The organism is Stenotrophomonas sp. PA-6-5C (assembly GCF_021605635.1).
GTDB classification, from domain to species: domain Bacteria; phylum Pseudomonadota; class Gammaproteobacteria; order Xanthomonadales; family Xanthomonadaceae; genus Stenotrophomonas; species Stenotrophomonas lactitubi.
This window is the reverse complement of record NZ_WKEE01000027.1, coordinates 1-56,339: the sequence shown is the minus strand read 5'-3', so window position 1 is coordinate 56,339 and position 56,339 is coordinate 1. Positions and strand designations below refer to the sequence as shown.

General features: G+C 66.7%; 51 protein-coding genes (1 of these 51 running past the window's edge). 24 read left to right on the top strand and 27 right to left on the bottom strand.

Translation table 11 applies throughout. The features are described from left to right. From dnaE to GIW57_RS12980, 3 genes are all read left to right on the top strand, one after another. Positions 1–437, top strand: the final stretch of a protein-coding gene (gene dnaE / locus GIW57_RS12990; RefSeq protein ID WP_236511357.1) for a DNA polymerase III subunit alpha. The gene continues 3,142 nt to the left of window position 1, outside the view; 437 of the gene's 3,579 nt are visible here — the last part of the coding sequence; its start codon lies beyond the left edge, outside the window; its stop codon occupies positions 435–437. 59 nt (positions 438–496) lie between these two features. Continuing rightward, complete coding sequence (locus tag GIW57_RS12985) at positions 497–1,360, top strand: hypothetical protein (protein ID WP_236511354.1); 864 nt, start codon at positions 497–499, stop codon at positions 1,358–1,360. A 129-nt stretch (positions 1,361–1,489) separates the two neighbouring features. Continuing rightward, positions 1,490–2,449, top strand: coding sequence for an acetyl-CoA carboxylase carboxyltransferase subunit alpha (locus GIW57_RS12980; RefSeq protein ID WP_100464252.1), 960 nt, complete (start codon positions 1,490–1,492; stop codon positions 2,447–2,449). Between the two features lie 329 nt (positions 2,450–2,778). Here GIW57_RS12980 and GIW57_RS12975 read toward each other — a convergent pair whose 3' ends face one another. Next, positions 2,779–3,234, bottom strand: coding sequence for a CopD family protein (locus GIW57_RS12975; RefSeq protein ID WP_100465704.1), 456 nt, complete (start codon positions 3,232–3,234; stop codon positions 2,779–2,781). Between the two features lie 148 nt (positions 3,235–3,382). On the opposite strand from GIW57_RS12975, the gene GIW57_RS12970 reads away from it, so the two are divergent. Then, on the top strand, positions 3,383–3,979 hold the full coding sequence (locus tag GIW57_RS12970; protein WP_236511351.1) for a class I SAM-dependent methyltransferase: 597 nt from the start codon (positions 3,383–3,385) through the stop codon (positions 3,977–3,979). 86 nt (positions 3,980–4,065) lie between these two features. After that, entirely contained in the window at positions 4,066–5,373 is a 1,308-nt protein-coding gene (gene phaZ / locus GIW57_RS12965; RefSeq protein WP_100464249.1) for a polyhydroxyalkanoate depolymerase, read from the top strand. Positions 5,374–5,515: 142 nt separating this feature from the next. Here phaZ and GIW57_RS12960 read toward each other — a convergent pair whose 3' ends face one another. Both GIW57_RS12960 and GIW57_RS12955 read right to left on the bottom strand, forming a co-directional pair. Continuing rightward, positions 5,516–6,505 carry a sensor domain-containing protein gene (locus tag GIW57_RS12960; protein ID WP_236511348.1) on the bottom strand — a complete coding sequence of 330 codons (990 nt, stop codon included), beginning with the start codon at positions 6,503–6,505 and terminating at the stop codon, positions 5,516–5,518. Further along, positions 6,502–6,867: a PadR family transcriptional regulator gene (locus GIW57_RS12955; RefSeq protein WP_089239815.1), complete on the bottom strand. Its 366-nt coding sequence runs from the start codon at positions 6,865–6,867 to the stop codon at positions 6,502–6,504. The genes GIW57_RS12960 and GIW57_RS12955 overlap by 4 nt, the downstream gene beginning before the upstream one ends. A 219-nt stretch (positions 6,868–7,086) precedes the next feature. Here GIW57_RS12955 and GIW57_RS12950 point away from each other — a divergent pair, with 219 nt between their 5' ends. Together GIW57_RS12950 and GIW57_RS12945 are read left to right on the top strand one after the other, a co-directional pair. Beyond that, the gene (locus GIW57_RS12950; RefSeq protein WP_236511347.1) at positions 7,087–7,560 is read left to right on the top strand and encodes a hypothetical protein; all 474 of its coding nucleotides are present in this window, start codon (positions 7,087–7,089) and stop codon (positions 7,558–7,560) included. Between the two features lie 130 nt (positions 7,561–7,690). Beyond that, positions 7,691–8,593, top strand: a complete 903-nt coding sequence (locus GIW57_RS12945; RefSeq protein ID WP_236511344.1) for a peptidylprolyl isomerase — start codon at positions 7,691–7,693, stop codon at positions 8,591–8,593. Positions 8,594–9,192: 599 nt separating this feature from the next. On the opposite strand, the gene GIW57_RS12940 is transcribed toward GIW57_RS12945, so the two are convergent. Beyond that, a complete protein-coding gene (locus GIW57_RS12940) occupies positions 9,193–10,065 on the bottom strand; it encodes an EamA family transporter (protein ID WP_236511341.1) in 873 nt (290 codons plus the stop codon). Between the two features lie 116 nt (positions 10,066–10,181). On the opposite strand from GIW57_RS12940, the gene GIW57_RS12935 reads away from it, so the two are divergent. Both GIW57_RS12935 and GIW57_RS12930 read left to right on the top strand, forming a co-directional pair. Next, complete coding sequence (locus GIW57_RS12935) at positions 10,182–11,126, top strand: LysR substrate-binding domain-containing protein (RefSeq protein WP_025877697.1); 945 nt, start codon at positions 10,182–10,184, stop codon at positions 11,124–11,126. A gap of 69 nt (positions 11,127–11,195) precedes the next feature. After that, on the top strand, positions 11,196–11,489 hold the full coding sequence (locus GIW57_RS12930) for a hypothetical protein (protein ID WP_025877698.1): 294 nt from the start codon (positions 11,196–11,198) through the stop codon (positions 11,487–11,489). A gap of 119 nt (positions 11,490–11,608) precedes the next feature. Here the strand turns inward: GIW57_RS12930 and GIW57_RS12925 are convergent, their stop codons facing one another. Beyond that, on the bottom strand, positions 11,609–12,418 hold the full coding sequence (locus GIW57_RS12925) for a DUF4349 domain-containing protein (RefSeq protein WP_236511338.1): 810 nt from the start codon (positions 12,416–12,418) through the stop codon (positions 11,609–11,611). Beyond that, positions 12,415–12,771: a GFA family protein gene (locus GIW57_RS12920; RefSeq protein ID WP_100464227.1), complete on the bottom strand. Its 357-nt coding sequence runs from the start codon at positions 12,769–12,771 to the stop codon at positions 12,415–12,417. Before GIW57_RS12920 ends, GIW57_RS12925 begins: the two co-directional genes overlap by 4 nt. 111 nt (positions 12,772–12,882) lie before the next feature. On the opposite strand from GIW57_RS12920, the gene GIW57_RS12915 reads away from it, so the two are divergent. After that, positions 12,883–14,691 carry a DUF885 domain-containing protein gene (locus GIW57_RS12915; protein WP_236511336.1) on the top strand — a complete coding sequence of 603 codons (1,809 nt, stop codon included), beginning with the start codon at positions 12,883–12,885 and terminating at the stop codon, positions 14,689–14,691. 120 nt (positions 14,692–14,811) lie between these two features. Here GIW57_RS12915 and smrA read toward each other — a convergent pair whose 3' ends face one another. Next, positions 14,812–16,644, bottom strand: coding sequence for a multidrug efflux ABC transporter SmrA (gene smrA / locus GIW57_RS12910; RefSeq protein ID WP_100464220.1), 1,833 nt, complete (start codon positions 16,642–16,644; stop codon positions 14,812–14,814). Positions 16,645–16,806: 162 nt separating this feature from the next. Further along, on the bottom strand, positions 16,807–18,369 hold the full coding sequence (locus GIW57_RS12905; RefSeq protein ID WP_236511333.1) for a serine hydrolase: 1,563 nt from the start codon (positions 18,367–18,369) through the stop codon (positions 16,807–16,809). A gap of 110 nt (positions 18,370–18,479) precedes the next feature. Between GIW57_RS12905 and GIW57_RS12900 the strand changes: the two genes are divergently transcribed. Genes GIW57_RS12900 through GIW57_RS12890 form a run of 3 tightly spaced genes read left to right on the top strand, consistent with a single transcriptional unit; the run spans position 18,480 to position 20,730 of the window. Further along, on the top strand, positions 18,480–18,923 hold the full coding sequence (locus tag GIW57_RS12900; protein WP_100464213.1) for a VOC family protein: 444 nt from the start codon (positions 18,480–18,482) through the stop codon (positions 18,921–18,923). Next, on the top strand, positions 18,920–19,735 hold the full coding sequence (locus GIW57_RS12895) for a DUF72 domain-containing protein (protein WP_236511330.1): 816 nt from the start codon (positions 18,920–18,922) through the stop codon (positions 19,733–19,735). The genes GIW57_RS12900 and GIW57_RS12895 overlap by 4 nt, the downstream gene beginning before the upstream one ends. 47 nt (positions 19,736–19,782) lie before the next feature. Further along, the gene (locus GIW57_RS12890; protein WP_236511328.1) at positions 19,783–20,730 is read left to right on the top strand and encodes a DMT family transporter; all 948 of its coding nucleotides are present in this window, start codon (positions 19,783–19,785) and stop codon (positions 20,728–20,730) included. 39 nt (positions 20,731–20,769) lie between these two features. On the opposite strand, the gene GIW57_RS12885 is transcribed toward GIW57_RS12890, so the two are convergent. The 6 genes from GIW57_RS12885 to GIW57_RS12860 form a co-directional block, all read right to left on the bottom strand. Further along, complete coding sequence (locus tag GIW57_RS12885) at positions 20,770–21,930, bottom strand: AAA family ATPase (protein WP_236511325.1); 1,161 nt, start codon at positions 21,928–21,930, stop codon at positions 20,770–20,772. A gap of 148 nt (positions 21,931–22,078) precedes the next feature. Beyond that, on the bottom strand, positions 22,079–23,149 hold the full coding sequence (locus GIW57_RS12880; protein WP_236511322.1) for a sensor domain-containing diguanylate cyclase: 1,071 nt from the start codon (positions 23,147–23,149) through the stop codon (positions 22,079–22,081). Positions 23,150–23,264: 115 nt separating this feature from the next. Then, positions 23,265–23,987: a pseudouridine synthase gene (locus tag GIW57_RS12875; protein ID WP_049466269.1), complete on the bottom strand. Its 723-nt coding sequence runs from the start codon at positions 23,985–23,987 to the stop codon at positions 23,265–23,267. A 34-nt stretch (positions 23,988–24,021) separates the two neighbouring features. Next, positions 24,022–25,686 (bottom strand): diguanylate cyclase, encoded by a 1,665-nt coding sequence (locus tag GIW57_RS12870; protein WP_100464196.1) that lies wholly within the window; start codon positions 25,684–25,686, stop codon positions 24,022–24,024. A gap of 665 nt (positions 25,687–26,351) precedes the next feature. Then, complete coding sequence (locus GIW57_RS12865) at positions 26,352–28,775, bottom strand: EAL domain-containing protein (protein ID WP_236511320.1); 2,424 nt, start codon at positions 28,773–28,775, stop codon at positions 26,352–26,354. Between the two features lie 188 nt (positions 28,776–28,963). Then, complete coding sequence (locus tag GIW57_RS12860; protein ID WP_025877722.1) at positions 28,964–30,892, bottom strand: DEAD/DEAH box helicase; 1,929 nt, start codon at positions 30,890–30,892, stop codon at positions 28,964–28,966. A gap of 269 nt (positions 30,893–31,161) precedes the next feature. Between GIW57_RS12860 and GIW57_RS12855 the strand changes: the two genes are divergently transcribed. Further along, complete coding sequence (locus GIW57_RS12855; protein ID WP_025877723.1) at positions 31,162–31,383, top strand: RNA-binding S4 domain-containing protein; 222 nt, start codon at positions 31,162–31,164, stop codon at positions 31,381–31,383. Positions 31,384–31,398: 15 nt separating this feature from the next. Here GIW57_RS12855 and ubiM read toward each other — a convergent pair whose 3' ends face one another. The 4 genes from ubiM to GIW57_RS12835 form a co-directional block, all read right to left on the bottom strand. Continuing rightward, entirely contained in the window at positions 31,399–32,577 is a 1,179-nt protein-coding gene (gene ubiM, locus GIW57_RS12850; RefSeq protein WP_236511318.1) for a 5-demethoxyubiquinol-8 5-hydroxylase UbiM, read from the bottom strand. Between the two features lie 80 nt (positions 32,578–32,657). Continuing rightward, on the bottom strand, positions 32,658–33,047 hold the full coding sequence (locus GIW57_RS12845; protein ID WP_100464184.1) for an MAPEG family protein: 390 nt from the start codon (positions 33,045–33,047) through the stop codon (positions 32,658–32,660). 12 nt (positions 33,048–33,059) lie between these two features. Further along, complete coding sequence (locus GIW57_RS12840) at positions 33,060–33,605, bottom strand: DUF4019 domain-containing protein (RefSeq protein ID WP_100464180.1); 546 nt, start codon at positions 33,603–33,605, stop codon at positions 33,060–33,062. 58 nt (positions 33,606–33,663) lie between these two features. After that, positions 33,664–34,827 carry a hypothetical protein gene (locus GIW57_RS12835; protein WP_100464177.1) on the bottom strand — a complete coding sequence of 388 codons (1,164 nt, stop codon included), beginning with the start codon at positions 34,825–34,827 and terminating at the stop codon, positions 33,664–33,666. Positions 34,828–35,295: 468 nt separating this feature from the next. Between GIW57_RS12835 and GIW57_RS12830 the strand changes: the two genes are divergently transcribed. The 3 genes from GIW57_RS12830 to GIW57_RS12820 all read left to right on the top strand — a co-directional run bounded on the left by GIW57_RS12830 (position 35,296) and on the right by GIW57_RS12820 (position 38,911). Continuing rightward, positions 35,296–36,774 carry a DNA-3-methyladenine glycosylase 2 gene (locus GIW57_RS12830; RefSeq protein ID WP_236511315.1) on the top strand — a complete coding sequence of 493 codons (1,479 nt, stop codon included), beginning with the start codon at positions 35,296–35,298 and terminating at the stop codon, positions 36,772–36,774. Next, the gene (locus GIW57_RS12825; protein ID WP_236511312.1) at positions 36,771–37,262 is read left to right on the top strand and encodes a methylated-DNA--[protein]-cysteine S-methyltransferase; all 492 of its coding nucleotides are present in this window, start codon (positions 36,771–36,773) and stop codon (positions 37,260–37,262) included. Before GIW57_RS12830 ends, GIW57_RS12825 begins: the two co-directional genes overlap by 4 nt. A 389-nt stretch (positions 37,263–37,651) precedes the next feature. Next, positions 37,652–38,911: an ectonucleotide pyrophosphatase/phosphodiesterase gene (locus tag GIW57_RS12820; protein ID WP_236511309.1), complete on the top strand. Its 1,260-nt coding sequence runs from the start codon at positions 37,652–37,654 to the stop codon at positions 38,909–38,911. 131 nt (positions 38,912–39,042) lie between these two features. Here GIW57_RS12820 and GIW57_RS12815 read toward each other — a convergent pair whose 3' ends face one another. Both GIW57_RS12815 and GIW57_RS12810 read right to left on the bottom strand, forming a co-directional pair. Beyond that, the gene (locus tag GIW57_RS12815) at positions 39,043–39,225 is read right to left on the bottom strand and encodes a 30S ribosomal protein THX (RefSeq protein WP_025879339.1); all 183 of its coding nucleotides are present in this window, start codon (positions 39,223–39,225) and stop codon (positions 39,043–39,045) included. 110 nt (positions 39,226–39,335) lie between these two features. Beyond that, entirely contained in the window at positions 39,336–39,749 is a 414-nt protein-coding gene (locus tag GIW57_RS12810; RefSeq protein WP_025879338.1) for a MerC domain-containing protein, read from the bottom strand. Positions 39,750–39,882: 133 nt separating this feature from the next. Between GIW57_RS12810 and GIW57_RS12805 the strand changes: the two genes are divergently transcribed. The 5 genes from GIW57_RS12805 to GIW57_RS12785 all read left to right on the top strand — a co-directional run bounded on the left by GIW57_RS12805 (position 39,883) and on the right by GIW57_RS12785 (position 46,732). Then, entirely contained in the window at positions 39,883–42,081 is a 2,199-nt protein-coding gene (locus GIW57_RS12805) for a TonB-dependent receptor (RefSeq protein WP_236511306.1), read from the top strand. Positions 42,082–42,323: 242 nt separating this feature from the next. After that, entirely contained in the window at positions 42,324–42,890 is a 567-nt protein-coding gene (locus GIW57_RS12800; RefSeq protein WP_025879336.1) for a TetR/AcrR family transcriptional regulator, read from the top strand. Next, the gene (locus GIW57_RS12795; RefSeq protein ID WP_236511303.1) at positions 42,890–44,563 is read left to right on the top strand and encodes an MFS transporter; all 1,674 of its coding nucleotides are present in this window, start codon (positions 42,890–42,892) and stop codon (positions 44,561–44,563) included. Before GIW57_RS12800 ends, GIW57_RS12795 begins: the two co-directional genes overlap by 1 nt. Positions 44,564–44,573: 10 nt before the next feature. Then, positions 44,574–45,737, top strand: coding sequence for an HlyD family secretion protein (locus GIW57_RS12790; RefSeq protein WP_236511300.1), 1,164 nt, complete (start codon positions 44,574–44,576; stop codon positions 45,735–45,737). 323 nt (positions 45,738–46,060) lie between these two features. Next, positions 46,061–46,732 carry a hypothetical protein gene (locus GIW57_RS12785; protein WP_236511297.1) on the top strand — a complete coding sequence of 224 codons (672 nt, stop codon included), beginning with the start codon at positions 46,061–46,063 and terminating at the stop codon, positions 46,730–46,732. A gap of 33 nt (positions 46,733–46,765) precedes the next feature. Here GIW57_RS12785 and GIW57_RS12780 read toward each other — a convergent pair whose 3' ends face one another. The 7 genes from GIW57_RS12780 to creB form a co-directional block, all read right to left on the bottom strand. Further along, positions 46,766–47,251, bottom strand: a complete 486-nt coding sequence (locus tag GIW57_RS12780; protein ID WP_025879333.1) for a Fur family transcriptional regulator — start codon at positions 47,249–47,251, stop codon at positions 46,766–46,768. Positions 47,252–47,285: 34 nt separating this feature from the next. After that, the gene (gene gltX / locus GIW57_RS12775) at positions 47,286–48,689 is read right to left on the bottom strand and encodes a glutamate--tRNA ligase (protein WP_089239745.1); all 1,404 of its coding nucleotides are present in this window, start codon (positions 48,687–48,689) and stop codon (positions 47,286–47,288) included. Positions 48,690–48,843: 154 nt separating this feature from the next. Beyond that, positions 48,844–50,442 (bottom strand): M28 family metallopeptidase, encoded by a 1,599-nt coding sequence (locus tag GIW57_RS12770; RefSeq protein WP_236511295.1) that lies wholly within the window; start codon positions 50,440–50,442, stop codon positions 48,844–48,846. Between the two features lie 205 nt (positions 50,443–50,647). Continuing rightward, positions 50,648–51,058, bottom strand: coding sequence for a hypothetical protein (locus tag GIW57_RS12765; protein ID WP_191077513.1), 411 nt, complete (start codon positions 51,056–51,058; stop codon positions 50,648–50,650). 10 nt (positions 51,059–51,068) lie between these two features. Then, positions 51,069–52,382: a cell envelope integrity protein CreD gene (gene creD / locus GIW57_RS12760; RefSeq protein ID WP_100464150.1), complete on the bottom strand. Its 1,314-nt coding sequence runs from the start codon at positions 52,380–52,382 to the stop codon at positions 51,069–51,071. Between the two features lie 81 nt (positions 52,383–52,463). Beyond that, positions 52,464–53,924 (bottom strand): two-component system sensor histidine kinase CreC, encoded by a 1,461-nt coding sequence (gene creC / locus GIW57_RS12755; RefSeq protein WP_236511292.1) that lies wholly within the window; start codon positions 53,922–53,924, stop codon positions 52,464–52,466. A gap of 3 nt (positions 53,925–53,927) precedes the next feature. Beyond that, positions 53,928–54,653, bottom strand: coding sequence for a two-component system response regulator CreB (creB, locus tag GIW57_RS12750; protein ID WP_165376650.1), 726 nt, complete (start codon positions 54,651–54,653; stop codon positions 53,928–53,930). Positions 54,654–54,688: 35 nt separating this feature from the next. Between creB and rlmJ the strand changes: the two genes are divergently transcribed. Together rlmJ and GIW57_RS12740 are read left to right on the top strand one after the other, a co-directional pair. Then, complete coding sequence (gene rlmJ / locus GIW57_RS12745) at positions 54,689–55,546, top strand: 23S rRNA (adenine(2030)-N(6))-methyltransferase RlmJ (protein ID WP_236511289.1); 858 nt, start codon at positions 54,689–54,691, stop codon at positions 55,544–55,546. A gap of 95 nt (positions 55,547–55,641) precedes the next feature. Continuing rightward, entirely contained in the window at positions 55,642–56,187 is a 546-nt protein-coding gene (locus GIW57_RS12740) for a GNAT family N-acetyltransferase (protein ID WP_025879325.1), read from the top strand. Positions 56,188–56,339: the final 152 nt, after the last annotated feature.

Genomic DNA, 56,339 nt, shown 5'->3' with positions numbered 1-56,339 from the left:
GCCGCGTCGAATGCAGCGCGTTCTCCGATGCCATGGCCGAGTTCGGCCACCTGATGACCAAGGACCGCATCCTGGTGGTCAAGGGCGGCCTGCGCGAAGACGAATTCAATGGTGGCTTCGCACTGCGCATCCGCCAGTGCTGGGACTTCGACGAGGTCTGTGCGAACTACGCCACGCGCCTGTCGCTGCGGCTGGACCTGCGCCAGCAGCGGCCGGTGTGGGAGCGCATCGACGCCCTGCTCGACCGCCACCGCCCCGGCCGCACGCCCCTGCGCCTGGACCTGCTGCTGAAGGGCCCCGATGGCGGCATCGCCGGCATGCTCGATGTCTCCGGACAGAGCGCGGTGCGTGTCGATTCCAAGCTGATGGAGGCGCTGCGCGCCGAACCGGCGGTACGCACGCTGAAGGTGCGCTACAGCCCGCCCTGGGCCAGCTGAGGCTGGCCCCGGATCCGTTGCTGTTTTCCCGCTGCATACGTCAAGGACGATTGCCCGCAATGAAGAACCTGTTGTTGCCGTTGGTGGCCGCGCTCGCGCTGGCCGGCTGTTCCTCCAAGGTCGATTTCGAGATCGACAACCCGACCGATGCGCCGCTGGCGATCAGCATCGATGGCAAGGAACTGCCGGTGGCCGCGCACGCATCGCGGCCGATCAGCCTGGCTGCCGGTGAGCATCACCTGCATACCGACCGCCTCGGCGACGTGCGCTTCATCGTCTACGCCGACGGCCGCGGCGGCCTGATCAACCCGAGCCTCAGCGAATACGTGACCGCGCGCGAGATCTATGTGACCGGCGAGGACAAGCTGAAGAACTTCGGCGTCAGCGGCCTGGGCATCGAGCTGGGTGGGGTCGAGTTCAAGGGACCGTACGAAAAGCACCACGGCCTGTTCATCGACAAGACCTGGAACTTCGGCGTGCGCGAGCCGTTCCCCGACGAGCAGGTGGTTGCCCACGTCGATTCGACCGGCGGCAGGATCAGCACCAAGATCTTCACCGCGCCGGACTTCATCGCCTATGTCGAGGCCGGCATGGGCGAGCCCGGGGCCTACAAGCGCGAGCAGCCCGCCGGCTACGTGGCGCCCGCCTACACGCTGGAAACGGCGCCGGCGCTGCCCGCGCTGGACCCGGCCTTCGAGGCCCATGCCGATCCCGTGCGCGACATCTATGCGCGCTGGCTGAAGGCCACCACGGCCAGCGAGCAGAAGGCCCTGCGCGAGGAAGACTTCCAGGCGCAGATGGCCTTCACCCACGCCACCATGACGCTGGGCGCGAAGCTGCCGGTGGCGGCCAACCAGGCCTACAACGACTTCGTGACGATCCGCAGCACCGAAATGGCCCGCAGCGCGCTGGTCCTGCCCTGAACCGGCAGCCGGCGGCCCGACTGGCGCCGCTGGCCCCCACTGCGCTACCGTCGGTTTCCAGACGAAGGCGTACGGGCCGTTCCTGCGCATTCGGCTAGAATTCCCCTCTTCTTTACACGACGGCTTCCGATGAATCCGAACTACCTCGACTTCGAGCAACCCATCGCCGACCTGGAAGCCAAGATCCAGGAACTGCGCAACGCCAGTGCCGGGCCGGCGGTCAATGTCGAGGCCGAAGTGCATGCGTTGCAGGACAAGCTGCGCGTGCGTACCGCACAGATCTTCCGCAACCTGACCTCGTGGCAGGTGCTGCAGCTGGCCCGCCACCCGTCGCGCCCGTACACCGCCGACTACATCCGCATCATCTGCGATGAGTTCCAGGAACTGGCCGGCGACCGTGCCTTCGCCGACGACAAGGCGATCATGGGCGGCCTGGCCCGCATCAATGGTCGCTCGGTGATGGTCATCGGCCACCAGAAGGGCCGCGACACCAAGGAAAAGATCAAGCGCAACTTCGGCATGCCCAAGCCCGAGGGCTACCGCAAGGCCCTGCGCCTGATGAAGATGGCCGAGCGTTTCGGCCTGCCGGTGCTGACCCTGATCGATACCGCCGGCGCCTGGCCGGGCATCGATGCCGAGTCGCGCGGCCAGTCCGAAGCGATCGCGCGCAACCTGATCGAGATGGCCGAGCTGAAGGTGCCGATCATCTGCACGGTGATCGGTGAAGGCGGCTCCGGTGGCGCGCTGGCGCTGGGCGTGGGCGACCGCACCGTGATGCTGGAATACGCGGTGTACTCGACCATCACCCCGGAAGGCTGCGCCTCGATCCTGTGGAAGGACGCCGGCAAGGCCAAGGACGCCGCCGAGCAGCTCGGCCTGACCGCGCCGCGCCTGAAGGGCCTGGGCCTGGTCGACAAGGTCGTGCGCGAGCCGACCGGCGGCGCCCACCGCAACCCGACGCAGATGGCCAAGCGCCTGAAGGCCGTGCTGCTGAACGAGCTGGAAGCGCTGGATGCGCTGTCCACCGAAGAGCTGCTGGACCAGCGCTACAAGCGCCTGCGCAGCTACGGCACCTACGAAGCGGCGTAATCGTTTCCTGACGTCGGATACGCAAAGAGCCGGGCAGACGCCCGGCTCTTTTGTTTGCGCCCTGACGGCATCCACGCATGGCGTGGAACTACTGGGTAGCTGCGGCTGTTGACGTTCGGGTCCGCCATGAGCGAGCCGAGCATCGCAGGGGAATCAGGGGCGAAGAGGCGCCGGTGTCTGAGCGCAGCGAGTTCGGCGCCGCCCCCTGATTCACCGAGAAGCGCAGGGAACCGGTGCGCAGCACCGGCTCGCGTTCGGCGGCGTGTTCTTTGGTTACTTTCTTGCACGAGCAAGAAAGTGACATGTTCGAACGCGCGGGATGCGGGATCTCAGAACGGCTTGGCCAGCACCAGCCACACGATCGGAATGAACGCCAGCAACGGAATCTCGTTGATCCAGCGCAGCGCGCGCGAGGATGGCAGCGCCCTGCCCTTGGCCACCCCCTTGAGCAGGCGCCCGATCCAGATGAAGTACGCCAGCAGCAGCACCACCAGGCCCAGCTTGGCATGCAGCCAGCCCGCCCCGCCCGGGGCGACCATGGTCGGGAAGTCCGGAATCACCTTGTAGCCCAGCCACAGCACCAGGCCGAGCACGAACGCCAGGCCGAACATCGAATGGCCGAAGCGGTACAGGCGCATGCCCATCAGCTGCAGGCGCTCGACCACCGCCGGCTGCCCCGCCGTCTCGGACAGGTTCACCAGGATGCGCGGCAGGTAGAACACCGTGGCCATCCACGCCACCACGAACACGATGTGGAAGGTCTTGACCCAGTAGTAGCTCTGCATGCGCTCGCTCCGGCGGCTGGCGTGGATGTCCGCCATTCTCGCATGCGGTGACGAGGCCACCGCACGCGCAACCGCCGCGACACATCGACGCATGGTGTGCTGCAACGCCGTACGATAGGCGCCGATTTCACGACTGCACCCGAACGCCATGGACAAGACCTACGACGCCGCCTACTTCCAGCGCTGGTACCGCCGCGCCGACATCGGTGGCAGCGCGCGCCTGGCACGCAAGGTCGCCCTCGCCGTGGCCACGGCCGAGTACTACCTGGAACGACCGATCCGCAGCGTGCTGGACATCGGCTGCGGCGAAGGCGCCTGGCGCGCGCCGCTGCTGAAACTGCGTCCGAAGGTCGAATACCTCGGTTTCGACAGCAGCGAGTACGCTGTGCGCCGCTACGGCCGGACCCGCAACCTGCACCTGGCCAGCTTCGGCGATTTCGCCTGGCTGCGGCCCTGTGCCCCGGTCGATCTGCTGGTCTGTTCGGACGTGATGCACTACGTGCCCAACCGCGAACTGCGCGCGGGCCTGGCCGGCGTCGCCGAGCTGACCGCAGGCGTGGCGTTCCTGGAGACCTTCGCCGCCGAAGATGAATTCGAGGGCGACCATGACGGCTTCCAGTCGCGTCCGGCCCGCTGGTACCGGCGCGAGCTGACCCGGCAAGGCCTGCAGGCAGTCGGTTCCCACCTCTGGCTGGGGCCAGCACTGGCCAGTGAAGCAGCCGCGCTGGAGCAGGCCGCGCGCTGAATGGAGCCAGTGGCGCCGCTTAACGTCCGGGACAGCCGGATGCGCTATGCTGCGCGGCAACATAAGACCATACATATTCGGTCGGCATGCTCTATCAACTGCACGAACTGACCCGCAACCTGCTCGCCCCCTGGGTGCACCAGGCCCAGGCCAACGCCAAGTTCTTCGCCAACCAGGGACACTGGTGGTCGCAGATGCCCGGCGCTGATCGCCTGGCGGCGGTCAATGAGCTGTTCCATCGCATCGGCAAGGATTACGAGAAGCCCGAATGGGGCATCAACGAAATCGAGGTCGAGGGCGAGCGCGTGCCGATCGTGGTGCACGAGGAACTCAGCAAGCCGTTCTGCAAGCTGCTGCGCTTCAAGCGCCACAGCAATGAAGCCGACCAGCTGCACACCATGCTCAACCAGCCGTTCGTGCTGGTGGTGGCGCCGTTGTCGGGCCATCACGCCACGCTGCTGCGCGACACCGTGCGCACGCTGCTGCGCGACCACCGCGTGTATGTGACCGACTGGGTCGACGCGCGCATGGTGCCCGGCAGCGAAGGCGAGTTCGGGCTGGACGACTACATCGCCTACATCCAGGAGTTCATCCGCCATCTCGGCGTCGAGCGCCTGCACGTGGTCAGTGTCTGCCAGCCGACCGTACCGGTGCTGGCCGCAGTTTCATTGATGGCCAGCCGCGGTGAACCGACGCCGCGCACGCTGGTGATGATGGGCGGCCCGATCGATGCGCGCTGCAGCCCGACCGCGGTCAACAACCTGGCCACGCAGAACCCGCTGTCGTGGTTCGAGAACAATGTCATCCACACCGTGCCGGCCAGCTATCCCGGTGCCGGTCGCCGCGTGTATCCCGGCTTCCTGCAGCACGCAGGCTTTCTGTCGATGAACCCGAGCCGCCACTTCAGTTCGCACTGGGATTTCTACACCGACCTGGTGAAGGGCGACCTGGAGGATGCCGACGCGCATCGCAATTTCTACGACGAGTACAACGCCGTGCTGGACATGCCGGCCAAGTACTATCTGGACACCATTTCCGTGGTGTTCCAGGACTTCCTGCTGCCGCGTGGCGAATGGGTGGTCAACGGCGAGAAGGTCGATCCGTCGGCGATCCGCGATACCGCGCTGCTGAGCATCGAAGGCGAGCTGGACGATATCGCCGGCCTCGGCCAGACCGAAGCGGCGCAGTCGCTGTGCACCGGCATTGCTGCTGACCGCCGCGAGCATTTCATCGTCGAAGGCGCGGGCCACTACGGCATCTTCAGCGGCCGCCGCTGGCGCGAAGTGGTCTACCCGAAGGTGCGTGACTTCTTCGCCGCGCATGCCGAAGCACCGGCAGCGAAGGCCACGAAGAAGAAGAGCAACGTCACCCCGCTGCGCCGCAAGGCGGGGTAACCCGCCCTGCTTCCGGTAGTGCCGGCCGCTGGCCGGCATGCTCTTGGTAGATGCCAACCTTGGTTGGCGCTCTACCGTGAATCCCGATGCCGGCGGCATCGTGCCAACCAAGGTTGGCACCTACCAGAGCGTGGGCTCCCGCTTACAGCCGCACCAGCAGGTTCTTGGCCAGCATGCCGTGCAGCTTGCCGATGCCGCGTGCCAGGTGCATCGTCAGCAGCAGCAACAACACCCCCACCCCTGCAACCACGATGGCCACCAGCGGCGAGGCCGCCATCGGCAGCACGTTCACGTCGTTGATGTAGATGCCGGGGATGTCACCACTGAAGATCGCCGCCACCGGCGCCCAGATCAAACCCAGCGACAGCGACAGCAGGGTCACCGCGATCGTGAAGTAGATGATGCCCAGCGGCAGCATCAGCACGAAGTACAGCAGGGTCAGCCAGGTGCGGCCATCGGTGAACATGTCGCCGATACGCTGCAGCCAGCTGCGGCTGCGGTCGGTGTACTGCGGCCGGCGCGGCATGCGCTCACCCAGCAGCGCTTCCACCAGCCGCCCTTCCAGCAACGCCAGTCCACGCACCGAGCCGAAGAACAGCACGGTCAACGGAACGCCGATGATCAGGATCAGCAGCCCCAGCGACAGCGACAGGCCGGTGACCACCCAGGTGAAGAAGAAGATGCCGGTGGCCAGCGACAACAGCATGTAGAACAGCGCGCCGTAGGTGTGCGGGTCGGTCACCACGCCGAAGAAGCGCGCCAGCAGCGTGCGCTGCACGGGGACTGCCGGCTGCGCCGCCGGTGCAGCACCGCTGGCCTCCGCCGCTGCACGCAGCACCGGGCCCGTGTCGGCCCGCGGCGTACGCAGCGCGCGGTTCACCGTGAGCTCGGTTTCGCGATAGATCTCCGCCACCTCGTCCGGTGCACCGTAGCTGCCGGCGACATCGGCGATGACCTCGGCTTCGCTGCGGCCGGGTTGCGCTGCCAGTTCAGAGCGCAGGTATTCCTCGGCGTCGTACAGGGCGTCCTGCACCATCGCCGGATCGGCACCGTCCAGTGCCGCACGCAACTGCGCCAGGTACTGCGGAATGGTGCTCGGCAGACTGTTGCCTGCCAGGTTCAGGTCGTTCATTGCGGTATCCCCTCCAACACGGAATCGACGGAATCACGGGTGTCACGCCAGGCCTGGCGCCATTGCTCCAGCACCTCACGGCCACGTGCGTTGATGCGGTAGTAGCGGCGCGGCGGCCCGCTGCTGGATGGCTCCACATGGCTCTCCAGCAGGCCGGCGCCTTCGAGGTTGCGCAGCACCGGGTACAGCGCGCTCTGCTTGCCGCTGAGCACGCCCTCGCCCACGCGCTCCAGCTCCTTGGCGATCAGGTAGCCGTACAGCGGCTCCCCGGCGCGGGCCAGCACCGCCAGCAAGGCCAGCGAGACCGTGCCGGCGCTGAGCTCCTTCTGGAACTTCTTCAGGTGGACATCGTCTTCGGACATGACCGGCCCTCCACTACGTTGAAGTCAACAGTAGTGCTAAGTTCGGTATAGCGAATGTGTCGTTAGTCACTCTGCCGGTTGGCGTGGGCCGGCTGACCACCTGGCCGGCAGGCCCATTGGCTGGCTTGCCCCTCTGCGAGCCGCGACATACCGTCACCTTCCAACGCGCAGCGGCTGATCCAGCTCCTGCGAGCACGACGATCCCGGGATCATCCACTTATGACTGAGTTTTACTATTGCGACTTCTGGTTTGGCGCAAAGAAGTCCGCCCGAAACATAATCAGTGAATCCGAGGCCAAAGCGAGACATGAGAACCAGGCCCGCTACACGGTTCTCGTTGGCTCCCCCACCACGCCATCAGCGATTATCGATGTGCTATTGGGCAAAGACATGATTGGCGTCGACTTTCTGGATGAACATCTAAGGGAGCGCCTGACGTATCAGTTCCAGCAGGTAGCACCGGGAAATCTGTTCCTGAGCATGGCGGTACATACAACGTTCGATGAGAAGAGTGAAAGCATTGCCGAAGGGACCAGCTACCTCTTCAATGAAGATGGTCGGCTTACGATAACCAGGGAGAATTTCTCGCCTCATCATCTGGAAGAGTCTTCAACTACGCACGATCCGACAGGCAACTATGAACCTGTTCCTGTCTTCGGCCATTACTCCGGTCTAATTGCAGAAGAAAGATAGGCGTTGATGCCAGACCGATTGGATCGTCCAAGAGGCGGCGCGCAGGCTGACGCGAATGCCCCGCATGTCACTTGGCGATACGGTATCTCGTCGCGCAGAATCGAAGCCTTGTTCATGTTCCGGGGTTACCATGCCGCACCGCCGTCGCCTTGCCCTGACCGCCCTCGCCCTGTGCTGCCTGCTGCCCTCGCTGGCCAGCGCAGCCACGCCCTACCGCAGCCCACAGCAGATCCTGGATGCCTCGGCGGCCAGCGACTGGCGCACCCCAGACCCGGCCAACCTGCTGTACATGGACCTGCCGGCCGGGCGGGTGATCATCGAGCTGGCGCCGCAGTTCGCCCCACGCCATGTCGCCAACATCCAGACCTTCGCCCATGAGCACTTCTGGGACGGCACCAGCATCTACCGCTCGCAGGACAACTTCGTGGTGCAGTTCGGCGATGCCGACGCCGACGATGCAGCCAAGGCCAAGCCGTTCGGTAGCGCCGCACGCAAGCTGCCGGCCGAGTTCGAACGCGCCAGCGCCGGCCTGAAGGTGAACGTGCTGCCGGACCGCGATGGTTGGGCCGCGCAGACCGGTTTCGTCGACGGCTTTCCGGTCGGCCAGGACCCGCAGGCCGGCAAGGCCTGGCTGGCGCACTGCTACGGCATGCTGGGCGCCGGCCGCAGCAACGAGGAAGACAGCAGCATTGGTGCCGAACTGTACGTGGTGACCGGCCAGTCACCGCGCCAGCTGGACCGCAACATCACCTTGGTTGGTCGCGTGCTGAAGGGCATGGAACTGCTCAGCGCAACGCCGCGCGGACCGGCACCGATGGGCTTCTACGCCGACCCGAAGCTGCGCACGCCGATCGTATCGATCCGCCGTGCCAGCGATGTGCCGGTGGCCGAGCGCACGCCCATCCAGGTGCTGCGTACCGACTCGAAGACCTTCATCGATACGGTGGAGGCACGCCGCAATCGCGTGGATGATTTCTACAAGCGTCCGGCGGGGCATATCGACCTGTGCAATATCCCGGTGCCGGTGCGGTAGGAGGCTGGCTTCCTGCGCGTGGCGCGTGCTGAAGGCGCTTCATCGTTCATGGGCGTCACTTTTCTTTTCGCGCGAAAAGAAAAGTAACCAAAAGAAACGCGCCGCCGGTCGCGAGCCGCCGTGCTGCGCACGTCGGTTCCCTGCGCTTCTCGGCGAATCAGGGGGCGGTGCCGAACTCGCTGCGCTCAGACATCGGCACCTCTTCGCCCCTGATTCCCCTGCGATGCTCGGCTCGCTCAAGGCGGACCCAAGATCAAAGGCCGCAGCTGCACCCAGTAGATCCACGCCATGCGTGGATGCTCTTGCTGTTGGTCTTGACCTTCCAGTCCGCCTTGAGCGAGCCGAGCACCGCAGGTCCGGCGAGGGCGAAGAGACGCCGATGTCCTGTAGAGCCGACTGTTAGTCGGCTGACTTCTGCGCGCCGCCCCCCGACGGGCCGAGGAGCGCAGGGCACCGGTGCGCAGCACCGGCTCGCGACCTGGCGGCGTGTTTCTTTGGTTACTTTCTTTGCACGAGCAAAGAAAGTGACGCCTCCCCGCAGGCGCGGGAAAAGGCTGCCGGGCAGCGTCAGTGTGTCGGACGACGCTGCGTCGGCGCCGTCAGCCCTTCTGACTCACCGCCACGCTACCCAGAATCAACGCACCCGCAATCAGCATCTGCAGCGTCACCGGCTCGCCCAGGAACAACCAGGCGAACGCAGCGCCGAACAGCGGAACCAGGTAGGTCACCGTTGACGCACGCGACGGGCCGATGCGGCCGATCAGGCGATAGAACATCAGGAAGGCGAATCCGGTGCAGACCACGCCCAGCGCGATCGCCGCGCCCCATGCCTTGCCTGGGATCGGACCCTGCGGCAGATGAGTGAGCGCCATCGGCAACAACCACAATGAGGCGCACGACAACGTGGCAGCGGCGGCCGCAGCCGAGGGCAGACCGGTCATGTGCCGCTTCACCAGGTTCACGCCCAGGCCGTACAGCAGGGACGCCGCCGCACCGGCCAGCACGGCCGTGCCGATGCTCAACCCCGAGATCTTGGCCGTGGCCAGCACCACCACGCCGGCAAAACCGACCAGCAGCGCGCCGGCACGGCGCACACCGATCTTCTCGCCGAAGAACAGGAACGCGATCAACGCGGCGAACAGTACCGTCATCGCATTGCAGATCGCCCCGATGGCGGCCGGCGCACGCTCTGCGGCGTAAGCGAACAGCACGAACGGCAATGCCGAATTGACCAGGCCGATCGGTGCCAGCCACAGCCAGCGGCGCGGCGGAAACTGCGCGCGTGCGCGCCACAGGAACGGCAGCAGCACCAGTGCGCCCAGCACCAGCCGCACCTCGACCAGGGCGAACGGGCCAAACGAGGGCACCGCCACCCGCATGAACAGGAACGAACAGCCCCAGATCGCGCCGAGCAGGGTCAATTCCAGCGGTGTGCGCCAATCTCGCTCGTTCGCCTGGGGTATCGCATTCATGTGCTGTGTCCGTCCGCCATCGCGGTGCTGGTCTGGCCACACAGGATCGACCGCAGACGCCCGCTGCACAAGCGCGTAGTATCGCTGCCAGCCACAAATATGGCTTGAGGCTGGACATGCTGCTACGCCCTTCCCTGCTCCCCGCACTGGCCGTATTCGCGGTCGCCGCGCGCCACCAGAACTTCGCTCAGGCGGCGCAGGAACTGCATCTGACCGCCAGCGCGGTCAGCCATCACGTGCGCCGCCTGGAAGAGGTGCTGGCCACGCGCCTGTTCCTGCGTCATGCGCGCGGGGTACGCCTGACGGCCGAAGGCCGGCAGTTGGCCGACGCCGCCAGCGCCGCGTTCACCGATGTCGCCGCCGTCGCCCACCATCTGCAGCCGGACGCGGACAGCGTGCCGCTGCGGATCGCTACGCTGCGCTCCTTGTCGTATTGCTGGTTGCTGCCGCGGTTGCCGCGTTTCACCCAGGCCCATCCACACATCCGCATCGAACTGCACACCGGCAGTGGCCTGGACCGTTACGACGAGAACGGCCCGGAGGTCGGCATCCGCTACGGACTGGGCCAATGGCCCGGACTGCACGCGCAGCACCTGATGGACGACAACCTGTTTCCCGTCGCGTCCCCGGCGCTGCCGGGAGTCGAAGCACTGCAGGACCCGGCACGCATCGCCGAGCTGCCGCTGCTGAGCGATCTGTCACCACAAGGCTGGCGCGATTGGTTCCGCCATGCCGGCGTGCGTCCGCCGTCACCGCTGCCGGCAATGCACACCTTTGCCGACAGTACCGATGCGATGCGCGCGGCGGTGTACGGCATGGGCGCGGTGCTGGCGCGCACCCACGTCGCCCAGCCGTACCTGCAGCGCTATGAGCTGGTACGCCTGCCTGGCCCTGCACTGAAGGCACGCTATGCTTATTACGTGGTGCATGCCGAAGGGCGACCGCCCAGCCCCGCCGCACGGCTGTTCATCGACTGGCTGCTGGGCCAGGCAGCGGATGAGCGCACGCCGGTACCGGCGTTGCCGGACAGTCTGCTGGGCCGCCCGAGCACACCCGGCTGACTGCGCCCTCACCCGATCTTTGCCCAGCGCTGGCTAGGCTGCAGGCGAACCCCACAACGTGCTTCCGCCATGGCCCTGCTGCGACTGAGAATTACCGGAACCGAAGATGATGCCCGCGCGATCAGCGACCTGCTGCTCGGCCTGGAAGGCATCGAACACGTCGAAGAGACCGACGACCTGATGCCGCACATGGATGACGATGATTCCAGCTCGGCCGGCCTGTCCGACGACATCGGCCCGGGCACCCACGAGCTGGAAGTGGAAGTAGGCAACGAGAGCACCGCGCAGAAAGTGCGCGATGCGGTGCAGGAACTGGCACTGGAACTGGATGTGTTCGTCGAATACGAGACCGACGAAGGCTGAGCGTCCGCCGGGCATGGCCCGGCGCTACCCGATGCTCGAGGCACGTCGGTAGCGTCGGCCACGCGCCGTCTTTTCCGGTAGCGCCGGGCCATGCCCGGCGAATACGCGGCGCGGTTCGATCAGGGCTTGCGGCGTCGGCGACGGATCAGCGCACGGACGATCCAGGCCATCACCATCGCCACCACGCCCACCGGCAGCAAAGCGGCCGCGGCACGGATCAGGAATGCCACGCTGGTGCTGAGAATGCTGCCCGACTCGCTCAGGGCTTCGCCGATCTCGCTGCGGCTGCGCTGGCCGGACGTCGTGTCGAAGTGCATGGTCACCAGCTGGGTATCAATGCGCCTGCGCTGCTGGGCGGCGTCCTTGTTGGCCTGCTCCACACCCGCCTCGATCTCCGACAGGCGCGTAGTGATCGCCATCAGATCCTCGATCTTCAGGTCGCCGCGGTCCTGGTAGGACAGCAACCGCGCGTGCTCCTTCTCCAGGCGTGCCTTGGCCAGCGCGGTGTCGGCCACCTGCTGCGCCAGGTCCTCGGCACGCGTATTGCGCGCCTGCAGCGTGCCGCCTTCGCCGGCCAGGCCGATCAGCGATTCCACGCCCTTCGGCGCGATGCGCACCTTGACTTCGCCACTGGGCTGTTCGCCGCTGCGCTGATCCACCTGCAGCACCGCGCACTCACCGAACTTTGCGTTCTGGCACGCCTGTGCCACCTGCTGGATGCGCGGCGCGATCTGTGCCGCTTCCAGCTGCACCTGCACATCGTGCTCATAGGCCAGGAAGGCGCCTTCCGGCGAAGCGACAGCGGCATCGGCATCGGCAGCGACTGCACCGGCCTCCTGCGCTCGCTCACCGTTCTTGGCACAGGCCGCCAGCGCCAGCAGCAATGCCGGCACGATAACCACGCGCGTCCACACGCGGCGCGCCGTCATCGCGAGGCTCCGTCGAACGAGGTGATCGACAATCCACCCAGCTCGACCTGCGGCAGGCAGCGCACGTTGATCGCCACCATCGGCAGACCACTGCGCGGGTCCACCGCCTCGCTGTACGGCGCGGTGCCACACGCGCGGCAGTGATGGTGATCGATGTTGTGGGTGTTGAACTGGTAGGTCGCCACGTCGGCAATATCGGTGCCCAGCTGCAACGCCTCGCGCGGGGCGAACCAGAGCAGGCTGCCGCGGCGGCGGCACATCGAGCAGTTGCAGTCGATGACGTCCTTGATGGGTGCATCAGCCTGCACGGTGAATGCGATCCTGCCGCAATGGCAGCTTCCCTGGTATTCCATGTCCTGCGCTCCGCTGGAGGTGCTTGTGTATGCCCATGGTAATCCTATGGCACGGGGACAAAGCAGCTCCTGGGGCCTATGCTCAGGGATTGACCCCGTACAGGAATGCCGATGCGCCCGCATCTTCTTGCCCTCGCCCTCGTCGCCGCCCTCGCCGGTTGCCAGCCGGCCGACGCCCCGACCAACGGTTCCACCCCGGCCGCCAGCCAGCAGGCGGGTGATGCAGCGGTCGATGCCGCCTTTGCCGACCTGTCCAAGCGTGCCCTGGACACCTGGATGCAGCTGTCCCCGGTCAGCGCCACCCAGATCGGCGACCACCGCTATGACAGCGAGATCGACGACCTGAGCGCGGCCGGCCAGCAGAAGACCGTCGACGCCTACAAGGGCCTGCTGGGCGAGCTGGACAAGATCGAGGTGGCCAAGCTGGGCCGCGAGAACCAGGTGGATGCCGCGATCCTGCGCAACCAGCTGCAGTCGGAAATCTGGAATGCCGAGGTGATGCAGTCCGGCAAGTGGGACCCGCAGCTGTACAACGGCGTTGCCGGCAGCGCGATCTACGGCCTGATGGCGCGCGAGTTCGCGCCGCTGCCGGAGCGCCTGAAGTCGGCCACCGCGCGCATGGAAAAGCTGCCGGCGATCTTCGCCCAGGCCCGCGAGAACCTGGATCCGGCACGCGTGCCGAAGATCCATGCCGAAACCGTGGCCAAGCAGAACAAAGGCATCCTCAGCATCGTCGATACCTTCATCACCCCGCACATCGGCGAGTTGCCGCAGGCCGACCAGCAGCGCCTGCAGGCCGCCATCGACGGCCTGAAGAAGGCCGTGGACGAGCAGCAGACCTGGCTGGACAAGACCCTGGTGCCGAACGCCAAGGGTGACTTCCGCATCGGTGCGGAAAAGTACGACCAGAAGCTGAAGTTCGCGCTGAATTCCTCGCTGTCGCGGCAGGAGATCGGTGAGCGTGCACGCGCCGAACTGAAGCGCGTGCGCGAGGATATGTACGGCATCGCGCAGACCGTGCTGAAGGACAAGCCGGGCGCACCGGAAATGCCGGCGCAGCCGACCGACGAACAGCAGCAGAAGGCGATCGAGGCCGCGCTGGAGCTGGCTTACGCTGACAAGCCGGCGCGCGACAAGGTGGTCGACGACGCCAAGGCCGCACTGGAGCAGTCCACTGCGTTCGTCCGCGAGCACGACCTGATGACCCTGCCCGACGCGCCGGTGGACATCATCCTGATGCCGGAATTCCAGCGTGGCGTGGCCGTGGCCTACTGCGATTCGCCTGGCCCGCTGGACAAGAACCTGAAGACCTTCTACGCGGTTTCGCCGATTCCGGACGACTGGAACGACAAGCAGGTCGATTCGTTCCTGCGTGAGTACAACTCGCGCATGATCCACCTGCTGAGCATCCACGAGGGCACCCCGGGACACTATCTGGAAGGCTGGCATTCGGCCAAGTTCCCCTCCACCCTGCGTGCGGTGCTGCGTTCTGGCCTGTTCGCCGAAGGCTGGGCGGTCTACACCGAGCGCATGATGCAGGAGCAGGGCTACCTCAACAACGACCCGCTGTTCCACCTGGTGCAGCTGAAGTTCTACCTGCGCACGATCTCCAACGCGATCCTCGACCAGGGCGTGCACGTGGACAACTGGGATCGCGAGAAGGCGATGCACCTCATGACCCACGACGCCTTCCAGCAGGAAAGCGAAGCCTCGGGCAAGTGGGTGCGTGCGCAGCTGACCTCGGCGCAGCTGCCGACCTACTTCGTCGGTGCACAGGAACACTTCGACACCCGCAAGGCGATGCAGGACAAGCTGGGTGACAAGTTCAACCTGAAGGCCTACCACGACCAGATGCTGTCCTACGGCGCCCCGCCGGTGCGCTTCGCGCGCCAGCTGATGCTGGACCAGCCGATCGAGTGATCGATCGGGTGTGAGTTGAATGAAAACGGCCCGGGGAGACCCGGGCCGTTTTCATCTGTGTTGTACGGCATCCACGCGTGGCGTGGATCTACTGTTGCTCATCCATCGTCCGGGGGGCGGTCATTGCTCGGCGGCGACAAACCCACCGGTCTGCCGCGCCCACAACCGCGCGTACAGTCCACCGGCCTCGATCAGCTCGGCATGGCTACCGGTCTCGACGATGCGGCCCTGGTCCATCACCACCAGCCGGTCCATCCGCGCGATGGTCGACAGGCGATGGGCGATCGCGATCACCGTCTTGCCACCCATCAGCTCGTCCAGATTGTCCTGGATCGCCGCTTCCACTTCCGAGTCCAGTGCCGAGGTGGCCTCGTCCAGCACCAGGATCGGCGCATCCTTCAGCAGCACACGGGCAATGGCGATGCGCTGCCGCTGGCCACCGGACAGCTTCACGCCGCGCTCGCCGACATGCGCGTCGTAGCCACGACGCCCTTCGCCGTCGACCAGCGTATCGATGAACGCCTCCGCGCGCGCCTTGGACACGGCCGCGCGCAGCTGCTCTTCGGTCGCATCCGGGCGGCCGTACAGCAGGTTGTCGCGGATCGAGCGGTGCAGCAGCGAGGTGTCCTGGGTAACCACGCCGATCTGCTGGCGAAGGCTTTCCTGGGTGACGTAAGCGATGTCCTGGTCGTCGATCAGGATGCGACCGCTTTCCAGGTCGTACAGCCGCAGCAGCACGTTCACCAGCGTCGACTTGCCGGCACCGGAAGGGCCGACCAGACCGATCTTCTCACCCGGCTTCACCACCAGCTCAAGGCCAGCGATCACGCCACCCTTCTTGCCATAGTGGAAATGGACATCCTGGAAGTGCACACCACCACGTGTCACCTGCAGCGGCACCGCATCCTCGCGGTCCTGCACCGTCAGCGGCTGGGCGATGGTGGTGATGCCATCCTGCACCGTGCCGATGTCCTCGAAGATGCCGTTGATGGTCCACATGATCCAGCCGGACATGTTGTGGATGCGGATCACCAGACCGGTCGCCAAAGTGATCGCGCCGACGGTGATATGTCCGCCATTCCACAACCACAACGCCAGGCCGCAGGTACCGGCGATGAGGAAGCCGTTGACGATGGCAATGGTCAGGTCCATGCCGGTGGTGATCCGGGTCTGCGCGCGGTGCTTGACCGCCAGTTCCTGGATCGAATCGGCGACATAGGCCTGCTCACGGCCGCCGTGGGCGAACAGCTTCAGCGTGGGAATGTTGGTGTAGCCGTCGACGATGCGTCCCATCGCCTTGGAGCGCGCCTCCGACGCGATCCAGGCCCGCTCCTTCGCGCGCGGCACGAAGTAGATCATGATCACCACGTAGGCCAGCAGCCACAGGATCAGCGGCACCATCAACCGCCAGTCGGCCTGCGCGAACAGGTACAGCGCGGTGCCGGTGTAGACGACGATGTACCAAAGCGAATCGACCATCTGCACCGCCGACTCGCGCAGCGAGGTGCCGGTCTGCATCACCCGGTTGGCCATGCTGCCGGCGAAGTCGTTCTGGAAGAAGCTCAGGCTCTGCCGCACCACGTAGTTGTGCATCAACCAGCGCGAGCGATTGCTCAGGCCCGGCACGATGGCCTGGTTGACCAGCAGGTTGTGCAGGCCGACCAGGATCGGGCGCGCGATGACCGTGATGAACAGCATCCAGCCGAGTGTGTCGGCATGGCGCTGGAAGAAGTCCGCGCCGGGCTGCTCGGCGACCATGTCGACGATGCGGCCGAGGAAATCGAACATCGCCACTTCCACCAGCGCCAGCAGCAGGCCGGCGATCAGGGTGGCCAGCAGCACCGGCCACACCGGTCGCAGGTAGTGCAGGTAGAACGGCACCACCGTGCGCGGCGGCATGCGCCCGTCAATGGGCGGGAACACCGGAATCAGGGATTCAAACCAACGGAACATCGCATTCCCTCGCCATCGATAGCCGGCGGAGTATCCCACGCCGCGTGTGTACGCCGGCCGACGATCGCCCCCGTTTCCGGTAGTGCCGGCCGCTGGCCGGCCCCGCTGTGGTAGTCGCCCACCTTGGTGGGCGCTCTACCGCATGCCGACCAAGGTCGGCATCTACCGGGCCGTGGGGGTGAACAGCAGATCCTGGAAATCGAAGCTGAAATCGGTCAGGTCGGAGATCGGCTGCATGCGCACCTCGCGCACTTTTCCATCCGGGTCCAGGCTGAAATTCACGAACGCATCGGCATTGAGCGAGCGATCATCCCAGCGCACGATGAAGGTGTCGTGCTGCCAGTGTTCCAGGCGGCCGCTCAGCTGTGCCGTCTTTGCGAAGCGCAGCCGCAGGTCCTTGCCTTCCGCGCGGATGACCATGTCGCCATACCAGCGGTCGCGGTAGGTGGCCGCATACCCGGCCAGCGGCAACGACAGCCTGCTGCCCTTGTCACGCTCCGCCTGGTGCTTGGCCCAGGCTTCGTCGGCCTTGTCCTGGCCCTTGGCCACGCCCTTGGCATAGGCATCCACCCAGTCGTGCTTTTCACCGCCCAGGTAGGCATCGAGCACGCTCAGCGTGATCGCATTGAATGCCGCACCCACTTCCTGGTTGGTCAGCACCACCACGCCCAGCTTCTCGCCCGGCACCAGGGTCAGCCGCGAAACCATGCCCGGCCAGCCACCGGTGTGCCAGACCAGCTTCTGCCCGCGATAGTCGCTCAGGCTCCAGCCCTCGCCATAGCCCGCGAAATTGGCCCGCGCCGGCGCCAGCTCCGGCACGCTTGGTGCCGGAATCGTCTGCGGCGTGATCATCTGCCACATCTGCTGCTGGCTCTTGGCAGTGAACAGCGGCGTGCCATCGGCCAGCTTGCCTTCGGCCAGCTGCACCTGCATCCAGCGTGCCATGTCGTGGGCACTGGAATAGATGCCACCGGCACCGGCGTTGTTCGACCACGTCAACGGCGCAACCGTCCGCAGATCCTTGAAATCGTACTTGGCGTGACCGACCGCAGCGTTGTCGCCGGCCTTCAGGTGATCGGCGTTGTAACGCGTGCCGGTCATGCCGACCTTGTCGAAGATGCGCGTCTGCAGGAACTGCTGGTAGCTCATGCCGGAGACGTGCTCGATCACCTGCTGGGCGACCGCGTACAGGATGTTGTCGTAGGCATAGCGCTCGCGGAAACCGCCTTTCAGCGGTACCTGGCCAAGGCGCTGTACGACTTCGGCATTGCTGTAGGAGGTGGTCGGCCAGAACAGCAGGTCGCCCGCGCCCAGGCTCAGGCCGCTGCGATGCGAAAGCAGGTCGCGAATCGTCATCTGCCCGGTCACGAACGGATCGGACATGCGGAACGATGGCAGGTGGTCGATCACCTTGTCGTCCATCTTCAGCTTGCCGTCCTCGGCCAGCAGATTCAGCGAGGTGGCAGTGAAGGCCTTGGTGTTGGAGGCGATGGCGAACAGGGTATCGGCCTCGACCGGCGCCGGCTTGCCCAGTTCACGCACGCCCCAGCCGCGTTCCAGCACCACCTGCCCGTCCTTGACCACGGCCACGGCGATACCGGGTACGTCGAACTGCGCGCGCACGCGCTCGACGGTCGCATCCAGGTCCTGCAGCTGCTGCGGCGTCGCCGCATTGGCCATGGTCGTGCACGCAAGCAGCACGGCTCCTCCGATCCAGTTGTTCATCCAGCACCATCTCCGAACAGGGGTAGCGGCCATGTGCAGGCCGTCACCGGGGTTTCGCGCGATGGTAACGGTCCCGGGTGCAGCCTGCCCTGTGCCATAGGAGGGGTGTCATGGGTGCGAACGGCCAGAGCAGCAGCGGCTCCACCATCATTCCGTGCCTGCGCTATCGCGATGCGCTGGCCGCCATCGACTGGCTGCAGCGCGCGTTCGGTTTCCACGCGCAGGCCGTGTATGCCGACGGCGATACCGTGCACCACGCACAGCTGGTGTTCGGCCAGGGCATGATCATGCTCGGATCTGCCAGCAACAGCGGCGAATGGGCCAAGCTGGCGGTGATGCCCGATGAAGTCGGTGGCCGGCAGACCCAGAGCGCCTGCGTGATCGTCACCGATGTCGACGCCCACTATGCACGTGCCAAGGCCGCCGGTGCGCGCATCGTCATCGACATTGCCGACCAGGCCTACGGTGGACGTGGCTATGCCTGCGCTGACCCGGAAGGCTACCTGTGGTGGTTCGGCAGTTACGATCCGTGGCGGGCGGAACACACGCAATGACGGCACGATCAGCGTCTGCGGCGCCGGTCCGCTGCGGTATCGGCGGCTGGGTGTACCCGCAATGGCGTGGTGGCGCCTTCTATCCACCAGGGTTGATCCAGCGCGAAGAGCTGGCCTACGCCAGCCGTGCGCTGCGCTGCATCGAAATCAACGGCACCTTCTACCGCACCCCGACAGCGGCCCAGTGCGCGCAATGGGCAGCGCAGACGCCGGAGGGTTTCCGCTTCTCGATGAAAGCGCCGCGCCATCTGGTGCAGCGCCGCGACCTGTCGTCCGCAGTCGACGCTGCTGGCTCGTTCCTGCAGGCAGCCATCGCTCTCGGCGACAGGCTCGGCCCGTTGCTCTGGCAGTTCGACCCGCTGCACCCGGCCGATGCCGTCGCGCTGGACACCTTCATGGCACAGCTGCCAAAGCGGCTGGATGGAACGGTGTTGCAGCATGCGCTGGAGGTGCGCAACGCCAGCGTCCATGGGCCGGAACTGGTTGAAGCGGCGCGCCGGCATGGCGTGGCCTTGGTGATCGAGGACAGCGACGAGTCACCGTTGCACGGCGACATCAGCGCCGGTTTCGTCTATGCACGGATCAAGCGCAGCCAGGCCAGGCTGACCGAAGGTCTTCCCCTGCCGATGCAGCAGCGCTGGGCCGGTCGCGCGCGGTGCTGGGCCCGAGGCGAGACAGTGGACGACCTGCCCTGCCTGGCCCCAACGGCCCCGACCGCGCCACGCGAGGTCTACCTGCTGTGCATCGGCGCCGGCAAGGTGCGCAACCCGGCGGCGGCGATGGCGTTGCAGCGGCTCATCGACGGCGACTGAATGCCTGCAGGTGCGCGTTGTGCGCGGCCTTGCCTCACAATAGTGCGATGAGCACACCCGACACCCGCAAAGCACTTTGGCAGATCCACTTCTGTGTCCTGCTGTGGGGCGTCACCGCCATCCTCGGCAAGTTGATCACCCTGCCCGCGCTGCCGCTGGTGTGGTGGCGGATGCTGCTGGTGGTGGCGATGCTGGCACTGCTGCCGCGGGTCTGGCGCGGGCTGCGTACGTTGCCGCTGCGGCTGGTCGCCGGCTACGCCGGCATCGGCGCGCTGGTCGCGCTGCATTGGCTGACGTTCTATGGCGCGGTGAAGCTGGCCAATGCCTCGGTTGCTGCGACCTGCATCGCGCTGGCACCGGTGTTCACTTCGATCATCGAACCGTGGGTGGCCAAACGCCCGTTCCAGATGCGCGAGCTGGCCTTCGGCCTGGCCGTGCTGCCCGGTGTGGCGCTGGTGGTGGGCGGCGTGCCCGACGGCATGCGCATGGGCGTGTTGATCGGTGCGCTCTCGGCCCTGCTGGTGGCGGTGTTCGGCTCGATCAACAAGCGCATGGTCAGTCATGCCGATCCGCTGACGGTCACTGCGCTGGAGCTGGGCGCCGGCACCATCACCCTGACCCTGCTGGCGCCGCTGATGCCGTACCTGCTGCCGGCGCTGGCCAGCCCGTTGTGGATCGTTCCCGATCTGCACGACGGCATTCTGCTGCTGGTGCTGGCCGGTGTCTGCACGCTGCTGCCGTTCGCCCTGGCCCTGGTCGCGCTGCGCCACCTCAGCGCCTACACCGTGCAGCTGGTCACCAACCTGGAACCGGTCTACGCCGTGTTGCTGGCCGTGGTGCTGCTGCGCGAGCAGCACGAAGTCACCCCGTGGTTCTACCTGGGCGTGGCGATCATCGTCGGTGCCGTGTTCCTGCATCCGCTGCTCAACCGCCGCAAGCGCGTGCAGCATCCGGAGATCCTCGGCACATCCGAAGCGCGCAACATCGCCGATTGAGTGCGCCTGCGCATTGCGCGGATCTTCCCGGTACCCGTCTCAGCGCTGCGGCCAGTGCCAGGCCGGCGCATCCAGCAGGCCCTGCCCGCTCAGCAGCGTCCGCCCGTGCTCCTTGAACAGGTGCATCGAATGGCATTGCGGCGCCTGCTCCAACGCGGCGATCAAGCGCGTGGCATGCGATACGACCCAGACCTGGCTGCGCGCACTGGCAGCGATGATCAAGCGTGCCAGCGCCGGCAGCAGATCCGGATGCAGGCTGGTCTCCGGTTCGTTGAGCACCAGCAGCGGCGGTGGCCGAGGCGTGTGCAGCGCCGCTGCCAGCAACAGGAAGCGCAACGTGCCGTCGGACAGTTCGGCCATCGACAGTGGCCGCAGCAGCCCGGGCTGGTGGAAGCGCAGCGCGAGCCGGCCATCCAGTTCTTCGAAGCTGACCGTCGCCCCCGGGAATGCATCGTCGATACTGCGCGCCAGCGCCTGCGGATCGCCGATTTCCAGGATCGTCACCCACGCGGCGGCGAGGTCGCGGCCGTCGTGGTGCAGCACCGGGGTACGGGTCGCCATCGCCGGTTGTCGCGCCGGGGCATCGGCATCGCTGCGGAAGTGGTCGTAGAAGCGCCAACGTCGGATGTATTCGCGCAAGGTGATGGCTTCCGGCATGCGCTGCGGATCGCCCACCTGGGTGAACAGACTGTCGAACAGCGACAGACGGTCGTCCACCAGGTCCCAGCCGCGCGCGTACCGCTGCCGCACCAGCGCACCGCGACGGTCGACCAGCAGATTGGCGCTGCGCAGGAAGGGCCCCGCCCAGATCGCTTCGGCCTTGATCTGCGGGTCCAGCGCGAAGGCCGATCGACTCGGCGGCGGATAGCCGAGGTCGATGGCGTAGCCGAATTCATCGGTGGCGAAGCCCAGCTTGAGCCCCACCGATTCCTGCCGCGGCCCGCCCTGCAGCGGAATCTCACCGGCCAGCACGCGGCGGTCGATTTTTTCCGGACCGGCCCAGAGTGCCGAGCCCAATCCGCCCTCGCGGGCGAGCACCGCTGCAACGCCACCCTGCGCGGTTTCCGCCAGCAGGCGCAGCGCGCGGTACAGGCTGGATTTGCCACTGCCGTTGTCGCCGGTGACGACGTTGAGCCGCTGCATCGACAGCACCAGCGCATGCAGTGATCGGTAATTGGCAATGGCCAGGGTCTGCAGCATGGTCGACGTCCTTGCAGTGAGACGTTGAGGGTGCCGTACGGGGATCGCAATGGTTGCGATTGCATGGAAACGTCCGGCCATCCACGCATGGCGTGGATCTACTGGTGCATCCATGCATGGTGTGAAGCCACCGCAGGCGCCCTGGCGGTCAGGGCGACACTTCCACCCGGTTGCGGCCGGCGCCCTTGGCCCGGTACAGCGCGGCATCGGCACGGGCCAGGGTCTGCTCGGAGGTTTCACCAGGCCGGTGCTGCGCCACGCCGATACTGATCGTCACCGGAAAGCCCAGCGGCAGGTTGGACACCGCCACACGCAGGAACTCGCATTGCAGCTCGGCGGCGCGCAGATCCACGTCCGGCATCAGTGCGACGAATTCCTCACCGCCGTAGCGTGCGGCCATGCCGCGCCCGGCGAAGTGCGAGCGCAGCAGCGCCCCCAGTTCGGCCAGCACCCGGTCGCCGGTCGCATGGCCCTGGAAATCATTGATGTGCTTGAAATGGTCGATGTCCACCAGTGCCACGCAGGCCTGTCGGGCCTGCCCATCGACGGCGACCACGGCTTCACCCAGCGCGGCTGCCAGCGCGCGCCGGTTGGGCAGGCCGGTCAGCGCATCGGTCCGGCTCTGTTCGGCCAGGTCGGCATTCTGCGCCAGCAGCACGTCGTGGTAATCCGACAGCAGCCGCTCGTAGTCGTCACGCTCGAGCATGTGCTTCTGGATGTCCAGCGCGAAGCGGCGCAGCTCCATCACCAGCATCACCTGCCGCGACAACGCGGCCAACGCCTCGGCCTTGTCGCTTGCCAGGTGCTGCGGGCGCGCGTCGAACACGCACAGCGTGCCCAACGGCAGGCCGTCACTGCTGATCAGCGGTGCACCGGCATAGAAACGTACGTGCGGGTCGCCGGTCACCACCGGATTGTCGTGGAAGCGCACGTCCTGCAGCGCGTCCTCGACCACCATGATCTCCTGCGGCTGCAGGATGGCATGGCCGCACATCGAATCACTGCGCAGGGTCTCGGCCGCATCGATGCCCTGTATCGACTTGAACCACTGCCGCTCGACGTCGATCAGGGTCACCGCCGCCATCGTCGTGCCACATAACGCCTTGGCGATGGCCACCAGATCATCGAAGGAGCGTTCGCGTTCGGAATCGAGTATCCGGTAGCGGTACAGCGCCTCCAGGCGCAGCGCTTCGTTGGCGGGCTTGTCGGGCTTGATCATGCAGCGTCACGTTCCGGCAGGTCGCCGCAAAGTCTAGCTGATGTAGAGCCGCACCCATGCTCGGCTGCACCCGGGCAACGGCAGCCGAGCATAGGCTCGGCTCTACACACGTCGTTTACCAGTCCTGCTGCTGCGGCAACAGGCCGTGCAGCTCCTGCTCGGTCAGGTTGCGCCACTGGCCCGGCTTCAGCGCACCGATCTTGATGTTGTCGATGCGCACGCGGCGCAGCTGGGTCACGCGGTAGCCGAACTCGGCCGACATCAACCGGATCTGCCGGTTCAGGCCCTGCTGCAGGGTGATGCGGAAACCGAACTTGGCGATCCGCGAGGTCTTGCACGGCAGCGTCATCTGGTCATGGATGCGCACGCCACGGGCCATGGCGCGCAGGAATTCGTCGGTGACCGGCTTGTTCACCGCCACCAGGTATTCCTTCTGGTGGCCGTTTTCGGCGCGCAGGATCTGGTTGACGATGTCGCCGTTGCTGGTCATCAGGATCAGGCCTTCCGATTCCTTGTCCAGGCGACCGATCGGGAAGATGCGCTGTTCATGGCCGACGAAGTCGACGATGTTGCCCTTCACCGTGCTTTCGGTGGTGCAGGTCACGCCCACCGGCTTGTTCAGCACGATGTACACGTGGCGGCGGGCGCCTGGCTTGCGGGCAGTGCGAACGCGCAACGGCTGGCCGTCGACCAGTACCTTGTCATCCTCGCCGACCACCGCGCCGGTGCCGGCGGCATGGCCATTGACGGTGACCCGGCGGGCGGCGATCAGGCGATCGGCCTCGCGACGGGAGCAGAAGCCGGTGTCGGCGATGTATTTGTTGAGTCGGCTGGTCATCACCCCATTATCCGGCATCACCGCCCTTCCCGCCTCATGCCGTGGTCAACGGATCTTCGGTTTCGCCATCGAACACCCGGTTGCGGCCACTGCGCTTGGCCACGTACATGGCGTGGTCGGCGCGTCGCAGCAACGCGGCCAGGTCATCTTCGGCCGGCCGCCACTGTGCCAGGCCGATGCTCGCGGTCACCTCCAGACCGGGCACCTGCAGGTCCCGGCAGGCCTCGGTGATGCGCTGGCGCAGGCGTTCCAGGCGGGCGGCAGCGATCTCCCGCGGCATTCCCGGCAACAGCAGCAGGAACTCCTCGCCCCCCATCCGTACCACCTGGTCCTCGCTGCGGACCGCGGCGCGAAGCGCGCGGGCCACGGCCACCAGCACCTGGTCACCGATCTCATGGCCATGGCGATCGTTGATGTCCTTGAACAGATCGATATCGAGGAAGCCGATCACCAGCGGCCCTCTGTCACGCTCGCCGCCCTGCAGATGCTGGGCCAGCTGCTGCAGGCCGGCGCGGCGGTTGGGCAGGCCGGTCAGCATGTCGGTCTCGGCGAGCTGGCGCATTTCATCACGCTGCTGGCGCAGCCGGCCCAGGCGCAGGTTGAGCGCGTAGGCCGCCATCATCAGCAGCCAGGTGACTGCCAGCTGCAGGGCTTCCACCCGGTACTCCATCAGCCAGTGCGCGCTGGCGGCGTCGGCCACGATCAGCACCAGCATCGGCGCCAGTGCCGCCAGCCCCGCCAGCGACCAGACATCGCCGCGCAGGCGGGCCCAGATGCCCATCGCCAACGACAGCGCGCAGCCGACGATGAAGCTCCACTGCAGGACCTGCGCAACCACGCCCAGTCCATCGCGCTGCAACCACGGCACCAGTGCTGCCACCGTGAGCAGGGACCACAGCACCAGCTGCTGGCCCACGCGCGAACGGGGCAGTACGCGGTCACCGCCATTCAGGCGCCACAATGCCGGCAATACCAGCGCCTGGGTTGCCGCAGTCAACGCCAGCAGCCACCCGTCACCGCGCCCGCCGACCCGCAGCCAGGGTTCGGGATAGCCGCTGAGGCCACCGAGGATCGACTGCCACAGCACCAGCACCAGGGTGGCGCCGATGTACATCAGGAAACTGCGGTCGCGGGTGGTCAGATAGGCCATCAGCGCCGACAGCGCCAACGCGATTGCCACGGCGATGCAGGCGGCGCGCACCAGCAGCCGCGCAGTATCGTTCTGCTGTACCGGGCTGGGCGCGCCCAGCTGCAGTGTCGGCACCCAGCGTGCCTTCAGCGGCGTCTGCCAGGAGACCAGGAAGGGTTCGTGGCTGCCGGCAGCAGGTACCGCCACCATGCCGATGCCCGCACGGAAGCGCGAATCGCGGGTGCGCGCGTCCTGCATGTTGCCGCAGATCTCGCGGTCACCGTGCTGCAGCCGTACTTCACCGGCAAAGACATTGAAGACATCCAGCGCCTGCGGCTCGCCGGACCAGCCTTCTGGCGGTGCATCCACCCGTGTCTGCTGGCGCGGCCCGGCCAGCATCTGCGGTGTGCACGCGCGATGGGGCGTCGGTTCGGACGTCGCGGTGCCGACCAGAAGGTAATCGCGGCCGGCGTCGACGCTGCGCGCATGGCCCAGCCACGGCAATGCCAACCACACCAGCAGCAGGACAAGCACCGCCCCTGTTTCCAAACGCACCTGCCTGCCGCCCACGCCACGTCCTGTTACTGCTTACGTCCGCGCCCACTGCGCGTCGCCCCTGGCGGCATTATCGCAGTCGAAGGCACCGCCGATGTGTAGACCAAAGTGGTGGGGATGTTGGCCGGGCTGCCGCCCGGCACCCGCAGAGGCCGGAGCCGAAGCAACAGCCAAAGCGGGCTACCGCGGTGGGCGGGGCGGTATGGGCAGGCAGGACACGCCGTAAACCCGTCCATGGGGGCTCGATGGCGCCATCCATGGCGCCAACGGTCCTGCCTGCCCATACCGCCCCACCCCTGACAGCGTCCTGGCGTCTGCTGGATCCCCGTCATGCGTGGATGAAACTCCATCGAAATCGAATATTTCGATAATTGGACGAAGAGCATCCACGCATGGCGTGGATCTACGTGTCGACCAAGGTCGACACCCACCAAGAGCAGGCCATGCCATCCAGACAGATTGCGGAGATCTGTCGAAGGCGGGGTGGGGCCGGTTGCGGGGGCGTGAGCGCCATGGATGGCGCGACCGAGCTTACATGGACGTACTTGCAGCGTCCCCCGCGACCGGACCCACCCCGCCATCCCACGGAACCCCGCTGTTGCTGTTGCTGTTGCTGCTGAGGTTGCCGGCCCGCGGCCGGCACTACCGCGGGTGCCGGGCGCAGCCCGGCCGCAGCACCTTCAGCCGGCAGCCGATGGCCCCTGCGTGCCGGCCAAGCGCATTGGCCGCAGATCGGCCAGGGTCAGCCGTTCCAGTGGCTGCGGCCGTTCGATGGCATAGCCCTGCAGGCCCTGCACCCCCATCCCGGCCAACGCCTCGGCCACTTCAATGGTCTCCACCCACTCGGCCACCACCTCCATCTGCAGTTCGCGGCCCAGCTCGCTGATCGCACGCACGCTGGCACGGCTGACCGGATCGGTATCCATGTCACGCACGAAGGCACCATCGATCTTCAGCATGTCCGCCGGCAGCTGCCGCAGATAGCCGAACGAGGACAAGCCCGAGCCGAAATCATCCAGCGCCACCCGGCATCCGCGCGCCTTGACCGCGTCGATGAAGGCACGTGCCTGGCTCAGATTGCCGATTGCCGCGGTTTCGGTGATCTCGAAGCAGAGCTTGGACGCCAGTGCGCGGTTGCGCTCCAGCAGGTCGCAGACGAACGCCAGGAATCCCGGCTCCGCAATCGACTGGGCCGACACGTTGACATTGCACAGACCGAGCTGGCGAACGTGCGCCGGGCACACCTGCAGGTGGCGGAACAGCAGGCCGAGCACGTGCCGGTCCAGCACCACCGCCATGCCGTAACGCTCCACCGCCGGCATGAACTGGCCCGGCAGGTGCAGCACGCCGTCGCTGTCACGCATGCGCACCAGCACTTCATAGTGCAGGTAGGACGGATCACCTACCTTGGCGATGCGCTGCGCATACAACAGCATGCGATTCTCGGCCATCGCACGACTGACCCGCTGCAGGCGTTCGGCTTCCAGCCGTCGTTCTTCCAAAGCCAGCCGGTTTTCGTTGAAGCAATGCACGCGGTTGCGGCCGGCCTGTTTGGCGGCATAGCAGGCACTGTCGGCGGCGCTCATCAACCAGTTCGCGTCCGGCGCCTCGGCCGTGACTTCGACCACGCCCACGCTGCAACTCAGCTGTGGACTGCCTTCGCTGATCGGAAACGTGGCCTGGCCGAGGTTGCGGATCAACCGCTGCAGTACGCGCTTGGCTTCATCCTGGTTGGCGCGGGCGAGGAACACCGCGAACTCATCCGCGCCCAGGCGGCCCACCCAGTCGCCATCACGCACCGCGCCGACCAGGTACTCGGCGAAGCTGCGCAGCATCTGGTCGCCGGCCGCGTGGCCGAAGCTGTCGTTGACCAGCTTGAAGTGGTCCAGGTTGATGTAACCCAGTGCGTGGGTTCCACCGTCGGAGCGGACCTGCAGCAGGGACTTCTCCAGCAGGCGCTCGATCTCGCGGCGATTGATCAGGCCCGTCAGGGGATCGTGGCTGGCATGGTGCTCGATCTCACGCGCCAGAGCATGGTTCTGGCTGACATCCTCGACGATGGCGAACACCGACAGGCGGCCATCGGCGGTGCGCACACCGGTACCACTCCAACGCCCCCACACCAGGCTGCCATCGCGACGCCGGAAGCGCAGTTCGCCCGGGCGCAGCTGGCGGTCCCAGTCGATACGGCCCCCCCCATCGATGACCAGCTCGCCTTCCATCAGCAGCTCGGTCAACGACATCTGCAGCAGCACGTCCCGGCGATGGTCGAGGATGTCGGCCATCGCCTGGTTGGCCTCCACCACCCGGCCGGCGGCATCCAGCTTGAGCATGCCGACGTTGGCCTGGTAGAAGGCCGCCCGGAAGCGGCTCTCGTGCTCGGTCAGGTCCTTGCCGACCCGGCGGGCCAGGGCAACCGCCATCAGGCTGATCAGCAGGACCGACAGGCCGCCGACGGCCAGGGTTGCGATGCGCACCGCGCGGGCCATGCGCAGCAGCGCCTGCGAGAACGCCTGCGCCTGTCCACGCAGCTGGTGGTCGATGCCACGCAGCCGGTGCAGGTAGTCATCCACGGTCGCCTCGTCCAGCGGTCCCGAGCCATGGCGGCGTTGCAGTTCCTCCGACAACGCCTGCAGGGCCAGCAGGTCCGCGTCGGTCTGCCGCCACAACCAGGTGGCTTCACGGAAGGCACCGACATTGCGCGCGTGGCGGAACGAGAAGATCAGCCGTGGTATGTCGGCGCGGGCGTTGCCCCCACGCAGGAAACCGGCGCGGGCTGTCGCCTCGTCCGGTTCGGGTTGCTCCAGCGCCTTGCGAGCCTGCAGGTCACCCAGCGGAACCCGCAGTGCCCGTTGGGCATCCTGCAGATCCTGCAGGTGGCCACGCGCCAGGTAACGGCTGAGCGCTGCGGTGGCGTCCTGCTGCCCCCGCGACCAGTAGCCCTGCCCTGCGATCCACGCGGTCGATGCCGCCTGCAGCTCCTGGATCACAGCCGACAGCGCGACCAGTCCGATCGCCATGCCCGTCAACAGCGCAAATCGCAGTCCCAGCCCGCGGGTCATCGGTACCCGTCGGCGCTGTTGGTCCATGCCACTTCTACCCATCCTGGATCCCCCGAATGTGCTGCGGTGACAATCTCCTACGGAACCGCGCCAGCCTAGAACCGGGGATGTGTGGGCCATGCGAAACCGGACCCGGCCGGTGATCGGCAGCGGCGGCCGGGCCGACCTGACGTCCTGCAAACGACAACGCCAGCCCGGAGGCTGGCGTTGTTCATCTACTTCTGCGCGGCTTAGAAGCTGCGCGGGCCGCGCGGCTTGTTGAAGCCATCACGACGCGGCGGACGGCTGTCGCGGTCGCCGCCGGGGCCACCCGGACCACTGCGACGCGGAGCACCCGGGCCACCCGGACCGCCCGGACCACGCTTGTCGAAGCGCGGCTTGAACGGACGCGGCGCCGGATTGACCTCTTCACCGGCCGCCAACGGACGCATCTGCAGCTGCTGGCCGGACACCCATACCTTCTGCAGGTGGGTCAGCACGTCCGACGGCATCTGTGCCGGCAGATCCAGCAGCGAGAAGTCGTCGTGGATGTCGATGCGACCGATGAAGCGGCTTTCCAGGCCGGCTTCGTTGGCGATGGCGCCGACGATGTTGGCCGGCTTCACGCCATGCTGGTGGCCGACCGAAATGCGGTAGGTCTCCATGCCCTGCTCCGGTGCACCGCGCGGCGGCACGTCACGGCGCGGGCGCTGCTCGAAGCCACCTTCGGCATCGTCACGGCGCGGACCACGCTCGAAGCGCGGGCCGCGCTCGTTGCGGTCCCCACGCTCCGGGCGCTCAGTGCGCTCGAAACGCTCACGCGGCGCGCGCTCTTCGCGCGGTGCGCGCACCGGCGGCTGCAGCAGGAACGGGGTATCGCCCTGCATCATCTTCGCCAGTGCAGCGGCCACTTCGATGGCCGGCACGTTCTGCTCGGATTCGAAGCGCTCCAACAGCTGGCGGTAGAAGTCCAGGCCGCCCTGGCCCAGGGTCTCGGTGATGCGCGAGGTGAACTTGTTGATGCGGTTGTCGTTGACCGCTTCCACGCTCGGCAGCTGCATTTCTTCGATCGGCTGACGGGTCGCACGCTCGATCTGGCGCAGCATGCCCTTCTCGCGCGGGGTGGCGAACAGGATCGCCTCACCGCTGCGGCCGGCACGGCCGGTACGGCCGATACGGTGCACGTAGCTTTCGGTGTCGTACGGGATGTCGTAGTTCAGCACGTGGCTGATGCGCTCCACGTCCAGGCCACGGGCGGCCACGTCGGTGGCGACCAGGATGTCCAGCTTGCCTTCCTTCAGCATGGCGATGGTGCGCTCACGCTGGGCCTGCTGCATGTCACCGTTGATGGCGGCAGCGGCCAGGCCACGGGCCTGCAGCTTGCTGGCCAGTTCCTCGGTGCCGGCCTTGGTGCGCGCGAAGACGATCATCGCGTCGAACGGCTCGACTTCCAGGATGCGGGTCAGCGCGTCCAGCTTGTGCATGCCGCTCACCCACCAGTAGCGCTGGCGGATGTTGGCCGAGGTGGTGGTCTTGGTCGCGATGGTGACTTCGACCGGGTCCTTCAGGTAGGTCTGCGCGATGCGGCGGATGGCCGGCGGCATGGTGGCCGAGAACAGCGCCACCTGGCGCTTCTCCGGCAGCTTCTTCAGCACCGCTTCGACGTCGTCGATGAAGCCCATGCGCAGCATTTCATCGGCTTCGTCCAGCACCAGCGTCTTCAGCTCGGACAGGTCCAGCGTGCTGCGGTTCAGATGGTCGATGACGCGGCCGGGGGTACCGACCACGATGTGCACGCCGCGGCGCAGGGCAGTCAGCTGCTGGCCGTACGGCTGGCCGCCGTACACCGGCAGCACGCGGAAGCCCGGGATCTTCGAGGAATAGGACTGGAACGCCTCGGCAACCTGGATGGCCAGCTCGCGGGTCGGGGCCAGCACCAGGGCCTGCGGCTTGATCTGCTGCAGGTCGATGTTGGACAGCACCGGCAGCGCGAAGGCGGCGGTCTTGCCGGTACCGGTCTGGGCCTGGCCCAGCACGTCGCGGCCTTCCAGCATCGCCGGGATGGTGGCAGCCTGGATCGGCGACGGCGTTTCGTAGCCGATGGCAGTGACAGCCTGCATGACAGAATCGGACAGGCCGAGCTGCGCGAACTGCAGCTGCGCTTGGGTTTCTTGGGACATGGGGAACTCCGAAGGCACTGCCACGAGCATGGCAGGCGAAAAAAAGGGGGATTCCGCGCTTTGGGCGCCCTTCTTATCGCGTGCCCTGGCGCTGCTCGGTTGAAGCTGAGGTTTCACTCGCTCAGAGCGGAATGATACCGCACTGTTCCTGAACAAGGTGTACAGGAAACCATCGGCATGCCGTTACGACCCGCCGTGGCGCACAATAGGCGCCCATTTTACCGCTGCGGGCCCTGTCCTGCAGCGCCTGCCCCAGGAAACCCCGTTCCATGCAGATCCTCGAATTCGACCTCGACGGCGACTACGTCGAACTCAAGCAGTTGCTCAAGCTGGCCGACCTGGTCACCAGCGGCGGCGAAGCCAAGATGGTCATCAGCGAAGGCCTGGTGCTGGTCGATGGCGAGGTCGAGCTGCGCAAGGCCTGCAAGATCCGCGCGGGCCAGGTGGTCGAGTTCAACGACAGCCAGATCCGGGTGCTGGCCGCCGCTTGAGTCACCGCGCGGCCGTCAGGCCACGCGCTGGGTCAGGTGGGCGGCAATCAGCTGCCGGAACGGCGCCACCCCCTGAGCTACCCGCAACCCCGCCGCGCGCAACAGGCGCGCCGGCCGGCGGTCATCGGTATACAGGCTGGCAATCGCATTGGTTGCCTCATACAGCGGCCGCGCCGCCAGCCGATGTCCGCGCTGGTAGCTGCCCAGCATGCCGGCGGCGGCGATGTCCGCCCCGCGCCGCTGCTGCTCGGCGATGCCCTGCGCCAACCGCTGCGCACTGGCCAGGCCCAGGTTGAAACCATGCGCGGTGACCGGGTGCATGCCCACCGCAGCATCACCGATCAATGCCGAACGCTCGCCGACGAAGCGCTGCGCATATACCCCGACCAGGGGATAAGCCTGCGGCGTCGCCACTGGCTGCATCCGTCCCAGACGGTGTTCGAAGAAACCGCTGATGGCGTCCCCGAACGCGATCTCATCCATCGCCAGCAGTTCTTCGATCTGCCGCGGCGGCAGGGTGATCACCGCCGATGCCTGACCTTCGTTGAGCGGCAGCAGTGCCATCGTTCGGCCATAGCCGAACCATTCCCACGCCGTGTGGTGATGATCGCGCTCGACCTGCATCCTGCAGACCAGCATCGACTTGCCGTAGTCACGCATCTGCGCACCGATGCCGAGCATGCGGCGGGTGCCGGAAAAGCGGCTGTCGGCGCACACCAGCAGGTGCGCGTGCAGTTCGCTGCCATCATCCAGGCGCACCACGTGGCCTTGGCTGTCGGCGCGCACCGCCTGCACCTTGCGGCCATCGAACAGCTCCAGCCCATCCTGGCCCTGCACTGCCTGCCAGGCCGCGCGGCGGATCAGATGGTTGGGCACCAGCCAGCCCAGCGGCTGGCCGTCGACCTGGCTGCTGGCGAAGGTCAGCGCGAATGGCGACCCGCCGTTCATCACCCGCGCATCGCGCAGCTCGGCAATCTCGGCTTCGGGCAGGCGTTGCCACAGGCCAAGCTGTTCCAGGCTCTGCCGCGACGCATGGGTCAGGGCGATTTCACGGCCATCGAAGGCGGCCTCGGCCAAGGCCTGGCGCGGCTGCGCCTCGACCAGCCCGACCTGCAGGCCGGTACCAGCCAACGCGCGCGCAAAGCACAACCCGGCCGGCCCGGCACCGACCACCACCACGTCCATCCTGCGCATGCGCGTCTCCTGCCGTTGATCCAGTCGCGGCCAGCATAGCGCCGCATGCCTGACCGGCCTTGATCTGGATCAGCTGCACTTCACAGCAGCGCGAATACCAGCGCCAGGATCGCCAGGATGGATACCAGCCAGACCAGGCTGCGCACATAGGGAATGCCGGCCGCATACAACGGCAGGTACACCACCCGCGCCCAGAAGTAGACCTGCGCGGCCAAGGCGGTGGTATCGCTGCCACGCCCGGCCACCACTACCGCGATCGCAGCGGCGGCGAAGAACGGGAAGGTCTCGAAGAAGTTGGATTGCGCCCGCTGCAGGCGCCCTGCCAGCGGGCTCAGCCGCTTGGACGAGTCGTCGCGTGCAGAGGCGTTCCATTTCATCCCGCGCTCGCGGGTGACCACGGTGGAGGCGGCGAAGATGTAGACGAAACCCAACAGCATCGCCCACGCCAGCATCGTCAGTTCGGTGGCCATCGTCGTTCTCCGTCAGGGGCTGGATGCGCGCAGGCTGTAACCGGCCAGGCGCCAGGTCTGGTCTTCGTCGAAGCGGAACGACACCAGCTCGCGGACCGGCTGCGCGCTGTTGGCGAAACGGGTCGGGAAGCTGACGTTGATGTACAGGCCTTCAGGCACGGCAGCGCCAGCAGCGTACTTGACCCGGGTGATGGTCGGCTGGCCACGGCCGGCCATCGCACCCAGACGCGTGCGGTCTGCCGCAAGCTGGCTGACGAAGGCGGCCTTGGGCACCGCGCGACGGGCAACAGCCGAGGCGCCGTCCCACAACTCACCCGCCCGATTGGCGTCGACCAGTTGCGCGGCCTTCAATGCGGCGCTGCCCATTTCCGCGTCCTGTTTCTGCACCTGCGCCTGCTGGGCAGCACTCAGCACCGGCGTGGCAGCCGTCGCCGGTTTCGCGGTGGTCGGGGCGCTCGGCGCGGGGCGAGCCGGGGCCGGTGCAGGCGTGGCCGGTGCAGGCGCTTGCGCCAGTGCAACCGCGGGCAACAGGGACAGCAGCAGGAGCACGCGCTTCATGGACACCGCCGGTTCGATGGAAAGAACCGCAGTCTACGCCAGCGCGGTGAGTGGCCCGTCAGCGCGCCTGGACGCTGCCTTCCACCGCGCCAGCGTCGGCCTGCGCCGCCGGTGCAGCGGACGTCGCCGGCAGCTGCTCGGCCACCGGCGGCTGCTCCGGTGGTGCCGGCGGCAGCGTGGCCACGTCGATCTCCGACAGCGGACTTTCCTCCGGGCACACCGGATCGGGGAAGCCGAAGCGCTGTTTCAGCGACTGGCCACAGCTGTTGATCGATTCCATGTCGGCGCCGTCGCGCTTGCACTGCTGGTCGAAGGCCACCAGGAAGGCATCCTTGCGTTGCACGAAGTCATCGCCGCAGGCACGCATCTGCTTGATCCGCTCAAGGTCGTCCTGCACCGCGTTGGTGCCGTCCAGACCGTACTGGCGAAGCTCTTCGGCCGTCAGCAGGCGCAGGCTGCGGTTGGGCACGGTCATCATCAGGTCGGCCACGCCGACCGCCACGCCATTGCGCTGCAGGTAGTCCTTCACGTTGTCATAGACCTCGTGCAGTTCGCGGTTCAGTTCCGCGCGCGAGGTGGCCTTGGAACTGATGCGCATCATGCGGTGGATGCCGACCTTGCCGGTCAACAGGCGGTTGTCACCGGCAGCCAGTACGAACACGCAGGCACTGTGGCAGATCGAACCTTCGCGCACCCAGATGGTCCAGCCGGATTCACCGATGCTGTCGCCGGCAACGATGGCCGATTCCACCTGGCCACCGCTGGAATCCAGGTCGAGGATGCGCTTGTGGATCTGCAGTTCGTCGGCAACCACGGCCAGCCGCCACATCATCTCGGCAAACCCGGGGTTGATCTTGCCGTTGTAGCGCACGCGCAGCAGGCCACGCTCGGCACACGGCGCCAGGGCCTGCTTCAACTGTTCGCGCTGCAGCCCTTCCAGCTCGAGGCCATCGCCGCCCTCGCCGGCGTAGTCGGTGCTGCAGCTGATCCACGCCTTGCCATTGTCCAGCTGAGTCTGCGGCCAGGGCCGGTCGGCCCTGCTGCGCGCCTGCGGCGCTGGCGCCGGCGCATCGGCGGCATTGATCGACACCATGTTTTCGCCATCGCTGGCCGGGGCACGCGTGGCCTTGTCGGCGGCAGTGACGTTGCCGGGATTCTCCAACTGACTGCAGCCCGCCAGGGCCAGGCACAACAGGGGCAACCAGCGGAGTTTGGCGGACATCGGGCAACCGGATTTCGGACAGGTAAGAACCACAGTCTACCTGCCCATGGCGCGCATTCAGCGCGCGCCACTGAACCGCTTCTGACCCTCACGCACCGTCATTTCCCATTCCAGTGTCTTCCACCTTCCCATCCACGCATGGCGTGGATCCATGTGTCGACCAAGGTCGACACCCACCAAGAGCAGGCCATGCCATTTCGACAGTTCGCGTAAATCTGTCGAAGGCGGGGTGGGTCCGGTTGCAGGGGCGTGAGCGCCATGGATGGCGCGACCGAGCTTACAGGGACGTACTTGCAGCGTCCCCTGCAACCGGACCCACCCCGCCATCCCACGGATAGCCCGCTGTTGCTGTTGAGGTTGCCGTTGCCGTTGCCCCCGCGGGTGCCGGGCGCAGCCCGGCCGACCTCCCCCAGCATCCATGTCCGAATATGGCGAGTACTGCCCCCCGGACGCGCCTAGACTGGCGCCATGGATACCGCACTCGCCCTCGACACAGCCGCCTGCGACCGCGCCCGCCTGGCCCGTGATGCGCGCTTCGACGGCGTGTTCTTCACCGCCGTGCGCAGCACCGGCATCTACTGCCGGCCGGTGTGCCCGGCGCCGCCACCGAAGCCGCGCAACATCACCTATTACCCCACGGCTGCTGCCGCCGCTTCGGCCGGCTATCGTCCCTGCCTACGCTGCCGCCCCGAACTGGCCCCGCTGGCACAACAGGCGCTGGCCGGGCAGACCGTGCAACGCGCCCTTGCGCTGATCCATGCGGGCTTCCTGCAGGACCAGCCGGTGGCCGACCTGGCCGGGAAGATCGGCCTCAGCGCGCGCCAGCTGCAACGCCTGTTTGTCGAACGGCTGGGGGCAACGCCAGGGCAGATCCACGCGACCCATCGCCTGCTGCTGGCCAAGCAGCTGCTGACCGAAACCACGCTGCCGGTGACCGACGTGGCGCTGGCCGCCGGTTACAACAGCCTGCGCCGCTTCAATACGGCCTTCCTGCAGGGCTGCGGCATGGCGCCTACCGTGCTGCGCCGCCAGCACCATCCACTGGCCGCCGACGATGGCGGGCTGGTATTGCGCCTGGGCTATCGACCGCCGCTGGATTTCCCGCGGATGCTGTCGTTCCTGCGCAAGCGCAGCCTGCCCGGCATCGAGCTGATCGGTGAAGACAGTTACCAGCGCGTACTGGGCACGGCCGAGCGCCCCACCCTGCTGCGGGTCACCGCCGATCCGAAGCGGCCCGAGCTGCGCCTGCAGCTGGGCGCGGTCGACCCGCGCCTGATTCCGGACATCGTGCGCCGCGTGCGGCGCGTGTTCGACCTGGACGCCGACCTGCAGCAGGTGCACGCAGCACTGGGCGACGAACCATTGCTGGCACGAGGCATCGACGAGCGCCCCGGCCTGCGCGTACCGGGCGGCTGGGACGGCTTCGAGGTGGGCGTACGCGCGGTGCTGGGCCAGCAGGTCAGCGTGGCGGCGGCAACCACGTTCGCGCGCAGGCTGGTCGATGCCTACGGTGCGCACCTGCCCGGCATGCCGTCTGAATTCGACCGTCAATTTCCAGCGCCGGACGTGCTTGCCGAAGCACCATTGGAATCGATCGGTCTGCCGCGCAGCCGCGCCGCCACCGTGCGCGCCCTCGCCGCGGCCTGCGCCAGCGGCCAGCTCGACTTCGGGCCGGGCCAGGCACTGGAGGGTTTCGTCGCCCGCTGCGTGGCACTGCCCGGCATCGGCCCGTGGACGGCGCAGTACATTGCCCTGCGCGGGCTCGGCCAGCCTGATGCCTTCCCGGCCGGTGATCTGGTGCTGCAGCAGGTGCTGGGCCACGCACAGGGCCAGCGCCTCAGCGAACGCGCCACCGAAGCGCGTTCGCAATCGTGGCGCCCATGGCGCGCCTATGCCGTGCTGCATCTGTGGCACCTGTCCGGCACTTTCGTTGGAGAACCCTCATGAACCTGTTGTTCGATCGCTTCGACACACCGATCGGTGAACTGACCATCGCCGGGGATGAGAATGGCCTGGCCCACGTTCTGTTCCCGGAAAACCGCCATCCTGCGCGCGGCCGCGAGCACTGGCATTACGCGCCCGGCGCATTGCCGGAGGCGCGCGAACAGTTGCTGCAGTACCTGCATGGTGAGCGCAGTGATTTCGACCTGGTGCTGGCACCGCATGGCACGCCATTCCAGCTGCGCGTCTGGCATGCGCTGGCGTTGATTCCCTTCGGCCAGACCTGGAGCTACCTGCAGCTGGCGCAAGAGCTGGGCCAGCCGACGGCGACCCGTGCGGTCGGCGCGGCCAATGGCCGCAATCCGTTGCCGATCGTGCTGCCCTGCCATCGCGTGATCGGCAGCAACGGTACGTTGACGGGCTTCGGTGGCGGGCTTGAAACCAAGGCGGCGTTGCTGCGGCTGGAGCAGCGGCAGGCGCCGTTGTTTGCATGAGGGTTGGAGGCAGGGCTGCGCCCTGCACCCGCCGAGGCCTGAGCAACAGCAACCGCCGAAGCAACAGCCGGCTCTGGATTGCCTGAGGGTTGGTGGGATGGATCGGGTATGCAGGACACGCCGTAAACCCGTCCGTGGGGGCTCGATGGCGCCATCCATGGCGCCAACGGTCCTGCATACCCGATCCATCCCACCCCTGACAGGTTCCCGGTGACGGTAGATCCACGCCATGCGTGGATGGAAGCATCTGTAATCTGTCTGGAGAAGAGCCCCCTCTTGTTAAAGGGCGCGCGCCAAGGGCGCGGGGATAAGGTGAAATGCGCGGACACGTGGAGCCCAAGGGCGCCACGTGTCTTTGGTACGTCATCGCTGCGGATTATCATGGACGGATGACATCCGTACGCCTGACCTGCACGCTGGCGCTGCTGCTGCCCCTGGCCGCCTGCACCACTACGCCTTCGCCTTCGACAATCGCCGCGGCAAGCGGCACGAATGCGACCCCGGCCACGCCGCCGAAGCTGCTGCTGATCTCCATCGACGGCCTGCGCGCCGATGCGCTGGATCGGGGCCTCACCCCGAACCTGCAGCGGATCATCGACGGTGGCGTGCGTGCGCGCTGGATGACGCCCTCCTATCCGTCACTCACCTTCCCCAATCACTACACGCTGGTCACCGGCCTGCGCCCGGACCACCACGGCATCATCAACAACAGCATGGACGACGCTGCGTTGGGGCGCTTCGCGCTGCACGACCGCACCGCGGTGACCAACAGCGGATGGTGGGGCGGCGAACCGATCTGGGTGGGGGCCGAGAAAGTCGGCGTGCGCACCGCCACCACGTCATGGCCAGGCAGCGAAGCCGAGATCCAGGGCACGCGCCCCAGCCAGTGGCGCATCTACAACGCCAAGGAGCCCCTGCAACAGCGTGCGCAGACCGTGCTCGACTGGCTGTCGCAGACCGATGCCGATGCCCCACGCCTGACCACGCTGTACATGGAGCACGTGGATAAGGCCGGCCACAACTTTGGGCCGGACTCCAGGCAGTACACCGATGCCATCGTGCAAGCCGACCGGATCATCGGCCAGGTGCTTGATGGCCTGCAGCAGCACGGCCTGACCGAAACCACCAACGTGATCGTGGTCTCCGACCATGGCATGGCGTCGGTGCCGGAGGGCCAGGTGATCGCCCTCGAATCGATGGTTGATCCCAGCATCGCGCGCAACGTCAGCCCGGGCCAGTCGGTCGGCTTCGCGCCGGTGGCGGGACGTGAGGCAGAGGCCGAGCGCGCGCTGCTCGGCCGTCATGCTCACTACGAATGCTGGAAGAAGGAAAACCTGCCGGCGCGCTGGCACTACGGCAGCCATCCGCGCGTGCCGGCAATCGTCTGCCAGATGGATGAGGGCTGGGACGCGCTGACACGCGAGAAGATCGCCAAGCGCGAGCATGCCGATCGCGGCTCGCATGGCTACGACAACGCGTTGCCGTCGATGCGCGCGGTGTTCGTGGCCCGTGGCCCTTCATTCCGGCAAGGCCTGGTGATCGACGGTTTCGACAACGTCGACCTCTATCCGCTGCTGGCGCACCTGCTGCAGGTGCCGGAAGCGCCGAACGATGGCAAGCCGGAAACGCTGAAGCAGACCCTGCGTTGAATACGTTGTAGAGCCGAGCCCATGCTCGGCTGCATTGCGCCAGCCGGGCATGGGCTCGGCTCTACAAAAACGTGCAAAAAAAAAACGCGGCGCCGAGCGCCGCGTTTTCTTTGGACCGGTCGGTCGGCGGATCAGCCGGCCTTGGCCACTGCCTTCTTGGCCACAGCCTTCTTCGCCGGAGCCTTGGCCACGGTCTTCTTGGCAACCGGGGCGGCGGCGCCTACAGCGACCTTGCTCGCGGTGTGCGAACGGGCGTTGCCGTAGCTGGCGTTGTAGCGCTTGCCCTTGGCGGTCTTGCGGTCACCCTTACCCATGTCATCAACTCCTCAAGTATGAAATCTGGTTACCCCGTTCTGACACGGGTTTGGCGGGACCGTCTTGCTGGACGCCCCCGCGCACGATCGGAAATCCTAGCACGCCGGGCCTAGTGCGCGCAGCTTGCGTCGTGCACGTGCCCATGATTCAGGCGCAGATTGACCAGATGCGCGATGCCGACCAGCAGCCCGCCCAGGGTCATCACCACCGCATGCGGCACCGCGTTGTGGTGCAGCGGGTCGTACAGCACACCGGCCCACAAAGCGACCAGGCCGGGAATCAGGAACGCCAGCGCACGCAGCGCGCCGTGCCGCCGATAGCCCCAGACCAGGCTGAACAAGCCCAGCAGGGTCACGAATACCACCAGCGCTTTTTCCACGCCATCACTGAGCCAGAAAGACAGGCCCAGCGAGGGCGCCGCTGCCAGCAGCAGCGGAATCACCGCGCAATGCACCGCGCACAGCATCGAACCGGTGGCGCCGAAGCGATCGAGCAGGTGGCGCAGGCGTGAGGGCAAAGGCATGACTTCCAGCAGGGCGGCGAATCGTTATGGAATAATATAACATCGTTTCCCGACCCGCACGGTTCCGCTCCCCCTGTCCCGCCGACGGGATTCGTGCGCCACCCTATTGATACAATGTAACAAAGGACCGCCCATGCCCTCCCACCACCCTCGTTTCAAGCCGCATTCCCTGGCCCTGGCGCTCGCTGCGCTGCTGCCGTCCGTCGCCTTTGCGGCCTCCGACGATGATTCGCATCGTGACCGCCACCTGACCGAGCTGTCCTCGGTGCAGGTCACGGCGTCGCCGCTGCAGGGTGATGCCGAATCGCTGGCACGTCCGGTTGAAGTGCTGGCCGGTGAGCGCCTGGACGAGCAGAAAGCCGGCACCCTCGGCGACACCGTGGCCAAGCTGCCCGGCGTGCAGAGCACCTTCTTCGGTCCCGGCGTCGGCCGCCCGATCATCCGCGGCCAGGAAGGGCCGCGCGTGGCCGTGCTGTCCAACGGCATGGGCAACATGGACGCCTCCACCGTCAGCGCCGACCACGCCACCAGCATCGAGCCGTTCCTCGCCGACCAGATCGAAGTGCTGAAGGGCCCTGCGACCCTGCTGTTCGGCAGCGGCGCGATCGGCGGCGCGGTGAACGTGGTCGATGGCCGCATCGCGCGCGAACTGCCGGACCGTCCGCTCAGCGGCCGCGCCGAACTGCGCGGCAACTCGGTCAACGACGAGCGCAGCGGCATGTTCCGCCTTGACGGCGTGAGCGGCAATGTCGTGCTGCACGTGGATGGTCTGGTGCGCAATGGCGACGATTTCCGCATTCCCGGCTACGCGGCGATCGACGGCCTGGAAGATCACCACGATGACCACGACCACGCGGGCGAGGAAGGCGAAGAGCCGCGTCGCGGCCGCCTGGACAACAGCTCCATCCGCACCCGCGCCGGCGGCGTCGGCGCCACCTGGCTGGGTGAAGGCGGCTACTTCGGCGTCTCGGCCAGCACCTACCGCACCAACTACGGCATTCCCAACGGCGCCCATGTGCATGCCGACGGCGATGACCACGACCATGGTCACGACCACGACCATGGCGAGGAGGAGGAAGGTGAAGAGCATGACGTGCGCATCGACATGGTGCAGAACCGCTTCGAGACCAAGGCTGGTATCTACAACCCGGTGTCGTTCCTGAAGAACATCAACGCGCGCGTGGCATACACCGACTACGAACACGTGGAGCTGGAAGCCGGCACGCCGTCCACCCGCTTCACCAACCGCGGCATCGAAGGCCGCCTGGAAGCGGTACAGCAGCAGATCGGCGGCTGGGACGGCGCCTTCGGCCTGCAGGTCGGCAACAGCGATTTCGGCGCAAAGGGTGAAGAAGCCTTCGTGCCGGATACCGGCACCAAGAACATCGGCGTGTTCGTCCTCCAGGAAAAGCAGTTCGGCCCGTTCAAGCTGGAACTGGGCGGTCGCCACGATCAGGTCAAGCTGGACCCGACCGGCGACTACCAGCGCCGCAAATTCGATGCGACCAACCTGTCGGCCGCCGGCATCTGGAAGCTCAACGATGCAGTCGACCTGCGCATCGGCGTGGACAGCTCCGAGCGCGCGCCGACCAATGAAGAGCTGTACGCCGCTGGCGCACACATCGCCACCCGTTCGCTGGAAATCGGTGATGCCAACCTGAAGACCGAGCGCGGTCAGCGCATCGAACTGGGCATCCATACCCACAGCGAGCGCCTCGATTTCTCCGCCGCGATCTATCAGACCAAGTTCAAGGACTTCATCTACCTGGCTGACACCGGCGTGACCGAGAGCCTGCCGGTGCGTGCCTGGACCCAGCAGGACGCGGTATTCAAGGGCGCCGAGGCCGAAGCGCTGGTGCACCTGTTCGAAGGCGCTGCCGGCGATTGGGATCTGCGCGTGTTCGGCGATTACGTGCAGGCCAAGCTGGACGGCAGTGGCAGCCGCACCCTCGACATCGCCGTGCCGCACGGTGACCACAACCACAACTACAGCGTGGAACTGGCCAACACCGGTTACCTGCCGCGCATCGCACCGGCCCGTGTAGGCGCCGACCTGCGCTGGGCGAAGGATGGCTGGCGTGCCTCGGTGGGCGCGGTGCGTTACAGCCGGCAGAAGGACGTGGCGCAGAACGAGGTGCCGAGCAACGGCTACACCCTGGTCGATGCGCACCTGGCCTACCGCTGGGACCGCAGCGACAGCAACAGCTACGAGCTGTTCCTGGACGGCAGCAACCTGACCAACCGCGAAGTGCGTCCGCACACCTCGCTGCTGAAGGATTACTCGCCGCTGCCGGGCCGTGGTGTCGCCTTCGGGATCCGCGCGTTCTTCTGATGGGGCATCCACGCATGGCGTGGATCTACTGATAAGCGCATCCACGCATGGCGTGGATCTACCGACTTTGATGGCTACGTGCTGTCGTTCTCTCCCGGGGGGCCAGGTTGGCCCCCCGTTTTTTTGGTCATCCCAGTTACCCCTCACGCGGGCGTCACAAAGATGTGCGTACGACAACAAGCGGACAATCCCGTCGCCATTCGTCTCTCGCCATCCGGACATGTTTGTCCGAAAATGAAGCCATGACCACCCAACGTGCCGATGCTGCTGCCCGCCGAGCCCTCATCCTCGATGCCGCCGACCATGTGTTCGGCCAACATGGCGTGACCGCGCCGCTGGACCTGGTGGTCGAGCGTGCCGAAGTCGGCCGCGCCACCCTGTACCGCAACTTCCCCGACCGTACGGCGCTGATCCAGGCGCTGCTGCAGCGCACGGTCGACCGCATCCGCCGCCAGGTCGAGCAGCTTGGCGACCGCGACGATGCCCTGTTCGAGGTGTTCGAAGGCATGGCCCAGCGCATCGTCGATTCGCCTGCGCTGGCCGACTACTGGCGCGCGGTGGATTCGGATGTTCCGGCCATGCGCACCGCACGCGAGACCGTGCGCGACCTGCTGGAAGCGCCCATCGCCCGCGCCAAGGCCGCTGGCCTGTGCCGGCCCGACCTGGAGAAGACGGATATTTCACTGATCTCGGGCATGCTGGGTGCGGCCCTGCGCGGCAAGACCCGCGATGAGCGCGCCCAGTTGGCTGGGCGTGCCCTGCAGCTGCTGCGCGGGGGACTCCAGGGAGCAGCCAGCGGGGAACGCTGATGGTGCAGCCGTACCTCAAGCCGGTGCCGGATTGGGAGGAGCACGAGAAGCCGACCATGCCCGGTTCGGCGTCGATGCCGTGGCACCCGCCCTATCGGCGTGCAGCCTATGCACTGGTCTCGCTGCTGGTGGCCATCACCGGCGGCCTTGGCAACGCGCTGGTAACGGCCAACCTGCCTTTCCTGCAGGGGCAACTGTCACTCACGCCCACCCAGGGCAGCTGGCTGGTCGCCGCCTACGCCATGGTCAACGTGACCGCCAACCTGCTGGCCTTCAAGTTCCGCCAGCAGTACGGCATCCGCCTGTTCGCCGAGATCGGCCTGGGGCTGTATGCGGCGCTGGCGGTGCTGCACCTGTTCGTCGGCAGCTTCGAGACCACCATGCTGACCCGCGCCGCCAGCGGTTTCGCCGGCGCGGCATGTTCGACGCTGGGTACGCTGTACATGCTGCAGGCACTGCCGCGCCGTTTCACCGGCAACCTGCTGGTGGTCGGCGTTGGCCTGTCGCAGTTGGCGGTGCCGATTGCCTGGATCGTCTCGCCGGGCCTGGTCGATACCGGTCAATGGCACCAGCTGTATTCGTTCGAAGCAGGGCTGGCACTGTGCGCGTTTGCCGCCGTGGTGGTGCTGAAGCTGCCGCCCGGCATCCAGGTCAAGGCCTTCGAACCGCTGGACTTCCTCACCTTCGCCCTGCTCGCGCCCGCCGTCGCCCTGCTGGTGATCGTGCTCGCGCAGGGCTACACGCGCTGGTGGTTGAACACGCCGTGGCTGGGCTGGGCGCTGATCGCTTCCATCGCGCTGACCACCACCGCCCTGATCATCGAACACTACCGGCGCAATCCGCTGCTGCAGATCCGTTGGCTGTCGACGCTGCCGGTGATGCACTTCATCGTCGGCGCCTTCCTGATCCGCTTCCTGACCACCGAACAGTCCTACGGCGTGGTCAACCTGATGCGCACCCTGGGCATGGGGCCGGACCAGATGCGGCCGCTGTTCGTGGTGATCCTCGCCGGCGTGGTCACCGGCATCGCCGGCGCGGCGATCACCTTCGGCCCGAAGCGGCTGATCGCGCAGCTGCTGATGGCGATCCTGCTGCTGGGCGCGGCCGCGTTCTTCGACCAGCACCGCACCAGCCTGGATCGACCACACGACTTCTACGTCAGCCAGTTCCTGGCCTCGGTGGGCGCCGGCATGTTCATGGGCCCGCTGATCATGCTCGGCATTTCGGCCGCGCTGAAACAAGGCGTGGACCACATGATCACCTTCCTGGTGACCTTGTCGATCACCCAGACGCTGGGCGGACTGGCCGGCTCGGCCGTGCTGGGAACGTTCCAGCTGCATCGCGAGCAGCTGTATTCCAGCGCCTTGACCAGCCAGCTCGATCCCGCCGACCCGGTGGTGGCGCAGCGCCTGCGCCTCCAGCAGCAGCTGTACGCAGCGCAGATCACCGACCCGGTGCTGCGCAGCGCACAGGGCAGTGCGCAGCTGGCACAGACCACCCGCCGCGAAGCCAACGTGCGTGGCTTCAATGATGTGTTCACCCTGAGCGGCTGGCTGGCAATCGGCTTCCTGTGCTGGTTGCTGCTGCTGTCGCTGCGTACTGCCGTGCGCAAACAATGGCGCAAGCGCCATCCTTCCTCCTCCGCTGCGGCTGCGACCGCGGCACCGCGCTGAGTCCATCGCCATGCCTCCCGTCCCGCCCCGTCCAGACGACACCGACGCCGCCGAGAACGTCACCCCGCCACCGCCCACCGATGCAGCACCTGCGGCGACGCCAGCCGCGCCGGCCGCCGCACCGAAGTATCTGAAACCGAGTTCGCGCAGCGTGGTGGTGATGGTGGTGGTGGCGTTGCTGGGCATCGCGCTGATCCTGCGCGCCTGGCATCTGTGGCCGTTCACCAGCAGCGTGATGGTGACCGACAACGCCTATGTGCGCGGGCAGATCACGGTGATGGCGCCGCAGGTCAACGGTTACGTGACCGAGGTGCTGGTGAAGGATTTCCAGCACGTGAAGCAGGGCGAGCCGCTGCTGCGCATCGACGACCGTATCTATGCGCAGCGGGTGGCGCAGGCCCAGGCGACGCTGGACAGCGCGCGCGCGGCGCTGGCCAATTCGGACCAGTCACAGGCGCAGAACCGCGCGCAGATCGCTTCGGCGCAGGCCACGCTGTCGGCGGGACAGGCTGAGCTGCAGCGCTCCCGCAATGAGGCCAAGCGCTACGAGGAGCTGGCGGCGCAGCAGCTGGTATCGATCAACGACCGCGACAAATTCCGCACCAGCCAAGCCTCTGCACAGGCCAGCGTGCAGCAGTCGCAGGCGCAGATCCGCATCGCCGAGGAGACCCTGGTCTCGACCCAGGTCTCGCGCAAGAGCCTGGAGGCGCAGGTGGAAAGTGCGCAGGCACAGCTGGAACTGGCGCGCATCGACCTGGCCAACACGGTGATCCATGCGCCGCGCGATGGGCAGATCAGCGAGGCCAGCGTACGCGTGGGCCAGTACGTGGCGGCCGGTTCGCAGCTGCTGTTCCTGGTGCCCGACGCGCTGTGGGTGGTGGCCAATTACAAGGAAGGCCAGACCTGGAAGATGGCGATCGGGCAGCCGGCGTCGTTCTCGGTGGATGCGTTCCAGGGCCAGGTGCTGCGTGGCCGCGTGGAAGAGATCGCGCCGGCCACGGGCTCGGAGTTCAGCGTGCTGCGCCCGGACAATGCCAGCGGCAATTTCACCAAGGTGGTGCAGCGGTTGCCGGTGCGGATCTCGATCAACGGGGAACAGAAACTGGCGACGCGGTTGCGGCCGGGCATGTCGGTGATCGTGCGGGTGGATACTGCGACGAAGCCGATGGATTAGGCGCTGGCCTGCTTGACTGCGCGGCTTCGTCGAAGACAGCGAACGGCGGAGCCCCTCGTGGCTGATCGTTGCGGTTGGATTGGTGGGATTGGCCGGGTGGGTGAGGCAGGCGGGACACGCCGTGAACCCATCCCTGGGGGCTCGTAGGCGCCATCCATGGCGCCTGCGGTCCCGCCTACCCCACCCACCCGGCCACAGACAGGTTCCGTGCGCGTCAGCCACGTGAATCAAAGGATGAAAATCAAAAGCGAAAGCGCGCGGCTCCGCTTTTTTGTAGTGTTGAGCCATGCTCGACTGCTTTGCTGCAGGAACAGACGACAACGATGAAGTTCAACGCACTGGCCCGTATGGCGGCCAAAGGTCCTGCGCCGCTGGAGCATGGTGGTGCGGTCGAGGTGGAAGACCTGATCGGCTTCGTGCTTGAGCATGGCGTCGAAGGTGCGGCCGAGATTGAACGTCTGTGCGCGCTGCATGGCTGGCGCGAGGAGTTCCAGTACAACGGCGATGGCACGCATTTCGCGCCGATGGCGCCGTGGGCAAAGGCCTGCGCTGCGGTCGGGTACGGCGGCGTGGCCGCGATGCAGCCACTGCTGGACGACCCGCGCATGGCGACCTATGCGATCGGGGTGCTGGAAGAGGTGCGCAGCGAGGCTTCGGTTACGGCCCTGCTGGCGTACTGCGGACAGGCCGATTTCAGCCAGGACGATCCCACGTCAGCGCCGTGGCAGGCGTTGGGCGCGCTGAACGTGCTGCTGTCGTTCGACAAGGGTGTGACGGTGTCTACGGATATCCAACAGACGTTGCTGCAGCGGGTGCAGCGCGCGTGGGGCCAAGCGCCGACACCGCAACGGCAGTGCCTGGCACTGTATGCCGTGCGCGGCGCACACGTGGCCGAAGCGTTGGACTGGGTGCAGTCGCTGGTGCTGGAGGATGCCGAGTTGATCGCCGCACGCAAGGCAGTGCTGAAGCACCTCAAGGGCCGGACACAGGGTTGAAGATGCCGGCCAGCGGCCGGCACTACCGTTCCGTCAGCCGGCGCAGCGGGCGCAGAGCCCGTGCACTTCCAGCGTCTGTGCCTGCGGCTGGAACCCCAGTTCCTTCGCGCGCTTCTCCAGTTGGGTCACGATCTCGCGGTCTTCCAGTTCCACCGCGCTGTGGCAGCTGTTGCAGATCAGGAACGGCACCGAATGGGCCGCACTGCTGGGGTGGTGGCAGGCCACGAAGGCATTGACCGATTCCAGCTTGTGCACGAAGCCATTGGCCATCAGGAAGTCGAGGGCGCGGTACACGGTGGGCGGGGCGTCGGCGCCCACACCCTTGCCGTTGCGCACCCACTCCAGCAGCTCGTAGGCCTTGACCGGCTTGCCGGCCTCGGCGATCAGCTTGAGCACGTTGGCGCGGATCGGGGTCAGGCGCAGCCCGCGCTCACGCGAGACACGCTCGACCACCGCCACGAAATCCGAAGCGTCGTGGACATGGTGGTGCGGGGCCGTACAGGCGGTTTTGGCGGACATGCGCGTTCTCCAGTTCGGGCGTGGGCCGGTGGGCTCAGGCCGTTGCTACCTTGGTGATGGCCACATCGATGCGTTTCAAGGCCTGCTCGCGGCCGGCCAGGTACACGGTATGGGAAATGTCAGGACTGACCTGGGTGCCGGTGATGGCCACGCGCAGCGGCTGGGCGACCTTGCCCATGCCCATTTCCAGCGCCGCAGCTGCATCGTGCAGGGCCACGCCAACAGCCTCGGCAGTCCACTCCGGCAGGGCTGCCAGCAGCTCGCGGGCCTTGCCCAGCGGCAGTTCCGCACCGGCCTTGAAGTGCTTGGCCACGGCCGCTTCATCGTACTCGTTCAGCGGCTGGTACCAGACCACGGCCTTCTCGGCCATTTCCTTCAGGGTCTGCACGCGCTCGCGCAGGGCGATCACCACGTCCACCGGCGCCGGGCCAGCGGCCACGTCCAGGCCCAGCTTCTGCAGCTGGTAGACCAGGTGCGGCTCGATCGCGGCCGGTTCCTCGGTCTTCAGGAAGTGCTGGTTGACCCAGCCCAGCTTGGCCATGTCCAGGCGCGAGGCCTTGGAATTGCAGTCCTTCACGTCGAACAGGCCGATCAGTTCCTGGCGGCTGAACAGTTCCTGGTCGCCGTGCGACCAGCCCAGCCGGGCCAGGTAGCTCAGCAGCGCGTCGGGCAGGTAACCGGCATCCTTGTACTGCATCACGTCGGCCGCGCCGGTGCGCTTGGACAGCTTGGCGCCCTGTTCGTCCAGGATCATCGGCATGTGGCCGAACTTCGGCACCGGCGCGCCGATGCCTTCGTACAGGTTGATCTGGCGCGGGGTGTTGTTGATGTGGTCGTCGCCCCGGATGACTTCGGAGATCTTCATGTCCCAGTCGTCCACCACCACTGCGAAGTTGTAGGTGGGATAGCCGTCCGGACGGAAGATGACCATGTCATCCAGCTCGCTGTTGGCGATCTCGATGCGGCCCTTGATCAGGTCATCGAACACCACCGTGCCTTCAAGCGGGTTCTTGAAGCGGATGACGCGGTTCGGGTCGTCCCGGTACGGCAGCCCCTGCTCGCGCGCGGCGCCGTTGTAGCGCGGCTTTTCCTGCTTGGCCATCGCGGCCTCGCGCATGGCATCCAGCTCTTCGCGGGTTTCATAGGCGTAGTACGCCTTGCCGTCGGCGATCAGCTGCTCGGCCACTTCCTTGTACCGGGCGACGCGCTCGGTCTGGTAGAACGGACCTTCGTCGTAGTCCAGGCCCAGCCACTCCATCGCCTCCAGGATGGCGTCGATCGCGCCCTGGGTGCTGCGTTCACGGTCGGTGTCCTCGATGCGCAGCACGAACTCGCCGCCACGATGGCGGGCCTCCAGCCAGCAGTACAGCGCGGTGCGGGCGCCACCGATATGCAGGTAGCCGGTGGGACTGGGGGCGAAGCGGGTGCGGCAGGTCATGGAGGGCTCGAGGAACGGGTATCCCCCGATTTTACCAGCCCTCCGCCCCCTGCGGAAAAAGGGGACGGAGGGGATTAAGTCGCTATTCCCCCGCTTCTGCGGGGATGCGCGGGCAATGGAGGGGAAATACGACCTGATCCCCTCCGTCCCCTTTTCAGGGTTGCGGCTCGGGCTTGCGCGGGAAGGGCTGCTCGCGCATGGCGGCGTGGTAGGCGAAGGAGGCGACGATGGCGGCAGCCTGCTTCAGGTCTTCCGGTTCCGCGTGGTCCCAGGTGTCCAGGTGGCTGTGGTGGACGTTGCTGAAATAGTCCAGCTTGTCCTGGATGAACTGGAAGCCCGGCAGGCCGATGCGGTCGAAGCTGATGTGGTCGGTGCTGCCGGTGTTGCGGGTGGCCACGGTGGTCGCGCCCACGTCATGGAACGGGGCCAGCCAGGCTTCGAAGATCGGCATGGCCGCCAGGTTTTCCTGTGCGTAGATGCCACGGAAGCGACCCGAGCCGTTGTCCATGTTGAAGTAGACCTGGAACTTGCCGTAGTCACGGGTCTTCTGCAGCGCACCGGTCGGTTCGCGCAGCGAGGCAGGCAGCGCCTTCTGCGCCGGGTCGGTCGGCTCGGGGAATCGACCGAAGTGCTTGGCCACGTATGCCTGCGAACCGATCAGCCCCTGCTCCTCGCCACTCCACAGCGCAACCCGGATGGTGCGCTTGGGCTTGGCGCCGCTGGCCTTGAGGATGCGCATGGCCTCCATCATCACCGCCACGCCGGCAGCGTTGTCGGCTGCACCGGTGCCGCTGTGCCAGGAATCCAGGTGCGCACCGATCATCACCACTTCATCGGGCCTGCTGCTGCCACGGATCTCGGCCAGCGTGTTGTAGCCGGGCTGGTCCGCTTCATCGGTGAAGCGAGCGGCCACATCCACGCGCAGGCGCACGCTCTGCTTGGCTTCCAACGCGCGCACCAGCGGATTGAAGTGCTCGGCGATCATCGCCAGTTCGGGAATGCCGACCGACTCGCCAGCTTTGCGCGAGCCACCACCGGCCACGCGGATGATGCCGTTGTCCCAGCTGCTGATGCTGATCGAGGCCAGCGCGCCTTCTTCGACGAAGAACGCGTTGACCTTCGCCGCCAGCGCCTGCTTCTCCTGGAATTCCTTGACCCGCTTGGCACGGTCGGCGGCCACGTCCTTGTCCTTGGGCAGGGTGAACTCCTGCAGACCTTCCAGCGAGGTGGCGTCGTGCCGGTGCGAATCGGCGTCGGTGCCACGCTTGTATTCGCGTGCTTCGCCCAGCAGCAGGATCTTGCCGCGCAGCTTGCCCCGATATTTCTCGATGTCCTCAGGCTTCTTGATGTCCACCTGCAGCAGTTCGCCCTCGACCGGGCCCCTGGTGCCCGGCGTCCACGCCTTGGGCAGGGCATGCAGCGGCTGCACGCGATCGCCCAGCATCTCTACGCTGGCCGAGGTGAACTCCCAGCCGCGGCCGAATTCGTCGAAGGCTTCGTCATGCACATTGTCCAGCTTCCATTCGCTGAACTTGCCGCGGGTCCAGGCGTTGGCGCGGCCCATCGCCGGCGAATTGGTCAGGCGCGGCCCGATGCGCTCGGTGAGGTAGCTGAAGGTGTCCATCACCTGCGATTTGTGGAACGCCTGCTGCCGGATCTTGCCGACCATGTCCAGGTCCACCGGCTCGCGCTGCTGCGCCACCGCATTGCCACCCATCGCCAGCGCTACTGCCAGCACGCCCCACTTCAGCACATCACACCCCTGCCCTTCGGCTCGATCATCAACCGGTCGAGTCTAGCCAGACAGGGCGCCTGGCCCCCGTCCCATCGGTCATGGGCATCTGGTAGATCCACGCCATGCGTGGATGGGGGTTCCCACCGAACAGCGGCGCGGACCAAGGTCCGCACCCACCAGAGGCCCAGTAGATCCACGCCATGCGTGGATGGGCCTTCCACTGTCACCCCTTCCACCCCAGCCACAGCTGCGCGCGCTCCGGCAACAGCAGCAACCAGTGCCGCTGGTCGATGCTGCTGCAGCCGAACACGGTGGCGTGTTCCGGCCACTCCGCGGGCAGCCCGTCGATGCCGATCTCCGACAATGCCGCCGCCCCGGCCTTCCATGGCCGGTAACGGGGCACCTTGCCGGCGAGCGCGCCGCGTCCGTGCCGCGCCTCCCGCAACCAGTCCAGCCCACGCCGCTGCAGTCCCTCGCAGGTGATGGCGGCCAGCTGGAAGCGGACCAGGCCGGGCGCGATCCGTGCCCCCGGCAACGCCGCCAAAACGCCATGCGCCTGCAGCAGCGCATCCACTTCCAGCAGAGCGGGAATGCCCTGTCGTGCCCGTTGCTGCAATCCTTGGCGCCAACCCATGGCGTGCTCCTTACTTCTGCTCGGCCAGGGCGTACCAGTCGACCCGACGGGTCACCCACATCGCCAGCGCGAGGATGACGAACAGCAGCAGCGAGCCCATCAGCAGCGCATTGTTCTCCGACACCAGCAGCCCATACAGCGCGCCGTACAGCACGGTGAGCATCGCGGCGAAGCCCAGGCCGCGCTTCCAGTGCCCCAGCACGTTGGCCAGGTACACCGCCTGCAGGCTGATACAGGCCAGCGCCGAGACCAGGTAGGCCTGCCAGAAGGCGATGTGCTCGGACAGGCTGATCAGCAGCAGGAAGAAGATCGCCAGCGCCAGGCCGACCATCAGGTACTGCAGCGGGTGGATGCGCAGCGACTTGATCAGCTCGAACAGGATGAAACCAACGAACGTCAGCACCACGAACAGCACGCCGTACTTGGAAGCGCGATCGGCCTGGGTATAGGCATCGACCGGGTCGACCAGAGAAACCTGCACCGCCTGCGCGTCCAGGTCATCGCCCTCGCGCAGTCGCTGCTGTGCGTCCGATGCCAGCGAGGACACGGCCCAGCGTGCATCGAAGCCCTGCGCATCCACACGCCGCTCGTTCGGCAGGAACGCACCGGCAAACGACGGGTGCGGCCAGCTGGAGCGCAGGGCGATCTGGTTGTCATCGCCCACCGGCACCACCGACAGGGAGCGGCTGCCATCGAGCTGCAGTTCCAGTTCCACGCTGCTGGCCGCCAGGGTGCCTCCGCTGCGCGAGATGCCGGCGATCGGTGCATGCAGCCCACGGCCCAGTGCGGATGCGCCGGCCACGCCCGGCAGCAGCTTGACCTGCTGTCCATCAACGCGCAGGTTCGGCGTACCGACCAGACCGCGCGCATCGGACACGCCCAGCGCGATGTAGGCCTCGCCATAGGTCGTGCCATCGTGCTCCGGGTAGTCATCCTCGCTGAAGGTCGCCTTGAGCTGGCCATTCCAGCTGTACACCGGCACCTTGAACAGGCCGACCGAACGCTGGCTTGGCAGCAGCTCGCCGCTGATCTGCAGGGTGGCCGGCGGCTGCAACCAGTAGCCCTCGGTGGTCTGCAGCTCGGTCTTCTTGTTGCCCCGCGCATCGACCACTTCCACCAGCTCGCGCTTGGACCACGGCACCACGCGCACCGGCCCGACCACGCGCTGGGTACCGGCCCGGCTTTCGGCCACCCGCGAATAGGCCTCTTCGCGATAGGCGCTGCGCTCGCTGATGACGTTGCGGATCAGGTACAGCGGGACCAGCAACAACAGGATCAGGCCGCCGACAATGGCGAACCGCAGCAGCATCTTCAGGGATTTCATCGTCCGTCCTCGTTGGAGAGGACTGCAGGATGGATTGCTGCGGTGAGCAGGGTTTGTGGCGAATTTGAAGCGAGTGTGAAGTCAGCGCCGCGGACGCTGCCCCGGTATCGCCAGCGGCAGCCACAGGCTGGCCACGGTGCCGCCTGCTTCTCGCGGCTGCAGGCTGACGCGGCCGTCATGCAGGCGCGCGACTTCCTGCACGAAGGGCAGGCCGAGGCCGGAGCTGCGGCGGCCGGTGCCGGGTCGGGCCAGCGAATAGAAGCGTTCGAACACGCGCTCGCGTGCGTAATCAGGAATGCCCGCGCCACGGTCGGCAACCTGCAGGCGTACGCCCTGCCCGTCCCGTTGTGCATCCAACTGCACCTGTGCCCCGGGCGGCGAGAACGCAACGGCGTTGTCGATCAGGTTGTGCAGCGCTTGTCGCAGCAGATAGCCATCGCCCTGCACGCGCAGATCAGGCGCCTGACCGATAAGCAGCTCGACACCTGCGGCCTGCGCGCGTACCTGCGCCGCCGCTGCGGCTTCCTGCAGGAGCACGGGCAAGGCGATCGGATCACGGGTCTGCAACCAGCCGTGCTGCTCGACCTCGGCCAGCGCCAACAGCTTGTCGATGGTTTCGGTCAGCCGCTCCTGCTGGTCGACGATGCTGCGTGCGAAATGCGCGCGGTCGGCGTCGGCCATCGGCTCCTGCAGCAGTTCGGCCGCACCGCGGATCGCCGCCAATGGGCTTTTCATCTCGTGGGTCAGCGATTGCACGTACTGCTCGACGTACGCCTTGCCTTCCAGCTTGCGCCGCATCGTCTCCAGTGCCTGGCCAAGCTCGCCGATCTCATCGTTGCGGCGCTTCGGCGGTGGCACCGGTTCGCCGGCGCTGACCGCCCGCGCGTAGCGGCTGAGCTGGCCCAGGCCGTTGGTCAGCCACATCGTCACCAGCACGCCCACCAGCGCCGACAGGCCGATCAGCCACGCACCGCGCTCGATGATGGCGCGCTGGCTGGCGGCAATGAACGGATCGATGCTGCGGTTGGGCTGGGCCAGACTGAGCACGCCGATCAGGGTGCTGCCATCGGCCGGGTCGTACACCGGCGCGGCCACGTGCATCACCGTGTTGCTGTCATCGCCCGGCGTTTCCGGGCTGGAGCGCGCGCCGTACTCGCCGCGCAGGGTGCGATAGACATCGTTCCAGCGCGAATTGTCGCGGCCCACATCGCGGCCCAGCGAATCGTAGATCACGATGCCTTTGGCGTCGGTGATCGTCACCCGGTAGTCCAGTGCACGCTTGGGGAAGCGCCAGACCATCGCCTTCAGGTCGCGCTGCCGGGCCTTGGCCAGGTTGCGGGTGAAACTGCCATTGCGGATGGTGCCTGCCTTGACGTCGGCGGCGGCCATCTCGGCCAGCACGTTGGCTGCATCCACCAGGGTCGATTCCATTGCCTGGCGCACACCCGGCTTCACTTCGTTGACGAACACGCGCATCACGAAGAACGCGGCGATGCCCACGATCAGGAAGAAGCCCAGGAACAGTTTCAGGACCAGACGCACGCGTCAGACCTCCAGGGCGTAGCCGAGGCCGCGATGGGTGCGGATCGGTTCACCGCTGGCACCGGCCGCACGCAGCTTGGCGCGCAACGTCTTGACGTGGGTGTCGACGGTGCGGTCAGCGCTGTCGGCGGCGCTGTCCCAGCCACGGTCCATCAACTGGGCACGGCTGAGGATCGCGCCGGGGCGCTGCAGCAGCGCTTCCAGCAACGCATATTCATAGCGGGTCAGGTCCAGCGCGTGGCCCTGGAAGCGGATGCGGCGGCCATCGCGATCAATGGCGAAGGCGCCGTGCTCCTGCCAACCGGTCTCGGCGCCCGGGGCGGCCGGAGCGGGCGTGGCGCGCCGCAGGCGGGCGCGCACCCGCGCCACCAGCTCGCGCGGCGAGAACGGCTTGGCCATGTAGTCGTCGGCCCCCAGTTCCAGGCCCAGCACGCGGTCGAGTTCGTCGTTGCGCGCGGTCAGGAAGATCACCGGCACCTGCGCCACCGGCCCCGGCAGGGCCCGCAGCCGGCGGCAGACCTCGAAACCACTGAGGTCCGGCAGGCCCACATCCAGCACCACCAGGTCGATATCGCCGGCCTGCAGCTGCTGCAGGGCCAGCCCGCCCAGCAGGCAATGGCTGGCCGCATAGCCTTCGCTACGCAGCGCATAGAGCACGGTTTCGGCGATGGCCGCTTCGTCTTCGACCACCAGGACATGGGTAACAGGCGCTGTCATGGCGCGCAGCATAGCCGCTGCGGCCCTTGCCCCGTACACTGCCGCCCATGAACTATCGCCACGCCTTCCACGCCGGCAACCACGCCGATGTCCTCAAGCACATCGTGCAGCTGGCCCTGATCGACAGCTTCAAGCGCAAGGACAGCCCGTTCTTTGTGCTCGACACCCACGGCGGTGCCGGCCGCTATCTGCTGGCCAGCGAAGAAAGCCGCAAGACCCTTGAGGTCGAATCCGGGGTCATGCGGCTGATGGCCCAGCCCAAGCTGCCGGAGGTGGTCGAGCGCTACCTGAAGGCAGTGCAGGCCGACAATCCGGTCGGTGCGATGATCGCCTACCCCGGCTCGCCGCTGCTCAGCGCGCAGGCCATGCGCCCGCAGGACCGCATGGCGGTGTGCGAGCTGCAGGAGGACGAAGCCGCGTCGCTGAAGACCCTGTTCGCCCATGACAGCCGCGTTGGCGTGCACCCCGGTGACGGCTACGCACTGCTGCGTTCGCTGCTGCCGCCCAAGGCCAACGGCGCCAAGATCGGCCGCGGCCTGGTCCTGATCGACCCGCCCTACGAGGCCCAGGACGCCGAGTACCAGGCCATCCTGGCCGCGCTGGCCGAGACTCTGGCGCGCTGGCCGCAGGCCACCTGTGCGGTCTGGTTCCCGATCAAGCAGCGTCGCACCATCCTGCATTTCCTGCGCAAGGCCGCCGCACTGCCGGTGAAGTCGGCCGTGACCATCGAGTTCCTGGTGCGCCCCGACGACTCGCCGCTGCGCCTCAACGGCAGTGGCATGCTGGTGCTCAATGCGCCCTGGCAGTTCGACCGCGTGGTCGGCCCGGCCCTGCCGGCCCTGCGCCAGCATCTGGGCGAACCCGGTGCCAGCACCCGCCTGGACTGGCTGAAGACGGCCGAATAAGGGCCTTCACGAGGCTGTACGACCGTGAGCCTTTCGTTCACGGAATGCAGCCCCGGTGATGACACAATCGATGGACCACCAAGGAATCACCCGGTATGGCCACTCGCAACCGCATGCCGCCCTGGCATGAGATCTTCAAGGCTCCCAGCGGCCACGAGCTGCTGATCCGCCCCATCCGCCCGGAAGATGGCGCGCCGCTGCAGGCCGCCTTCAGCCTGTTCGGGCCGGAAGAAATCCGCGACCGCTTCCTGCAGTCGGTGACCGAGCTGTCGCCGGAAACCACCCAGCGCCTGACCCACCCCAATCCGAAGACCGAGATCACCCTGGTCGCCGCCGAGTCGCTGCCGGCCGGTGAGGCCGTCGTCGGCGCGGTGGCCCGTGCCTCGATCATCCCTGGTACCCGTGAAGCCGAGTACGCGATCCTGATCAGCCGGTTCCTGATCGGCCAGGGCCTGGGCCGCCAGCTGATGCGCAAGCTGGTGAAATGGGGCCGCGGCAAGTACCTTGACCGCCTGTACGGCGATGTCGCCGCCGAGAACGAGCCGATGAAGCAGCTGGCCGCCTCGCTGGGCTTCAAGCCGGTACCCCATCCGAACGGGGCCGAAGGCCTGGTGCGGATGGTGCTGGAACTGGACAACTGAGGGTAACGCCGGGCCCTGCCCGGCGATGTTGATCCGACCGCTGCGCTCGCCGGGCATGGCCCGGCGCTACCCCGGTCACGTAACGATCATGGGCCCGGCGGGGGCTTCTGCTAAAATCCGCGGTTCATGTCGCGTACTCCCTACCCCGCCCC

Excerpts from the sequence above, each read along its gene's own strand:
- GIW57_RS12985 (WP_236511354.1), top strand. The coding sequence starts at position 497 with ATGAAGAACCTGTTGTTGCCGTTGGTGGCCGCGCTCGCGCTGGCCGGC.
- GIW57_RS12980 (WP_100464252.1), top strand. The coding sequence starts at position 1,490 with ATGAATCCGAACTACCTCGACTTCGAGCAACCCATCGCCGACCTGGAA.
- GIW57_RS12975 (WP_100465704.1), bottom strand. The coding sequence starts at position 3,234 with ATGCAGAGCTACTACTGGGTCAAGACCTTCCACATCGTGTTCGTGGTG.
- GIW57_RS12970 (WP_236511351.1), top strand. The coding sequence starts at position 3,383 with ATGGACAAGACCTACGACGCCGCCTACTTCCAGCGCTGGTACCGCCGC.
- phaZ (WP_100464249.1), top strand. The coding sequence starts at position 4,066 with ATGCTCTATCAACTGCACGAACTGACCCGCAACCTGCTCGCCCCCTGG.
- GIW57_RS12960 (WP_236511348.1), bottom strand. The coding sequence starts at position 6,505 with ATGAACGACCTGAACCTGGCAGGCAACAGTCTGCCGAGCACCATTCCG.
- GIW57_RS12955 (WP_089239815.1), bottom strand. The coding sequence starts at position 6,867 with ATGTCCGAAGACGATGTCCACCTGAAGAAGTTCCAGAAGGAGCTCAGC.
- GIW57_RS12950 (WP_236511347.1), top strand. The coding sequence starts at position 7,087 with ATGACTGAGTTTTACTATTGCGACTTCTGGTTTGGCGCAAAGAAGTCC.
- GIW57_RS12945 (WP_236511344.1), top strand. The coding sequence starts at position 7,691 with ATGCCGCACCGCCGTCGCCTTGCCCTGACCGCCCTCGCCCTGTGCTGC.
- GIW57_RS12940 (WP_236511341.1), bottom strand. The coding sequence starts at position 10,065 with ATGAATGCGATACCCCAGGCGAACGAGCGAGATTGGCGCACACCGCTG.
- GIW57_RS12935 (WP_025877697.1), top strand. The coding sequence starts at position 10,182 with ATGCTGCTACGCCCTTCCCTGCTCCCCGCACTGGCCGTATTCGCGGTC.
- GIW57_RS12930 (WP_025877698.1), top strand. The coding sequence starts at position 11,196 with ATGGCCCTGCTGCGACTGAGAATTACCGGAACCGAAGATGATGCCCGC.
- GIW57_RS12925 (WP_236511338.1), bottom strand. The coding sequence starts at position 12,418 with ATGACGGCGCGCCGCGTGTGGACGCGCGTGGTTATCGTGCCGGCATTG.
- GIW57_RS12920 (WP_100464227.1), bottom strand. The coding sequence starts at position 12,771 with ATGGAATACCAGGGAAGCTGCCATTGCGGCAGGATCGCATTCACCGTG.
- GIW57_RS12915 (WP_236511336.1), top strand. The coding sequence starts at position 12,883 with ATGCGCCCGCATCTTCTTGCCCTCGCCCTCGTCGCCGCCCTCGCCGGT.
- smrA (WP_100464220.1), bottom strand. The coding sequence starts at position 16,644 with ATGTTCCGTTGGTTTGAATCCCTGATTCCGGTGTTCCCGCCCATTGAC.
- GIW57_RS12905 (WP_236511333.1), bottom strand. The coding sequence starts at position 18,369 with ATGAACAACTGGATCGGAGGAGCCGTGCTGCTTGCGTGCACGACCATG.
- GIW57_RS12900 (WP_100464213.1), top strand. The coding sequence starts at position 18,480 with ATGGGTGCGAACGGCCAGAGCAGCAGCGGCTCCACCATCATTCCGTGC.
- GIW57_RS12895 (WP_236511330.1), top strand. The coding sequence starts at position 18,920 with ATGACGGCACGATCAGCGTCTGCGGCGCCGGTCCGCTGCGGTATCGGC.
- GIW57_RS12890 (WP_236511328.1), top strand. The coding sequence starts at position 19,783 with ATGAGCACACCCGACACCCGCAAAGCACTTTGGCAGATCCACTTCTGT.
- GIW57_RS12885 (WP_236511325.1), bottom strand. The coding sequence starts at position 21,930 with ATGCTGCAGACCCTGGCCATTGCCAATTACCGATCACTGCATGCGCTG.
- GIW57_RS12880 (WP_236511322.1), bottom strand. The coding sequence starts at position 23,149 with ATGATCAAGCCCGACAAGCCCGCCAACGAAGCGCTGCGCCTGGAGGCG.
- GIW57_RS12875 (WP_049466269.1), bottom strand. The coding sequence starts at position 23,987 with ATGACCAGCCGACTCAACAAATACATCGCCGACACCGGCTTCTGCTCC.
- GIW57_RS12865 (WP_236511320.1), bottom strand. The coding sequence starts at position 28,775 with ATGGGTAGAAGTGGCATGGACCAACAGCGCCGACGGGTACCGATGACC.
- GIW57_RS12860 (WP_025877722.1), bottom strand. The coding sequence starts at position 30,892 with ATGTCCCAAGAAACCCAAGCGCAGCTGCAGTTCGCGCAGCTCGGCCTG.
- GIW57_RS12855 (WP_025877723.1), top strand. The coding sequence starts at position 31,162 with ATGCAGATCCTCGAATTCGACCTCGACGGCGACTACGTCGAACTCAAG.
- ubiM (WP_236511318.1), bottom strand. The coding sequence starts at position 32,577 with ATGCGCAGGATGGACGTGGTGGTGGTCGGTGCCGGGCCGGCCGGGTTG.
- GIW57_RS12845 (WP_100464184.1), bottom strand. The coding sequence starts at position 33,047 with ATGGCCACCGAACTGACGATGCTGGCGTGGGCGATGCTGTTGGGTTTC.
- GIW57_RS12840 (WP_100464180.1), bottom strand. The coding sequence starts at position 33,605 with ATGAAGCGCGTGCTCCTGCTGCTGTCCCTGTTGCCCGCGGTTGCACTG.
- GIW57_RS12835 (WP_100464177.1), bottom strand. The coding sequence starts at position 34,827 with ATGTCCGCCAAACTCCGCTGGTTGCCCCTGTTGTGCCTGGCCCTGGCG.
- GIW57_RS12830 (WP_236511315.1), top strand. The coding sequence starts at position 35,296 with ATGGATACCGCACTCGCCCTCGACACAGCCGCCTGCGACCGCGCCCGC.
- GIW57_RS12825 (WP_236511312.1), top strand. The coding sequence starts at position 36,771 with ATGAACCTGTTGTTCGATCGCTTCGACACACCGATCGGTGAACTGACC.
- GIW57_RS12820 (WP_236511309.1), top strand. The coding sequence starts at position 37,652 with ATGACATCCGTACGCCTGACCTGCACGCTGGCGCTGCTGCTGCCCCTG.
- GIW57_RS12815 (WP_025879339.1), bottom strand. The coding sequence starts at position 39,225 with ATGGGTAAGGGTGACCGCAAGACCGCCAAGGGCAAGCGCTACAACGCC.
- GIW57_RS12810 (WP_025879338.1), bottom strand. The coding sequence starts at position 39,749 with ATGCCTTTGCCCTCACGCCTGCGCCACCTGCTCGATCGCTTCGGCGCC.
- GIW57_RS12805 (WP_236511306.1), top strand. The coding sequence starts at position 39,883 with ATGCCCTCCCACCACCCTCGTTTCAAGCCGCATTCCCTGGCCCTGGCG.
- GIW57_RS12800 (WP_025879336.1), top strand. The coding sequence starts at position 42,324 with ATGACCACCCAACGTGCCGATGCTGCTGCCCGCCGAGCCCTCATCCTC.
- GIW57_RS12795 (WP_236511303.1), top strand. The coding sequence starts at position 42,890 with ATGGTGCAGCCGTACCTCAAGCCGGTGCCGGATTGGGAGGAGCACGAG.
- GIW57_RS12790 (WP_236511300.1), top strand. The coding sequence starts at position 44,574 with ATGCCTCCCGTCCCGCCCCGTCCAGACGACACCGACGCCGCCGAGAAC.
- GIW57_RS12785 (WP_236511297.1), top strand. The coding sequence starts at position 46,061 with ATGAAGTTCAACGCACTGGCCCGTATGGCGGCCAAAGGTCCTGCGCCG.
- GIW57_RS12780 (WP_025879333.1), bottom strand. The coding sequence starts at position 47,251 with ATGTCCGCCAAAACCGCCTGTACGGCCCCGCACCACCATGTCCACGAC.
- gltX (WP_089239745.1), bottom strand. The coding sequence starts at position 48,689 with ATGACCTGCCGCACCCGCTTCGCCCCCAGTCCCACCGGCTACCTGCAT.
- GIW57_RS12765 (WP_191077513.1), bottom strand. The coding sequence starts at position 51,058 with ATGGGTTGGCGCCAAGGATTGCAGCAACGGGCACGACAGGGCATTCCC.
- creD (WP_100464150.1), bottom strand. The coding sequence starts at position 52,382 with ATGAAATCCCTGAAGATGCTGCTGCGGTTCGCCATTGTCGGCGGCCTG.
- creB (WP_165376650.1), bottom strand. The coding sequence starts at position 54,653 with ATGCTGCGCGCCATGACAGCGCCTGTTACCCATGTCCTGGTGGTCGAA.
- rlmJ (WP_236511289.1), top strand. The coding sequence starts at position 54,689 with ATGAACTATCGCCACGCCTTCCACGCCGGCAACCACGCCGATGTCCTC.
- GIW57_RS12740 (WP_025879325.1), top strand. The coding sequence starts at position 55,642 with ATGGCCACTCGCAACCGCATGCCGCCCTGGCATGAGATCTTCAAGGCT.